The organism is Rhodoferax ferrireducens, from assembly GCF_049302455.1.
Taxonomy (GTDB): domain Bacteria; phylum Pseudomonadota; class Gammaproteobacteria; order Burkholderiales; family Burkholderiaceae_C; genus Rhodoferax; species Rhodoferax ferrireducens_B.
Genome location: NZ_JBAQMD010000011.1, coordinates 1 through 56,482, shown reverse-complemented (window position 1 = coordinate 56,482; position 56,482 = coordinate 1). Strand labels below are relative to the sequence as shown.

Here is a 56,482-nt window from a genome sequence, read left to right as displayed (position 1 = left end):
CGACTGGACGCTTCAGTCACTGATAAACAAGAAAGTGCCCATCGGCGGAACCAGTGCAGGTTTGGCGGTGCTGGGGCAGTTTGATTTTGCTGCACTCAGGGGCACAGTCACCTCTGACCAAGCACTGTCCAATCCTTTCAATAAATACATGAGTCTGGACCCCACGCCCCAGACCTTGGACCCAACAAGCCCAACGTCCATTGCTGGCGGCTTTATCACGCCATCGCCGCTGTTCAACACGATCCTGGATGCGCATCTTGATGAGCGTGATCGAATGGGTCGCCTGGTGACGTTCGTATCCCGCCTGATTGGACCCTATTACGAGTCAGGTTGCAGCGGAGGCATTCTCGTGCCGAAGGTATCCCAGAACTTGTCAGCCACGCCTTATGGCGACATCATTGCGCGCGGAATAGGGGTCGGCGTGGAGGCTGCATTGTTGGTTTCCGGGGATGGTGGCCCCCGGACTCCGATCGTGGCTAAACTTATCACAAACCCGACGACGACGACCAAGAGCGCTGCTTATTTTGTGTTGCCGCAAAATTACCCTGGCCAATGTGTGGCAGGACAGGCTTTATCCGGGGTAACTGCCACGGTCGTCAAAGTGGACAAATTGAATCCTGCCTTCAACATGTCATTCTGGTCAGGTGGTTACAGCCCGTACACGCTCACTGTTACCAATGGTGTCATGACGGTGTCTGGTAACGGCAACTCTCCCTATTGATGCTGGCTCGCTGTTTCTGAAAATCATTTATCTCGGGGGCTGAGGTAGTTGAGATCGGGCCGCATGGCCGACCAACAACCCGCAGCTCTACCCGCCTAGAATCCGCAAATCGCCCTTTGCGGGCCTGCCTCATGACCTCAGGTAAGCACCATGCCCAAACTCAAACTCACCTATTTCGATTTTCACGGCGGCCGCGCTGAGCCCGTGCGTCTGGCCTTGCATATTGGCGGCGTTGCCTTTGAAGACCACCGCTTTACGTTTGCTGAATTTGCCGAGGTGCGCAAGTCCACACCCTTTGGCCAAGTGCCAACCCTGATGGTGGATGGCGTGCAGGTGACGCAGTGCGATTCGATTCTTCGATACGCGGGCAAGCTGGCGGGTTTGTACCCCTTTGACGCGTATCAGGCGCTTTTGTGCGACGAGGTGATGTACGTGGTGGAAGAAGCCAGCGTCAAGATGGGTCCGAGTTTTCGCATGACGGGCGATGCCCAAAGGGAAGCTCGCAGTGCCCTGGTCAATGGCTCCATGCCCGTGTACCTTGGCTGGCTGCAAAGCCAGTTGCAGGCCCATGGCGGTGAATACTTTGCTGACAATCGTCTCACTGTTGCTGACCTGAAGGTGTTTGTCGATGTACGCACACTTAATTCCGGTCGCCTGGACCATGTGCCTGCCGATCTGGTGGAAAAGGTCGCGCCTGCACTGAATGCACATATGCAGCGTATTGCCCGGACCCCGGCTGTGGCGCAGTATTACGCCAAGTTCAGTGCTTAGGAATCGCTCGGGCCGGCAAGAGAGTTGATGAGAAACTGTTTCTCCATGGTGGAAAGCCTGAGCCATGAGTTTGTGGCGGCTTTCGCTGCGCGCTTTCGGTTAGACTGAACCAAAGGAATCATCACTATGGCAGGCGTATTCGGTAAAGACCCCAACATGAAGAAAAGCAACCACGCGGAGCTCGAAAGGCTCAACTTGGAGCGCAAACGCAAGTTGGCAGAAGCGGCTGTCAAGTTCACTCAAAAGAGACCTGTCGCTCCAAGCAGCGAGGCAGCGAAGCAGCCGTGAAATAAGGTCTATTCAGATAAAAATGAAGGCCCCTTGATTGGGGCCTTCATTTTTTCTGTTCAGTCTGCACGAAACAGCATTCGACAAATCACCGGCGCAAATGACACTCAACCGGCATTTCAGCTTGTTCCTTTGCGGACAGTCAGACCGGCAACATTCACCCGACTACGCAGATGCGAGCAAGACAGCCCGTTCTTCTTGCGTCATGATGGCTTGTCCGGTCAAGCTAACTGTCACCTCCCCAAAGGTGCCCGGCAGCGCGTGATGAAGGCGTGGGGCTGGCGTTGGATAACCCCGCCCGCCATGGCGCTGCTGTCAATCCGTTACATTGCTGAACCTTATGCCTACCCTTCGTCCCTTTATTGAAGTCGCCGTCATCATGCGGCGCGAGCGCACCACCGGAACATCGAGCCACTGGCAGCCTTGGCGCTGGGCGCTGGCGGAGGTGGTTCCACACGAAGCCGGTTTTGGGGACGTGCCCCGTCTGCTCTATAAAAATGATAGCGAAGAACGCTGGCTGCATCCGGGCTACAGGGTCGAATTGTTCAAAGACGATGCCGAAGGCTACCACCTCAACGCGAGCACGCAAACGCCGGGCTGGTTTGTGCTGTGGCGCATGGAAGAAGAGGCCAGCATCAGCGATGAGCCCATTGCCAAGCCCGAGATGGTGAGCCTGAGTTATTACGACGCCGGCCGCTGGCTGGACGCACAGGAGACGGTGGAGCAGGTGCCGGCGCCAGCGCTGGTGGTGGCGTGGTTGCAGGCGTTTGTTGATGAACACCATGTGGTGGAGCTCAAGCGCCGCAAACGGCCCGAGAGCTTTCGCGCCTTGACCGACCGCTTCGGCCAACCCGCGTCTGTCAGCACCGAGAAAAAATCGGGGGGTGAGCATGGCTGAGGGTTTTCTGGGCCGCTGGTCGCAGCGCAAGCAGGCCCAGCGGGCGGGCAAGACGCTTGACGAACCAGCTACCCAGCCGGTTCCCGTGGTGGTGGATGCACCTGACGCCCGCGCCCCAGCGCTTGGCCCGCAACCTGCGCCGGTCAAAGCCACGCCAGACGCCGACCCGATCAATCAGGGCGGTGCTGCCGGGCCAGGCGCGCCAGCCAGCCCGGCCCAAGTTGCGCCGCTGTCTCTGGACGATGTGCAGCGTCTCACCACCGAGTCTGATTTCAAGCCCTTTGTCGCGCGTGGTGTCACCCCTGAGGTGCGCAACGCGGCCATGAAAAAGCTGTTTGCCGACCCGCATTACAACGTGATGGACCGGCTCGATATTTACATTGACGACTATTCCCAACCTGACCCCCTGCCGCAGTCCATGCTGCGGCAAATGGCCAGCGCCCAATTTCTCAACCTGTTTGAAGAAGAGAAGATTCCCCCCCCGCCACTACGGGATGATGCCAATACCCGCAGCGCCGATTCCGTGGCACAGTCGGCCCAGCCGCCTGACGCCGGTGTTGCCACTCCACCCAAGAACCCGCCGCAAGCGCCGGGCCCAGACCATGACCACACTGATTTGCGACTGCAACCAAACCATGCCGCTGGACGCCAGAAGTCTGGGCGCGGCACTGAATGAAAACCTGACGCTTCACTCCACCCTGTGCCGCCGCGAGGCCGGTGCTTTTCTTCAAGCGGTGCAGACCGGCGAGGACCTGGTGGTGGCTTGCACCCAGGAACAGCGGCTGTTCGTCGAACTGGCCGAGCAGGCCAGCGCGACGCAGGCGGGTGCCCCGCGTGCGATCTCCGGCTACGCACCGCTGCGCTTCGTCAACATCCGTGAAACGGGTGGCTGGAGCCGGGACGCAACGCTGGCCAGCCCCAAAATTGCCGCACTGCTGGCGGTAGCCCATTTGCCAGAGCCCGAGCCGGTGGCCACGGTGACTTATAAAAGCGCCGGACGGCTGTTGATCATTGGTGAGCTGGGTGCGGCTGAACGCGCGGCCGAGTTGCTGGGTGATGCGCTGGACGTGACCTTGTTCACGCAAGGCGCAGGCGACGCGGGCGCGGCGCAGGAGCGGCGTTACCCGGTGCTGGGCGGGCAGATCCAGTCCTTGACGGGCTGGCTGGGGGCGTTTGAACTCCAGTGGCTGCGCAGCAATCCGATTGATCTGGATTTATGCACCCGCTGCAACGCCTGTCTGGCGGTCTGTCCGGAAGATGCCATTGGGCTGGATTACCAGGTTGACCTGAGCGCCTGCCAGGCACATCGCGCCTGCGTCAAGGTTTGCCAGGTGGCCGGGGCGATTGACTTCCAGCGCGAGCCCCAAATCTCACGCGAGACTTTTGACCTGGTGCTGGATTTGCGCGCCACGCCCGCCTTCAGCCAGCACGCCTTGCCGCAGGGTTATTTGCGCTGGGATGGTCGGAGCCTCACGACCCTGCTGCAGCTGCGCGGCCTGGTCGGCGAGTTCGAGAAGCCGCGCTTTTTTGTCTACAAACCCAAGCTGTGCGCGCACAGTCGCAACGAGAAAACGGGTTGCACCGCCTGCATCGACGTCTGCTCGGCCTCGGCAATTGAAAGCGACCGCAGTCGGCAACAGATCAAAGTCAACCCGAACCTGTGCATTGGTTGCGGCACCTGCAGCACGGTGTGCCCGACCGGCGCCATGGGCTTTGCCTACCCCCGCGCCAGTGATCAGGGCGTCAAGCTCAAGACCCTGCTGGCGACCTACACCCGCAGTGGCGGCAAGAATGCCGCGCTGCTGCTGCACAGCCAGGGCGCGGGCGCGCGCTTGCTGGGCGATCTGGGGCGCGCCGCGCAGTTGGAGCGTGCCAGCAAAACAGGCACACATGGCGTCCCGGCCCGGGTCTTGCCGCTGGCGCTGTGGCATACCTCGTCGCTCGGGCTGGAGGTCTGGCTGTCTGCCGTTTGTTATGGTGCGTCGCAGGTGTGGGTGCTGTTGACGGACGAAGAAGCGCCGCAATACCGTGCGGCACTCGAGGGCCAGGTGGCGGTGGCGCAAGCCATTCTGTCGGGGCTGGGCTACCAAGGCGAGCACTTCCGCCTGCTCCAGGTCAAAGACGCGCGTGACCTGGCAGCGCTTGACCACGACTTGCAGGCGGCCCCGGCGCAGACGGTCGGCCGCACGGCGGGCTTTGCGGTGCAGGCTGACAAGCGTGCCACGCTGGAGCTGGCGCTCAGCCATTTGATCGAACAGGCGCCGGTTAAAACCGACGTGGTTGCACTGCCCGCCACCGGCTCGCCGCTGGGAGCTCTCGTCATCAACAAAGACGCCTGCACCTTGTGCCTGAGCTGCGTCAACGCCTGCCCGGCCAGCGCCCTGCAAGACAATCCGCAGGCCCTGGAGCTGCGGTTTGTTGAGAAAAATTGCGTGCAATGCGGCTTGTGCGTCAAGACCTGCCCGGAACAAGCCCTGACGCTCATGCCGCGCCTGAGTCCGCAACGCAACGAAGCCGTGGTGCTCAACGCGATGCAGCCCTACGCCTGTGTGCGCTGCGGCAAACCGTTTGGCACGCTCAAGGCGATTGAAGCCATGCTTGGCAAGCTGAGCAGCCACAGTATGTTCCAGGGCGAGGCGCTTGCCCGCTTGAAAATGTGCGCGGACTGCCGCGTCATCGACATTTATTCAGCCGACAACGAAACCAAAATCACCGACCTCTGACCATGTTGCCAACCCCCGAAACGCTGCCCAGCAGCGCGCTTGACGAAGAAACCGCCCGTTCAGAGCTCTATGGGCTTCTAGCCCTTATGTACTATGCGCCTCCAGCTACTGAATTAATAGCGCAACTGCGCCTGGCCGTGACCGAGGCGCCGGCGGCTGGGGCTTTTCTGGAAGAACCCTGGCGCGCCCTGGTGGGGCTCGCACGCGAGATGACAGACGTCGCGATTCAAGATGAATACAACGCCCTGTTTGGCGGCGTCGGCAAGCCCGAGGTCTACCTGTACGCGTCCCATTTTCTGAGTGGTTTCCTCAACGAAAAGCCGCTGGCGCGCCTGCGCACCGAGTTGAACAGCTTGGGGCTGGCGCGCGGTGACGCCATGCTTGACACCGAAGACCACATCGCCTACCTGTGCGAGGTGATGCGTTATCTGATTGCCGGCGACGATGTGGCGGTGGCCAACCTGACGCGCCAGCGCGCCTTCTTTACAAGCTACCTGCAGCCCTGGGTGTTGGCGCTGTGTGACGACCTGCAGCAGCACCCCAAAGCGCGGTTCTACGCGGCGCTGGCCGAGCTGACCCGCGCCTTTATGGCAGTGGAGACGCAGGGGTTCGACATGCTGGCCTGATGCGGGGTGGTCAGTTCATATTTTCTGCGACCGAGTTGGTGTTTTCCCTAGTCTGTTAAACGTATCATTTTGCGAATGATCATGGTAAGTTCAAGCTCATTACATAGGCTATGCAAATAATTGCATAACAAAAGCGTTACTTGGAGACCATCATGCCCAACAGCCAACCCAAACCGTCCCGTCGCGGATTTTTTCTTTCGGCCTCCGTGGCCGGTGCTGCCGTCGCGTCGGCTGGCTGGTTGAAGACGAATACCCCGGCGGCGGTGGCCGAGTTGCCAAAGCCAGCGCCTGAAAAGGGCGGTGGCTACACCCTGAGCGCGCACGTCCAGCAGTATTACCAGACCACACGCGTCTGAGTGTCCCCCTCGTATCGATCCTGCGCTGATTCAGTCCTGAATCACGCCGACCTTGGAGAGTCCCATGTTGTTGACCAGAAAATCCGGGCCATCTGACCCTGTTGCCCGTTCCCCATTTGTGCACAGTTTGCGCCGTGGCTTGTCGCAAGCCTTACCCACGATGGATCGGCGCGCTTTTTTGCGCCGCTCCGGCCTGGGTGTGGGCGTCGGGCTGGCGGCTTCGCAACTGACGCTGGTCAAAAAGGCAGATGCAGCGCAAGGTGCTGTGGCCCTAGGTGAAGGCAAGATCGAGATCAAGCGCACCGTGTGTACCCATTGTTCGGTCGGTTGCGCGGTCGATGCCGTGGTGGAGAACGGGGTCTGGGTGCGGCAGGAGCCGGTGTTTGATTCCCCCATCAACCTCGGCGCCCATTGTGCCAAGGGTGCGGCCTTGCGTGAGCACGGCCACGGCGAGTTCCGCCTGCGCTACCCGATGAAACTGGTCGACGGCAAATACAAGCGCATCAGCTGGGACACCGCCTTGAGCGAGATCAGTGCCCGTATGCTGGAGCTGAAAAAAGCCAGTGGCCCGGACAGTGTGTACTTTGTCGGCTCCTCCAAACACAACAACGAGCAGTCGTACCTGCTGCGCAAGTTTGTCAGCTTCTGGGGCACCAACAACTGCGACCACCAGGCCCGCATTTGCCACTCGACCACGGTGGCCGGTGTGGCCAATACCTGGGGTTACGGCGCCATGACCAACTCTTACAACGACATGCAAAACAGCAAATGCGCGTTGTACATTGGGTCGAATGCGGCCGAGGCGCATCCGGTGAGCATGCTGCACATGCTGCACGCCAAGGAAACGGGTACCAAGATGATCGTGGTGGACCCGCGCTTTACCCGCACCGCCGCCAAGGCCGACGAGTTTGTGCGTATTCGTTCCGGCTCCGACATCCCCTTCCTGTTTGGCGTGCTGTACCACGTGTTCAACAACGGCTGGGAAGATAAAAAATACATCAATGACCGGGTCTATGGCATGGACAAGGTCAAGTTGGAAGTGATGGCCAAGTGGACGCCTGACAAGGTGGAAGAAGCCTGCGGCGTCAAAGAAGAGCAGGTGCTGCGCGTCGCCAAAATGATGAGCGACAACCGCCCCAGCACGCTGGTCTGGTGCATGGGCCAAACCCAGCACACCATTGGCAATGCCATGGTGCGCGCTTCGTGTATCTTGCAACTTGCGTTGGGCAACGTCGGCAAGTCCGGCGGCGGCACCAATATCTTCCGCGGTCACGACAACGTGCAGGGCGCCACCGATGTCGGCCCCAATCCTGATTCACTGCCCGGTTATTACGGCATTGTGGAAGGCTCCTGGAAGCACTTCGCCAAGGTCTGGGGCGTTGATTTTGAGTGGATCAAAAAGCAGTTTGCCAGCCCCGCCATGATGAGCAAGCCCGGCATCACCGTGTCGCGCTGGATTGACGGTGTGCTGGAGAAAAACGAGCTGATCGACCAGGACTCGAACCTGCGTGGCGTGTTTTATTGGGGCCATGCGCCCAATTCTCAAACCCGTGGCCTGGAGATGAAGCGCGCCATGGACAAGCTTGATTTGCTGGTGGTGGTGGACCCCTACCCATCGGCCACGGCAGCGATGGCTGCCATGCCCGGCAAACCCGAAGACTTGAACCCGAACCGGGCGGTCTATTTGCTGCCAGCGGCCACGCAGTTTGAAACCAGTGGTTCCGTCACAGCCTCCAATCGCTCCTTGCAGTGGCGTGAAAGAGTCATTGAACCGTTGTGGGAGAGCCGCAGCGACCACATGATCATGCAGCAGTTCGCGGACAAACTCGGTTTTGGCAAGGAACTGTCCAAGAACTACAAGATGCAAAAAGTCCATGGCATGGATGAGCCCATGCCGGAAGACATCCTGCGTGAAATCAATGCGGGCGTCTGGACCATCGGCTACACCGGCCAGAGCCCGGAGCGCCTCAAAGCCCACATGCGCAACATGCACCTGTTTGACGTGAAAACGCTCAAGGCCAAGGGCGGCAAAGACAAGGAAACCGGTTACGACTTCACCGGTGACTACTTTGGTTTGCCTTGGCCCTGTTACGGCACGGCCGCGCTCAAGCACCCCGGCTCGCCCAACCTTTACGACACCTCCAAACACGTGATGGACGGCGGTGGCAACTTCCGCGCCAACTTCGGCGTCGAGCGTGAAGGTGTCAACCTGCTGGCCGAGGACGGTTCGTATTCCCTGAACGCCGATATCACCACCGGTTACCCCGAGTTCGACCATGTGCTGCTGAAGAAGCTGGGTTGGTGGGACGACCTCACCGAGGCGGAGAAGACAGCCGCCGAGGGCAAGAACTGGAAGACCGACCTCTCGGGCGGCATCCAGCGTGTGGTCTTGAAGGTGCATGGCTGCCATCCGTTTGGCAATGCCAAGGCGCGCGCCGTGGTGTGGAACTTCCCGGATGCGATTCCGCAGCACCGCGAACCCCTGTACGGTATCCGCCCTGATCTGGTGGCCAAGTACCCGACCCACGACGACAAGAAGGCGTTCTGGCGTTTGCCCACGCTGTACAAGACGATTCAGGACAAAAATATCGCGGACAAGGTGCACGAGAAATTCCCGTTCATCATGACCTCGGGCCGCCTGGTCGAGTACGAGGGCGGGGGCGAAGAGACCCGCTCCAACCCCTGGCTGGCCGAGTTGCAGCAGGAGATGTTCATCGAGATCAACCCCAAGGTCGCGGCTGACAAAGGCATTCGCAATGGCGATCGGGCCTGGGTGTCAACGCCCACCGGCGCACGCATGAATGTGCAGGCGCTGGTGACCGAGCGCGTCGGGCCCGATACCGTGTTCCTGCCGTTTCACTTCTCCGGTCGCTGGCAGGGCGCTGACATGCTGGCCTATTACCCGAATGGCGCGGCGCCGATCGTGCGCGGCGAGGCCATCAACACGGCAACCACCTATGGCTACGACAGCGTGACCATGATGCAGGAAACCAAAACCACCGTTTGCAACGTCGAGCGGGCCTGAAGCCTTGCGGGACAGACCAAGAGTTACACGCAGTGAACTTTGCTCTGTCCTCAACTGATTAGAGGAGATTTGTATGGCACGTATGAAATTTGTTTGTGACGCCGAGCGTTGCATTGAGTGTAACGGTTGCGTCACGGCTTGCAAAAACGAGCACGAGGTGCCCTGGGGAGTGAACCGGCGCCGGGTCGTCACTTTGAATGACGGCGTACCGGGTGAAAAATCCATCTCGGTCGCCTGCATGCATTGCAGCGACGCGCCCTGCATGGCAGTCTGCCCGGTCAACTGCTTTTACCGTACCGATGAGGGTGTGGTGCTGCACGACAAGGATGTGTGCATTGGCTGCGGTTACTGCGCTTATGCGTGCCCGTTTGGTGCTCCGCAATTCCCGTCGCAAGGCACGTTTGGTGTGCGCGGCAAGATGGACAAATGCACCTTCTGCGCCGGTGGCCCCGAGACCAATGGCAGCCAGGCTGAGTTTGAGAAATATGGCCGCAACCGGCTGGCCGAAGGCAAGCTGCCGGCGTGTGCTGAAATGTGTTCCACCAAAGCCTTGATCGCAGGGGACGGTGACGTGGTCGCTGACATTTTCCGCAACCGGGTGCTGCACCGCGGCAAGGGCGCCGAGGTCTGGGGCTGGGGCACGGCTTACGGTTCCAAGCAAGCGGGTCAACCCGGCGTTGCCGCCCCTGAAGGAGCGAAATCATGATGCGCATATTGTTTGCAATGGTCATGCTGGCTGCCTTGAGCGCCTGCGGCGAAAAGCCGCAAGCGTTGCAAAGCAGCAAGAAGGATGCCTCAAGCTACACCGGCACCGGCAAGGCGTTTGCCAACCAGGACTGGAAGCAGGGCGACAAAGCCAGTTGGGAGTCGCACCTGAAGGCGCGTAATCAGTACGGCCAAAACGACTACACGCGCATGAACTGAGCAGGAGGCCAGGATGAAAAAAATCTTTTCTATTGCCTCTGCTTTTGCGCTGACACTGGTGTTGTCCTCGGGCTCTGTCGGGGCGCAAAGCACACCTGCCCCCACGCCAGCGGCGCCGGTTCCGGTCGTGCCGGCGGCGCCAGCGGATGCAGGGGCCATCAAGGGCCAGAATATTTTCGAGGTGAAACCCGACGCCAGCCAGGAGCCCGGTTACGCCACGCAGACCAATGGTGAGCGCGCCAAGGTGCAGCCGGGCAACAACGCGCCGATGTGGCGTCAGGTTGGCTCCGGTGTGACCGGTTACAGCAGCCTGCCAAAAGCCCAAGCGCCCGAGGCCGGTGTGCTGATTCAGCCCTTCGTGCAGTACCCGGGCTCGCGCCTGACCAATGCGGGGGAAGCCTGGCGCCAGGTGCGCAACAACTGGATCATTCCCTACGGCGGCTCGCTGGTCTTGATTGTGTTGATCGCCATCGCGCTGTTTCATTGGCGCATTGGTCCCATGAAAGTCAATGAGCCCTACACCGGCCGCAAGGTGGAGCGTTTCACACCGTTCGAGCGTGCGGCGCACTGGACCAACGCCATTGCGTTCTGTATTTTGGCCATTTCGGGTCTGATCATGGCGTTTGGCAAGTTTTTCCTGTTGCCGGTGATGGGCCTGAGCCTGTTCGGTTGGCTGACGTACTTGTTAAAAAACGTGCACAACTTCGCCGGTCCGGTGTTCGCGGTGTCGCTGCTGGTGGTGATCATCACCTTCATGCGCGACAACCTGCCGGCCAAGGGCGATGTCAATTGGATGCTCAAGGGTGGCGGCATCCTGTCCGGGAAGGAAATCAAGTCCGGGCGCTTCAATGCCGGTGAAAAGTTCACCTTTTGGGGCGGCGTGTTCGTCTTGGGCCTGATCGCGGTGGTCACAGGCTTGTTCCTGAATCATCTGTTGCCCGTAGTCGCTTACGACCGAAGCAATATGCAGATTGCGCTCATGGTGCATGCGGTGTCGAATGTGATGATGATCTGCATGTTCCTGGGCCACATCTACATGGGCACCATCGGCACCAAGGATGCCTACCAAGGCATGCGAACCGGTTATGTCGATGAGGGCTGGGCCAAGGAGCACCACGCGCTCTGGCTGGACGACATCAAGAGCGGCAAGATACCGGCCCAGCGTTCGTCGACACCGGTTTCCGGTCAACCCGTTCAAGTTTGAGATGCTTGAGAAAGCCTGTATGAAAAAACATCTGAAACAAATCTTTGTGATCAGCAGCCTGCTCTTGATGGGCACCGCCGTGATGGCCAAGTTGCCCGCGCCATCGGAAGAAGCCAAAGCCAAGGCGGCCGAGGCGGCGGCCAAGGCGGCATGGAGCGGCAAGGTCGACGCCTACCTCAATTGCAAGGCGCAGGACAAGGTGGCAGCCCATTACGTCCAGACGGCCAAAGCCGCTGGCAAGGACGTCAAGCCGGCCCCGTCCATGCCGCCCTGCGCCGATCCGGGCGCTTTTTCGTACGCGCCTGCTGTCGCTGCCAAGCCGCTTGAGGCGTCTGGTGCTCATTCGCCAGCGCCCACGGCCACCAGCCCACCCAGCAGCAAAACGCCGGCGGCGGACATTGCCCCGGCCAAAAAGCCCTGAGCGCCTTGCTGCCGTATCTGACTCAAGCCCGCGCGCCACTGACGCGTGAGGTGACGGTGCTCAATGAGTGGGGTGACGTGAACACGGTCTCCATCCCGGCTGAGCGCGCGCTCACCGTTTATGTGGACAAGCGCGAGTTGGTGACGCTGATGACGCTGGGCGCCCAGCCCGAGTTGCTGGTGCTGGGCTTCTTGCGCAACCAGCGCCTGGTGCAGTCGGTGCAGGAGATTGAATCCATTACCGTCGATTGGGACGTGGGCGCCGCCGCCGTCAAAACCCGCCAGGGCATCTCGGACATTGAAGCCCGTACCGCCAAACGGGTAGTCACCACCGGTTGCGGCCAGGGCAGCGTGTTTGGTGACCTGATGGCGCAGGTGGACCGTCTGGTGCTGCCGGCGGCCACACTGACGCAACAGCAGCTGTACGGCATCGTCAACGCCATCCGGCTGCAAGAGACCACCTACAAGTCATCCGGCTCCGTGCATGGATGCGCCTTGTTTCGGGGCGAAGAAATGTTGGTATTCGTGGAAGATGTGGGCCGCCACAACGCGATTGACACCATTGCGGGCTGGATGTGGCTGCAATCCGATGAGGCTATGAGCGGCCAGGACAAAGTTTTTTACACCACCGGCCGCCTGACCAGCGAGATGGTGATCAAGTCGGCGCAAATGGGGGTGCCGATTGTGGTGTCGCGCAGCGGCATCACCCAAATGGGGCACGACGTGGCGCAGCGCCTGGGTTTGTGCGCCATTGGCCGCGCCACCAACAAGCGTTTTCTTTGTTACAGCGGCGCCGAGCGCTTGCTGCTGCAGCCGGAACTGGCAGGTGCCCGGCTGCAGGCCGTCGCCTGAGCTGACTCTCATCGCTCGGCGACCGTCCCGAATGATGAAACCGTTCGGCCTGAGCCTGTCGAAGGGGTGGTTCGACCCTTCGACAAGCTCAGGGCAGGCCAGGCTCACCACGAACGGTGTTTCACGTTAACGCGACGGCGCTCGCCTGTTGCCCCAAGCCAATTCCGAGCGCTGGTGTCGGGACAATGCGCTGGCCTTGCGGCAAACGGTCTGCGAGTGCGCTAAGGTAGCGGCATGAACATTTCTTTCTGGCGCCTTGGCGCTCGCTCTTTGTGGCGCGACCTGCGCTCCGGTGAACTTCGATTACTGATCGTGGCGGTCACGCTGGCGGTGGCGGCCTTGACGGCGGTTGGCTTCTTTGCCGATCGGCTCAAGGGCGGTCTGCAGCGCGATGCGCGGCAACTGCTTGGCGGTGATGCGCTCATTTCAAGCGACAACGCCACGCCCGCAGCCTTCGCCGAGAAAGCGCGCGCGCTGGGCCTGGACGTGGTGCAGACGCTGGCTTTCCCGACCATGGCGCGCGCGCCGCAGGCCCTGGGTGGCGCCAGCAAACTGGTGGCCCTGAAGGTGGTGGAGCCCGGTTATCCGCTGCGCGGAAAATTGCAGGTCAGCGGCCAGCCGGGTGGGCCCGCCAGCATCACCACCACCATTCCCCAGCCCGGCGAGGCCTGGATCGACGCGCCCTTGCTGGACGCGCTCGGGGGCCAGATGGGAGACGCCTTGCTGCTGGGTGACAGCCGTTTGCGCATTGCCAAAATTATTGTCAGCGAGCCGGACCGGGGCGCTGGTTTCATGAATTTTGCGCCGCGCGTCATGATCAACCGCGCCGATGTGGCGGCCACCGGCCTGATCCAGCCCGCCAGCCGCTTGACTTACCGCCTGGCCGTTGCTGGCGCCGACAGAGGCGTAAATGCTTTTGTCGACTGGGCCCAGCTTGAAGTCAAAAAGCCTCAGGTGCGCGGCGTGCGCGTGGAGTCGCTGCAAGGCGGGCGCCCGGAGCTGGGGCAGACGCTGGCGCGCGCCGAGAAGTTCCTCAACCTGATTGCCTTGCTGGCGGCGCTCTTGAGTGCCGTGGCGGTGGCGCTGGCAGCACGTGGTTTTGCGGCCAGGCACCTCGACGACTGCGCCATGCTGCGCGTGCTGGGTTTGAGCCAGCGCAGCATTGCCGCCAGTTATGCCTTTGAGTTCACACTGATTGGCCTGCTGGCCAGTTCGCTCGGGGTGGCCATCGGCTACGCGGTGCACTACGCGTTTGTGCTGCTGTTGGCCGGTCTGGTGGCGGCGGCGCTGCCCGCCGCGGGCCTGTGGCCGGTAGTCTTCGGCCTCGGAATGGGCCTGACGCTGTTGCTGGCCTTTGGCCTGCCGCCGGTTTTGCAACTGGCACGGGTGCCGCCGCTGCGCGTGATCCGCCGGGATGTGGGCAACCTCAAACCCGCCTCCATCGGCGTGCTGGGTCTGGGCGTGGCCGGTTTTGCCGTGCTGCTGCTGGCGGCCAGCAGTGATGTCAAGCTCGGTCTGATTGCGGTTGGGGGCTTTGCCGCCGCCACCGTGCTGTTTGCGGTGTTGAGCTGGAGCGCGGTCATGCTGCTGCGCCGTGTGGTCAACGAGCGCACCGCGCCGCGCGCCGTGATTCTGGCCATGCGGCAGATTTCGGCCCGTCCGGCGTATGCCGTGGTGCAGGTCAGTGCGCTGGCGCTCGGCTTGCTGGCGCTGGTGCTGCTGGTGCTGTTGCGCACCGACCTGATCAATAGCTGGCGCCAGGCCACGCCGGCCGATGCGCCGAACCGCTTTGTCATCAACGTCATGCCGGAGCAGGGCGATGCGTTTGCGGCCGCCCTGCGCGCTGCGGGGGTGAGCAAATTTGACTGGTATCCCATGATTCGCGGCCGTCTGGTGGCGATCAACGGCCGGGCGGTGACACCCGACGACTATGCCGACGACCGCGCCAAACATCTGGTGGACCGCGAGTTCAACCTGTCCAACAGCGCGAAGAAGCCGGCTCAAAATGAATTGGTGGCCGGTCGCTGGATTGAAGAAGAGCCCGGCGCCATCAGCGTGGAAGAAGGGATTGCCAAAACACTCGGCCTCAAGCTGGGCGACAGCCTGAACTTTGACGTCGGGGGGCTGCAGATTCAATCCAGAATCACCTCCCTGCGCAAGGTGGACTGGGGCTCGATGCGGGCCAATTTTTTTGTCATGTACCCGGTCAGTTATCTGCCCGATGTACCCAGCACCTTCATGAGCGCCTTCAAGGCGCCAGCCGCACCTGGCTTTGACAACACCCTGGTGCGCGCTTTCCCCAACATCACCAGCGTCGACATGACGGCCACGCTGGCGCAGGTGCAGCGCGTGCTCGATCAGGTGATTGGTGCAGTGGAGTTCTTGTTTGCCTTCACCCTGGCGGCCGGCCTGGTGGTGCTGTTTGCCGCCGTGACCGCCACGCGCGAGGAGCGCGCCCGAGAATTTGCCATCATGCGCGCCGTCGGCGCCAAAAGCAGCCTGCTGCGCCAGGTGCAACGGATCGAGCTGATCGGCGTGGGCTTGCTGGCCGGTTTTCTGGCCTCCATCGTCGCCAGCGCGGTCGGTTGGGCGCTGGCGCGCTATGTGTTTGAGTTTGACTGGATCGTCTCGCTCTGGGTGCCGCTGCTGGGGTCCCTGAGCGGCGCGCTGCTGGCGCTGGCGGCCGGTTGGTGGGGTCTGCGTGACGTGCTGCGCCGCCCGGTGGTGGAGACGCTGCGGCGGGCGGCGCAGTAAATGCTATATAATTAGTAGCATACTATGAAGTAACTACGGGGGCTAGATGCCAATTTGACTATGAACATCGAGAAAAAACCGGTTGCTGATACACCGTTCGACCAGATCGGCGGCGAACCCAAGGTACAGGCATTGGTGGAGCGTTTTTACGACCTGATGGACCGGGAGCCGGGCTACCGGGCGGTGCGTGCGGCGCATGGGAACGTGCTCGACGATGCCCGGCAAAGGCTGTTCTGGTTCTTGTGCGGCTGGCTCGGCGGGCCGCAACACTATGCGGAGCGCTTTGGCCACCCGCGCCTGCGGCGCCGCCATCTGCCGTTCAAGATTGGTACGCTTGAACGCGACCAATGGCTGGCCTGCATGGATCAGGCGATGGGCGAGACCGGCGTGCCCGACGCGTTACGCAGTCAGCTGCGGGAGGCGTTCTTCAAGACCGCAGACTTGATGCTCAATCCGCACGACTAAGGCGTCACCGTCGCTTACCCGCGCGATGCCATCAGCAGCACCACCAGCGCACCAGCGCCGCCGTCGGCCGGTTTGGCCTGCACAAAGGCCAGCACTTCGGTTTTTTGGACCAGCCAGCTGTGCACCCGGCTTTTCAGGATCGGCGCTTTGCCGGGCGAACCCAGCCCTTTGCCGTGGATCACGCGCACGCAGCGAATGCCGTGCTTGTGCGCCTCGCGGATGAAGAGACTCAACACTTCGCGGGCATCGTCGCGGCGCAGGCCGTGCAGGTCCAGCTGACGCTGGATCGACCAGTCGCCCCGGCGCAGCTTGCGCGTCACATCCGGGCCAATGCCGGGGCGGCGAAAGCTCAAATGTTCGTCGGTTTCCAGCAGGGTTGACACATCAAATTCGTCGCTGATGGCCTCACGCAGTACCGCTTTTTCATCCCTTTGGTACTGCATCGTCAGCGGCATTTTTTGCTCTACTTTATGCAGCACCTTGCGCTTGTCTGGCAGGGGCTGGACGGTTCCAGCGGCCCTGACGAACAAATCCTTGTCGCTGGCGGCCTGCTTGACGGCTTTCACCTGGGCGCTGGCCTGTTCGGTGCGCTGCCTGGCTTTCTCGGCGATGGCTCTTTTGACCACCTTGAGGTCGGTCAAAGCTTTGACCTTGACGGGCTTGGTCATCACAGCAAGCCCCGCTCTGCCATTGACAGCGCTTCGCCCGGTGCCACGATGACGTGGTCCAGCACCCGCACGTCGATGAGTGCGAGCGTTGTTTTCAGGGTCTGCGTCAGCATCTCGTCCGCGCGCGAGGGTTGCACCGTGCCGCTGGGGTGGTTGTGCGCCAGCACCACGCTGCTGGCCTGGTGGTGCAGGGCGCGCAGCACCACTTCACGCGGATAAACACTGGTTTGCGTCAGGGTGCCGCGGAACAACTCTTCCAACGCCAGCAGGCGGTTTTGCACGTCCAGAAACAGCACGGCAAACACCTCATGCGGTTTGGCCGCCAGGTGCAGTTGCAGGTAGTGCTTGACGGCGTCAGGCGTGGCAAAGATGGTGCGTTCTTTCAGTTGCTGGGCCAGGGCGCGGCGTGACAACTCCAGCACCGCCACCAGTTCGGCCCTTTTGGCCGGCCCCAGACCCTTGATGCGCTTGAGATCGTCGGACGTGGCGTGCAGCAGGCCGGCAATGCCGTCAAAGCCATCGTTGTCGTCGCTGCCGGATTTTTTGAGCTCCAGCAGTTCGCGCGCCATCTGCAGCACGCCTTTGCCCTTGATGCCGGTGCGCAGCAGGATGGCCAGCAGTTCGACGTCGCTCAGGGCGCCAGGGCCGCGCGCCAGCAGCTTTTCGCGCGGACGGGCATCGGGGGGGAGGTCTTTGAGGGGCATGAGTCAGCCATTTTAGAAGGGGCAGTTTAGACGGTCGTCTCGTGCAGCTATTCGATAGCCGCAGGCAAACGGCGGGCCAGTCAATGAACAGCTAACTGGTGCGATCGTTTGCTCGACCGGCAGTGCAGGTCAGGTCAGACCACGGATAGATCAAACATGGCCAGCGGCCGCTCGCCCGCCAATGCTTGCAACAGGTTGGTCGTCGCCAACACCGCCATCGCATGCCGGGTCTCGAACGTCGCCGATCCAATGTGCGGCAACGCAGTGACCTTGGGATGGGTGCGTAAGGGTGAGTTCAGTGGCAATGGTTCAGTTGCAAACACATCCAGTCCAGCGGCGCGCAGTGGGCCGTGGTTCAGGGCCTGAAGCAGCGCCTCTTCTTGCACGATGGCACCCCGGGCGCCATTGACAAATATCGCGCCCGGCTTCATCAAACCAAACTCGCGCGGTCCCATCAAGCCACGGGTTTCATCGGATAAGGGCAGCACGACTGCCACAATATCGGCTCGCTGCAGCAGCTCCTCCATCGGCGTGTGCGTGATCTTGCCCATCAACTCTGGCAGCTCTTTGGCGGCGTCTATCGGGTGACGGTTGTGATACAGCACCGGCATTCCAAAACCCAGTGCAGCTCGGCGCGCCAGTGCCTGGCCGATGCGCCCAAACCCGAGTATGCCCAGCGTTTTTCCGTGCACATCCCAACCAAATAAATCTTCACCAATGTTGCGCTGCCAGTGGCCGTCGCGCACAAGGTTGGCCAGTTCCACCAAGCGACGGCTGCTGGCCATGATGAGTGAAAAAATAGTGTCTGCAGTGGTCTCAGTCAGTACGCCGGGTGTATGGCACAGCATGATGCCGCGCTTTGCCAGTGCCGGCAATGCGTAGTTGTCCACACCGACCGATACGCTGGAGATGACCCTGAGTTGGGGCGCACCGGCCAGTAAACCCTCGTCGATGGCATAACTGGAGCCGATCATGCCTTCAGTGGTGGCCAAGGCATCACGAAACCTGGCGGCCTGTTCGGGCACACGCGGGTTGGCCACGGTGACTTTATGTTGTGCCTGCAGGCGTGCAAGCTGGTCGGGCGGCAGTTCGCGGAAAACCAGGACATTTTTGCGAGTGGTATCAGACATATTTTCAGACTCGACTTTGTTTCCAGGGATGGGTCACAGCCCGGCTTCATTGAGTTGGGCACGGGTTGGAAGCCCTTCGCTGTCTCCCAACACCTGCACGGCGCGCGCGCCAATCCAGGCGCCTCGCCTCACCGCCGCAGGCACGCTCAGACCGTCCAGCAGGGCACTGATGACCCCCACCGCAAAGCCGTCACCGGCACCAACCGTATCCACCACCTTGGACACCGGAAAACCAGCCACATATCCTGTTGCGCTATCGCTATCAAAATAAGCGCCTTCGCGCCCAAGTTTGACGACCGCCAGCTTGGCGCCGCGTTGACGATAAAAGGTGGCAATGCTTTCTGGCGTGTCCTTGCCGGTCAAAAAGCGACCTTCCTCCAGACCGGGTAATACCCAGTCAGCCCGTGTGGCCAGGTCATTGATGGCGCTACGCATCAACTCCGGTGTCGCCCACAGGGTGGGCCGCAGGTTGGGATCGAATGAGACGCTGCGCCCAGCCGCGCGCATCAGATCCATGGTTTTGGCGGCGGCGGGCAAGGTCGTCTCCGATACGGCGGCAAACACACCGGTGGCGTGAAAGTGTCTTGCGCCAAGCAGCCAGGCTTCATCAATGTCTGCCACACCCATATGACTTGCAGCGGACCCTTTGCGGTGATATTCGACGGGCGGGTCACTGCCGTCCGTGACGCAGCCCTTGAATTGAAAGCCAGTTGGTTGCGATGCATCACACACCACATGCGAGCAATCGATTCCTTCATGTGTCATTGCAGCGAGCAAATAGCGGCCCATGGAGTCCGTCCCCAAGCGGCTCGCCCAACCGACCTTGAGGCCCAGTCGCGCCAGACCAATAGCCACATTGGTTTCAGCCCCCGCAGTGCGCTTGTAGAAAGCCTGTGCCAGCTCCAACGGACCGGGCCGGTCGGCCACCAGCAGCATCATGGCCTCGCCAAAGGTAATAACGTCCAAAGTATTCGTCATATTGCAGCGCACTTCTGTTTAATGAATGCGTAAAGTGGGCTTTGCCAAGCTGGCGGCGACCGCGCGAAGGTGGTCGATTTCCTGTCGCGTGACGGCCACCAGGTCGTCACCTGTCAGCGGGTACTCAATGGCCCAAGGTACGCCGGTGGGCAAAGCTCGCAGGATGGCACGCCAAGGTGAGCTGGATTCAGCCAGGGGCACGGCCACCCAACGCTGTGTCTGGCGCTGAACGCCTTTGCAATGCACATAACGCACCTGTGGCGCCAGCACAGCGGCAGCCTGCAGTGGGCACTCGCCGCTCCAATGCCAGTTGCCCATGTCAAAGGTCATGCCCAGAACCAGCCCTTGGGCCGAAGCAGCGCTGAAAAAATCCTGCATGGCAGCCAGCGTGCCAGCCATCGGAGTCTGATCGTTCTCAATGACCAACTCAACTTTGCTTTCCTTTAAGCGGCCTTGCAGGGTGAGAAGCGTGCTGTGCGAGCCAGGGCCAAAACCACCAATCGACATTTTGATTTTTGGTGCAAGCAAAGTCTGGGCGGCAGTCAGCGCACGCTCCAGCGCGGGTACGTCGAGCGTGCCGTCTGGAGCCCAGAGATAGTCCGCACTGGAGTAAACGAGATCTTTACCAAGGGCACGCACCACCTGGGCAATGGCTGCGAGTTCGCTTTCGCCATCCACCAGTAGTTCGCTGCGCACTTCAACACCATCAGCGCCCGCTTGAAGCGAGAGTTGCGTGAACCACAGTTGTCCGAGGCGGCGGACTTCGGCCGCGCCAAAGGCAGATAAGGAAATCAGCACCGGTGTGGCCATCTGAATGCAGTCAGGCTGTGCAGAACAGGCAGATGACGTTGTGGGTGAGAAAACGTCAGTGCGCATGCTGAGAGTTCAGAATTTGCCCCAAGAAATTGCGGGTCGTCTCATGTTGCGGGTTGCTAAAGAACTCTTGCGGTGGTGCCTGTTCAATGATTTTTCCGTCCGCCATGAAAATCACACGATCGGCCACGCTGCGGGCAAAACCCATCTCATGCGTGACACACAGCATGGTCATGCCGTCGTCTGCCAGGCTGATCATGGTGTCAAGCACCTCCTTGACCATCTCCGGATCGAGCGCCGAGGTGGGCTCGTCAAAAAGCATGATTTTTGGCGTCATGCACAGGGCGCGTGCAATGGCAACGCGTTGCTGCTGGCCACCCGAGAGCTGGCTGGGGTATTTGCTGGCCTGCTCAGGAATCCGCACACGATTCAAGTACTTCATCGCGATGCTCTCCGCCTCGGCTTGGCTCAGTCCGCGGGAGTGAATGGGTGCCAATGTGCAGTTCTGCAAAATGGTCAGGTGCGGAAACAAGTTGAATTGCTGGAACACCATACCCACTTCCTCGCGCACCGACTCCACATTGCGACCACCCGCCGTCAGGTCGATGCCGTTGACCACAATACGGCCCTTTTGTACCGTCTCCAGGTGGTTGATGCAGCGAATTAGTGTCGACTTGCCTGACCCCGATGGGCCGCAGACCACAATGCGCTCGCCAGCCCGAACATTCAGATCAATGTTGGTCAGTACCTGAAATTTGCCAAACCATTTGTCCACCGCTTCGATGCGGATGATGGGCTCGCTCCCATTGGCGGATGGGTTGGGGGATTGCATTGCGTCTGTCATGAAAACACCGGTGAAAACAAGAAGATCGGGCTTATTGCATTTTTGGCAGGTCGGTTTCCAGCCACTTGCGATAGAGCTTGTTGAGCTCGCCGTTGCTTGTGTTCCGATCCACGAAGTCGTTCACTGTTTTCAGGATTTCAGCTTGGCCGGGACGCATGACGATCCCCATGACCTGCTGTCGGAGCAGGAACTTGTTTTCAAAGGCGTTGGCAGGTGCACGTTTATCGATTTGCGCCGCCACCGTTGTCGAGCAACCGATGGCGTCCACCTGGCCCGACATCAAGGCCTGCATGGCCGAAGCGTCATCGTCAAAGCGGCGAATCTCGGTGCCTTCGGGGGCCACGGCGGTCAGTGCCACGTCTTGTGTGCTGGCACGGGCTACGCCAACGCGCTTGCCTTTGAGGTCGGCAGCCGCTTTGATGCTGGCTTTCTTGTCACCGTACAACACAATGCTGGCCGCCGCATAAGGTTTGGAGAACTGGACCTGCTTGGCACGCTCAGGCGTGATCGCCAACGAAGCGACCAACAGGTCGACCTTATTGGTTAGCAGGAAGGGTATGCGGTTGGGGCCTGTTACGGGCATCAAATTGAGCTTGACGCCGAGGTCCTTGGCCAGCAGACGCGCGACGTCGGCATCATAGCCATCAGGCTGATTGCTGCTGTTCATGGTCCCGTAGGGTGGAAAATCCACCAGCATGCCAATGGTTAGTTCACCCTTTTTCTTGATGTCGGCGACCGTCTGGGCCATGGCGGAAGGTGCCCAGGCAGACAGGGTAGCGGCCAGGCCCAATGCCAGCGCGGTAGTTGTGAATACGCGGCGTTGCAGATGCTTGAACATAGGTAAATCTCCGTGAGTTGAAGTGAAAATTACAGGTTGAGAAAAAAGGAGGTGATCAGCGCGCCAACGCTGCCGCTTGTCGACGCTCCATGCGAGCGGCCAATAAAGACAGTGGCCAGCACAGCACAAAATAAATCGCCGCCACTGCGCTGAAGACGATCAGTGGTTGGAAGGTGGCGTTGTTAATGATCTGCCCGGACCTCGTGACCTCGGCGAACCCGATGATGGCGGCCAGTGAGGTCCCTTTGATGATCTGCACCATGTAGCCGACCGTGGGTGCCAGCGCTATTTTGAAAGCCTGCGGCAAGATCACATGGCGCATACGCGCCAGGTAAGGCAGGTTGAGCGCCTGTGCGGCTTCCCACTGCCCGGCCGGTATGGCCTGGATGCAGCCGCGCCAGATTTCGCCGAGAAAAGCGCTGCTATTGAGTATCAGCGCCACGCCCGCGGCCACCCAGGGATTGATTTCAAAACCTGCCACCGGTGCACCGAAAAAAACCAAAAATAGCTGCAGCAATAACGGCGTGCCCTGGAAAATCTGAATGAAACCGCCCGAGAGGGCTTGTAGCACGGGCTTGCCGGAAGTACGGCTCAGCGCAATGATCAGTCCGCCGATCGCGCCGCCGATGAAGGCAATCATGGAGAGTGCGACGGTCCACTTGGCTGCCTCAAGTATGAACAGGAATTCGGAAAAGCCAAAAGTACGCATTAGCGGCGATCCGGGTAGTGAAGGGCAAGTCGGTAGATCACACGAAACAGCGCTGAAAATGACAAGGCCAACACCAGGTAGATCACTGCGACGACGATGTAAATCTCGAAACTTCGAAAGGTTTGCGACTGTAGGTTGGCCGCAACCGAGGTAAGGTCGTCCGCCGAAATGGCCGACACCACACTTGAGCTGAGCATGAGCAAAATGAATTGGCTGGTCAGCGCTGGATAGACAGTGCGCAGGGCCGGTTTCAAAATCACATATTGAAATATCTTGTGGCGCTTGAGATTGAGCGCCAACCCGGCTTCAATCTGACCTTTGGGAATGGATTCAATACCGGCGCGGATGATCTCGGTGGCATAGGCGCCCAGATTGACCACCATGGCCGTGAGGGCGGCGGTGTGAGCCGACCAGCGCAAGCCCAATGCGGGCAGTGCAAAAAAGAAAAAGAAAAGCTGCACCAGAAAAGGCGTGTTGCGGATCAGTTCGATGTATGCATTGATGAACCAGCGTAGCGGTCTCGGTCCGGCAGTCTTACCCCAGGCGCACCCGATGGCAACCATCAGGCCTATCAACATGGCCAGCATGGAGAGTTCGATGGTGCTGAGCGTGCCTTTGACCAGCAGTGGCCACGCCGCAAAAACATCTCCAAATTGAAATACGTAATTCATGAGTGTGCAACAACGAAATGAGGGCCTTTTAGGGCTTAAAGCCTTTTGTAGTGGGGACTGAAAAAGGTCGTCATTGGGATAGGAACTGAAACCGGTTTCAGCGAATTATAGAAATTGAACGAAGGGTTGTAATCATGGAAAACCCTTGGGCCTATCAGATGACCGCGGTGTGGGATGAACCGCGCGTCACCAGACGGCCGGACAACAAGATCTGGCGCGGTGGCAATTCCAGACCCTTTAGACGCTCAATAAGGCAGCCCGCTGCGATGCGCCCCAAATCGTCGGTCGGCTGGGCGATAGTGCTCAGCCCTGGGCCAACATAGGGCGACCACTCGGTGTCATCAAAGCCGACCAGACCAACATCGGGGCCCAGACGCAAGCCAAGACGCGCCATGGATGCCACCACTCGTAAAGTCACGACAGCGTTGCTGGTGAGCACGCCGGACAGGCGCTGGCCAGCGCGCTTACGCAGGTCGCGCAAAGCGTTGTCCATCGCTTGCCCCCCGTCCCCTGTGCTTTCGAACGTACGGCCTTGCAGGCCGGCGATGCTCTGCGAGAACTCGCTGATAAATCCGCGAAAAGCAGCTTCTCTCTCTTCACGAGAACTCACGTCCGTGACCGGTTCTGACACAAACAACAATTCGCGATAACCCGCCTCCACCATATGACGCAAGCCAAGGCGCACGGCGCCAGCGTTGTCCAAGGACACAAAGTCGGCTTGCATTTCATGATGACGCCGGTCTACCAAAACCACTGGCTTTCCGTGGCGAGCGGCATCGGCGGCGGCACCGGCATCATGTCCAAGGGTGTTCAGAATGAAGCCTTCTACCTGGTAGGCAGTGAGCGCTTCAATGGCTTCACGTTCACGGCCGCTGTCATTACCCAGGTTAAAAAGCATGAGCAGGTAGCCGGCTTCCTGGCAAGCCTTTTCTGCACCACGCAGAACCGCCACAGAAAATGGATTGGTCACATCGGCCACCACCAGTCCAATCAGCCGTGAGCGGCCACGTTTAAGTGCCTGCGCCATGGGGCTGGGGCTGTAAGAAAGGGCGGCAATGGCTACTTCCACTCGCGTGGCAATTTCCTTGGTGAGCAGTTTGTCGCGATGGTTCAGAAATCTGGAAACCGTTGCCTTGGAGACACTTGCGGCGCGTGCGACATCCGCAATTGTGGCGCGTGCCGAAGCCGGGTTGATTGGGATGGATCGCGGAAGTTTTTTTGTGCTCATCTGAAATTTGGCACGGATTTAGGGTCGAGCTGAAACCAGTTTCAGCGAATGGTAGCATTAGTTCACCAAGCATCTTTAGTTGTGTGGCCTCCGATACGCCCCGACCGCCCATGGTTGCGGACGATCGACCGGCGATCGGGAACGGGCCTTTGAATTTGAGAGCGGCTTACCCGCAGCCATTCGCCCGGCCTGCGCGGGTTAGACTTCGACACGCTTCCAGGCCGCTGCGTCGAATGGTCCTGGTCATGAACGTTTTTTTGAAAGTGTGTCCGCTATGTTTGATCACCTGTCGAGCTCGATTTGTCTTCCAGTTGATGCCGCCACAGCAACTCTGGTGGGCCGTGTCTGGTTAAACGATGTCGGGCCAGTGCTGGCGTGCATCAAACCCGACGGTGTCTATGATCTGAGTCCGGCGGCGGCCACGATGTCGGAACTGCTGGAGATGGACGACCCCGTTCGTGCGGTGCATCAACATGGCGTCACCCGCATTGGCGACACCCAGGCGGTGCTCCGAAACTCCTCCCAGGACGAGCGAAACCCGGCATTGCCCTGGTTTCTTGCGCCGTGCGATCTGCAGGCTATTAAAGCCAGTGGCGTGACTTTTATTTCATCCATGCTGGAGCGGGTCATCGAGGAGCAGGCGCGAGGAGACGCCAGCAGGGCCGAAAGCGTGCGACAGGCGGTCGTGGCGGTGATCGGTGACAACCTGAGTAGCATCAAGCCCGGCTCCGAGGCGGCGGTCATGCTCAAGAAGGCTCTGCTGGCGCAAGGTGCATGGTCGCAGTACCTGGAAGTGGGCATCGGCCCTGATGCCGAGATTTTCACCAAATCGCAGCCCATGAGTGCCGTGGGTGTTGGCGCGGAAGTCGGCATCCATCCCAGCAGCCACTGGAACAACCCCGAACCGGAAATCGTATTGGCGGTCAACAGCCGCGGGCAGGTCCGCGGCGCCACGCTCGGCAACGATGTGAACCTGCGCGACTTTGAAGGGCGCAGTGCCCTGTTGCTGGGCAAGGCCAAGGACAACAATGCATCGTGCGCTATCGGGCCATTCATCCGCTTGTTTGATGAACACTTCAGCATGGACGCGGTGCGCCGTTGCGATCTGGCGATGCAGGTCACGGCGGCCAACGGTTTTCTCATGCAGGGCAGCAGCTCCATGAGTCAGATCAGCCGTGATCCGCTGGAATTGGTCCAGCATGCCTTTGGCCCGCATCACCAGTACCCGGACGGTTTCATGCTGTTCCTGGGTACCATGTTCGCTCCCACGCAGGACCGGCATGGTCCCGGCCAGGGCTTCACGCATGAATTGGGCGACGTGGTAACAGTCTCGACGGAAACCCTTGGAAGCCTGGTCAACCGTGTCAACACTTCGGATAAGGTTGCGCCGTGGACCTATGGCGTTAGGGCGCTGATGCAGGATCTGGCCCGGCGCTGTCCACGCTGACGCTCAGGCGATGCCTTGAACCTATTTACCTCAGCGCGTGAACGGCACGACCAACTGGTGCTGCTCGCCCAAGCCCTCGATCCCCAAGGCCATCACGTCGCCATTCTTTAGATACAGCGGTGGCTTCATGCCCAGGCCCACACCGGGCGGCGTGCCCGTGGTAATCACGTCCCCGGGCATCAATGTCATGAACTGGCTCACGTAGCTGACCAGCTTGGCGACACTGAAAATCATGGTTCGGGTTGAGCCGGTCTGCATGCGTTTGCCGTTGAGGTCCAGCCACATGCCGAGTCTTTGCGGATTGGGCACGTCATCGCGTGTCACCAGCCAGGGGCCGAGCGGGCCGAAGGTGTCACAGCCTTTGCCCTTGTCCCAGGTGCCTCCGCGCTCGATCTGGTACTCGCGCTCGCTGAGATCATTGATGGTGCAGTAACCAGCAACAAAGCTCAAGGCGTCTTTTTGTGACACATACTGCGCTTTCGTGCCAATCACCACTCCCAGCTCCACTTCCCAATCGGTTTTCTTGGAGCCCTTGGGCAGCATGACCGGGTCATTGGGCCCCTGGATGCAGGTGGTGGCTTTCATGAACACAATCGGCTCCTTCGGAATCGGCAGCCCCGACTCGGCGGCATGGTCGGCGAAGTTCAGGCCGATGGCAATGAACTTGCCGACACCGCTGACCGGGCTGCCCATGCGCGGCGAGCCTTTGACCAGCGGCAGATTCGCCGTCTTGAGCTTGCGCAGCCTGGCCAGCGCGGCATCCCCGAGTTGATCGGGGCCTATGTCCTTGATCACGCCGCTCAAGTCGCGCAGTTTGCCTTCGGCATCAATGAGGCCGGGTTTTTCTTTGCCCGGCTTGCCATAACGAACGAGTTTCATAGTTTCTTCCTTTGCGTTGATTGTTGGATGATCAGTTGAGGTATCCGGCCAAATCGAGCTGGTTCATATGGTCATGCCACCGTCCACCGAGAACAGCTGGCCGGTAGCAAACACCGATTCGTCGCTGGCCAAGTACACCACGATGGGTGCAATTTCGTGGGCTTGGGCCAAGCGTCCCATGGGCTGGCGCGCGATGAAATTCTTGCGCGCCTCAACCGGATCTGCATAGCTGTTAATACGGTCACTCAGAGAGGGCGTATCCACGGTGCCTGGAGCAATGGCATTGCAGCGAATGCCCTGTCCCACAAAATCGGCTGCGACCGATTTGGTCAGACCCACCACAGCAGCCTTGCTGGCGCCGTAGGCGAAGCGGTTGGGCAGGCCCTTGAGGCTGCTGCACACGCTGGACATGTTGATGATGCTGCCACCACCAGCCTCAAGCATCTTGGGCAGCGCCGCCTGGATCATCCAGTACTGCGCGCGCACGTTCAGGTTAAATGCGAAGCTCCACTCGTCATCCGTGACCTGAAGGATGCTGCCGTTGTGAACAAACCCTGCACAGTTAAATAGCACATTGACCGGTGCGATGCGCGCCACCAGGTCCTGGATGGCAGCCTTGTCCATCACGTCCAGCCGGGCCGTGGTGACATTGGCCACGCCGGCATAACTCTCCAGCAACTGGGCGTTGACATCGGTGGCCAACACCTGCGCACCCTCGGCGGCCATCGCCAACACGCTGGCGCGGCCAATGCCCTGGCCTGCGGCTGTGACCAGTGCTGTTTTTCCTTTGAGTCTCATGGCTTCTCCCTTGGTTAAAAAAGGCGGACGCACACTAGCCTTGCTAGGGTTTCTACGGATGTTCAACATCGCAGATCGTGCAATTATGAATTGGCCTTACCACCCGGCCAATTGAGACTAACCCTAATTCACTTAAGTTATGAGACGAACCATTCTCGTTTGGAGCATGCCCATTGTCATGCGCCTGCTACGCAAGAAGCAGATAACAGAGGTGTATGTCAATGGATGATCTGAAAGGCAAAGTCATTCTTGTTACGGGTGCGTCCACCGGTATCGGTGCAGCCTGTGCAAAAGCCTTCGGCGCACTCGGCTGCAAAGTGGCGGTGCACTACAACAGCTCCAAGGCCGCTGCGAAGGAGGTGGCCGAGGCGGTCGAAAAGGCCGGCGGCGAGGCGCTGGTGGTCCAAGGCGATCTCCGCCGCAGCACCGATTGCGAACGTGTGGTCACGGAAACGGCCAAGCATTTCAAACACATAGACGTGTTGATCAACAACGCTGGCGCCTTGGTCAAGCGCGTGCCTATCACCGATGTCAGCGATGAGATTTTCGACGACATCGTGGGCCTGAACGTACGCTCGATGTTGATGTGCACCAAGTACGCCGTACCGCACATGACGAAGGGCAGCAGCATCATCAACTTGACCAGTATCGCCGCGCGCAACGGCGGTGGGCCGGGCGCCAGCCTGTATGCCGGCTCCAAGGGCTTTGTCAGCACTGCGACCAAGAGCCTCGCCAAGGAACTCGCGGGCCGGCAGATTCGTGTCAATGCCGTCGCCCCTGGCGTGATCACCACGCCGTTCCATGACAAATTTTCCACGCCCGCGCAACTCGAAGCGATGCGACTGACGATCCCGATGGCTCGGCTCGGCACGGCCGACGAATGCGTCGGCGCTTTCATTTACCTCGCCTCGGAAAAGCTGTCCAGCTATGTGACCGGGCAGATCATCGAGGTCAATGGCGGGCAGTACATGCCTTGACGCTGCCCATTGCCCAATCCCAAGCGACGAGAGTTGCTGCAAATTGATCAACCCAATCAGGGCGTAGTAACCGCGCCGCTTCTACGAGGAATATCTTATGGCCGAACGTAATCAATGCCGCTTTTCAGGCGCTCATGCCGGTGTGACCGGCGGCAGGGCCGCCTGCTGATGGGCGCCACTGATCGTTATTGCGCTGAGGCGTTGACGGGCTTCGCAGTCAAGCTGCTACAGACGGCGGGGGTGGATGGTGCGCCGGCCGAGGCGGTCGGCCGGACGCTGGTCGAGGGCGACCTGATGGGCCACGACACACACGGGCTGGCATTGCTTGCACCTTATGTCAAGGAAATCGAGAACGGCACCATGACCCGCTCGGGCACCCCGGAGGTGCTTGCCGATCGTGGCGCCTCTCTGCTGTGGGACGGGCGGCGTTTGCCCGGGCCCTGGCTGGTGTTGAGCGGCATTGATGCGCTGGCGCCGCGCGCCCGCGAGTACGGCAGCGCGACGCTGGTCATCCGGCGCAGCCACCATATCGCTTGTCTCGCCACTTACCTGCTGCGCGCGACCGAGGCCGGCTTCATGTTGCTGCTGGCGAGTTCCGACCCGGCCGTACAAAGCGTTGCACCGCACGGGGGAACGCGGGCCGTCTTCACACCCAACCCGATCGCTGCCGGCATCCCGACTTCGACCACGCCATTCCTGATTGACATTTCTTCCTCAATCACGACCAATGGGATGAGTGCGCGCTTACAGAAAGCGGGCAGGCAGTTCGACCAAGCATGCATGCTGGATGCCGAGGGCAATCCGAGTCGCGACCCGGGCGTGCTCTCCACGAATCCACCCGGCACCATCATGCCCCTGGGTGGCATGAACTCAGGGCACAAAGGCTTTGGCCTGGCGTTGCTGGTCGAGGCGCTCACCGGCGGGCTCGCCGGCCACGGTCGCGCTGATCCGGCCGACGGGTGGGGCGCCACGGTGTTCATGTCTCTGTATGATCCGGCGGCGTTCGGCGGTGCCACGGACTTTCTGCGCCAGACCGATTGGCTCGGGAACGCGTGCAGAAGCAATCCGCCGCGGCCCGGCTTCGATGCCGTGCGTATGCCTGGCGACAGGGCACTTTCGCGCTGGAAGGAACAGGTGTGCGATGGCATCATGCTGCATCCGACCATCCCGCCTATGCTCGCCGAATGTGCGCAACGCTACGGTATGCAGTTTCCTGCGCCGCTTGAAAATTAATGGTGTCTGGAAATATGAGAGGGTTTGGCCGGATGCTGCGGAGCTGGAGTTCAGGGCCGACTGGCGGCTGCGCAACGACATGAAATCCTGGCACATCCTGGCCGACGATCTGACCGGCGCGCTCGACAGTGCCGCGGCATGGGCCAGCGCGGGCGATGTGCCGGTGTTTCTGGATGAGCCTGGCCCATCCGCACAGGCGGTGCAGGTCGTCGCCACGGGCACACGCGATGTGTCACCCACTCGTCTGCCGGCCTTGCTGGCGCCCAGCCTGGACTGGCTGGGCGCCAGCGGCAGCGCCTTCAAGAAAATCGACAGCCTGCTGCGTGGCAACACATTTGCCGAACTCGCCTGGCTCATGCGCAGCGGGCGCTTTGCTGGCGTGGTGTTCGCGCCGGCCTTTCCCGCGCAGGGGCGCTTCACGGCCCAGGGACGCCACTGGGTGGCGCCACCGCACCAGCCCCACGGCCCGCGTACGCACGAACATGCCGGCACGCTGGTGCAGGCCTTTGCCAACGTTGGCCTGAGCGCGCGCATTCCAGTCCGTGTGCAAGATAGCCTGCAAGACGCGGGCAAGGTCGTGATTCCGGACATTTTGAGCGAGCACGACCTGGACCGGCTCGCAGGTCTCGCTGCCCAGCCGCAGGCGCAACGCTGGCTGTGGTGCGGCAGCGCCGGACTGGCCTGGGCGCTGGCGCGGCAGGCCGCAGCCGCAGCACCGTCAGGCGCAAGCAGCGACGCCTCGACGGCCCCACCAGCCCCTGCAGAGGGTTTGACCCTGGTGCTCACCGCCAGCCGCCACGCGGTGCTGCGAGAGCAGTTGCGTCACCTGCCACCGCCCGTTGCAGGCACCGACCTGCTCGATCTGGCCGAGGCCCAGCCTCTTTGTCCTGCCCAGGCGCGGGCTCGGTTAAGGCAACAAATGCTTGCCATCGTCACCACCCGGCCCCGCCCGACCACACTGGTGGTGGTGGGCGGCGACACTTTGCTGGCCCTGTGCCGGGCCGCCGACGTGCGCAGCCTGCAGGCCAGCGCCAGTCCGCGCGCGGGCTGGGGCCGTGCCCGTCTGGTCGGTGGGCGGTGGGATGGCCTCACTTGTTATTCTCGTTCGGGCGCCTTCGGCCCGCCCGACGACCTGCGCGCCCTGTTGGCCACACTCTCCCTTTCACTTCACACAGATTAACTTCCAAGGAACGCATCCCATGAACACACCCATCCGATTGGCCCTGACCATGGGCGACCCGGCGGGCATCGGCCCCGAGATCATTGTCAAGGCCGCGCACCAGATGCGCGATCTCGTCGCGCAGGGCCGCATCGAACTCAAGGTGTTTGGCAGTGCACAGGCACTGGAGCAAGCCGCACGCCTGCTCCAACTCGACACCGCTGCGGTAGTGGACATGATCGACGTCGGGCCGGTAACGCAGCCGCTGACCATCGGCCAAATCAGCGAAGCGGGCGGTCACTGGGCCTACCGTGCCGTGGAACGTGCCGTGCAGCTCTGCCAGAGCGGCGAGGCCGACGCCATCGTGACCGCCCCGCTGTGCAAGGAGGCGCTGCACATGGCGGGCTATCCGTTCGAAGGCCACACCGAAATGCTGGCCCATCTGACCGGCATGCGCGATGGCGTGATGATGCTGGCCCATGGGCCGATGCGCGTGACCCATGTCACCACCCACTGCGCCCTGGCCGAAGTGCCGGCCCGACTCACGCCGCAACGCCTGCGCCGTGTGCTCGACGTGACGCTCGAAGCGCTGCACGCGCTGGGCATCCGCCAGCCGCGCGTGGCCGTGGCCGGGCTCAATCCGCATGCAGGCGAAGGCGGCATTCTGGGCAAGGAAGACGGCGCCGTCATCGCCCCCCTGGTCGCCGAATACGCCGCGGCTGGCCATGCTGTGACAGGCCCCTGGCCCGGAGACACGGTGTTCATCAAGCTGCGCGCCGAGCAGTTCGATGCGGTGGTGGCGATGTACCACGACCAGGGCCACATTCCGGTCAAACTGCTGGGCTTCAGCATCGACCCGGCCACCGGCGTGTGGCAAGCGGTCAGTGGCGTCAACATCACGCTGGGCCTGCCGATTCTGCGCACGTCGGTGGACCACGGCACGGCATTCGACATCGCGGGCACGGGCCGTGCCAGTGCCGAGAGCATGGTCGATGCCATCCAGTACGCCATGACGCTGGTCCAAGGCCGACGTGCCGCACGTCCTGCAGTCTGACTGCGCTGCCCCAACCCGATCAAGCTCTAGACATCATAGGAAAACACAACATGATCAACCCCTCCCAGGTGCTGCAGTTTGCCGGCAAATCTGTTCTGGTCACGGGCGGCGGCTCCGGCATCGGTGCGGCCGTCGCGCAATCCTTCGGCGCGGCTGGCGCGCGAGTCGCGGTGCATTACTCACGCAACCAAGAGGGTGCGCAAGGCGTAGCCAATACCATCCGGCAAGCCGGCGGCCAGGCCATCACGCTGGCGGGTGACATGCTGGATCGGAAAGTACCCGACCAATTGGTGGCGCAGACGGTCCAGGCCTTCGGCGGTCTGGATATCCTGATCAACAACGCGGGCGACATGTTTGGCCGCCGAGCGCTGGAGCAGGCCAGCGACCAGGACTTCGACCGCGTGATCGGCCTCAATATTCACGCCGCCTTCGCCATTTGTCGCGCGGCCGCGCCCGTGATGCGTCATGCCGGGCGTGGCAACATGATCAACACCACCTCGATTGCCGCGCGCACCGGCGGCAGTGATGGCGCGGGCCTGTACGGTGCGGCCAAGGCGTTTGTCAGCACCATGACCCGCGTGTTCGCGCGCGAGATGGCACCGCACGGCGTGCGCGTCAACGGCGTGGCCCCGGGCGTCATTCTGACCGACTTTCACGCACGCAACTCCACGCCCGAGCAGCTCGAAGGGGCACGCCGCGGTATCCCGATGGGACGATTGGGAACAGCCGACGAATGTGTGGGAGCCTATCTGTTCCTGGCCGACGATGTGCTGTCGGGCTACATCACCGGCCAGATCATCGAGGTCAATGGTGGCCAGCTCATGCCCTGAGCATGCAAGCCCAGACCGCGCGGCGCGGCTTGCGGTTTCATGACGGTATTTGAGGCAGTACAGGGTTTAACCGGATGCCCGGCAGTTCGAATCATGAGATTATCAATTGGCCTGACCAATTGTCCAATTCTGATCAACCTCTAACAACGTTTCAAGAGCGCCCAGCATGCCACTGCAAATCATCCAACCGCAACGCTTGTACCGCCAGATTGCCGAGCAATTACGCTCGCTGATCAGCAAGGGCGAATTTGCGGCTGGTACACGCCTGCCAGCCGAGCGCGAACTGGCCAAGCAGTTGGGCGTGAGCCGCCCTTCGGTGCGCGAAGCCCTGATTGCGCTGGAGGTGGAGAAAGTGATCGAGGTGCGCACCGGCTCAGGCATTTATGTGCTCAAGCCCAAAGCCCGCCAGCCCTCACGCAAAAAGACCAACGGCACGGTCGAGTGGGGGCCATTGGAACTGATGCGGGCGCGCGAGCTGGTGGAGAGCGAGGTGGCGGCACTGGCTGCCCGCAACGCCAAAAAAGCAGACCTGCAGCTCATCGGTGACGCCTTGCAACAAATGCGCGACGAAGTCGCCAAAGGCCAGATACCCCGTGAGGGCGACGAGGCCTTTCACAATGCGATTGCCCAAGCCTGCGGCAACGAGGTGCTGCGCGACACCATCTGTGGCTACTGGCAAGCCCGACACGGCACGCTGTTCGAGCGACTGGGTGACTATTTTGAAGACCAGAACTCCTGGGATTCCGCCTTGATCGAACACGCCGCGGTGCTGGAAGCGATCCGCGCCCACGATGCGGGCGCTGCACGCAGCGCCATGCAACGCCACTTGAAAAAAGCCCATACCCGTTACAGCGCGAGCTGGCGCCGCGCAAAGCCTTCCTGACACCCAGCAATTTCACAACCACCAACCGAGGAGACATCATGAAAAAACGTGAATTGACAACAATCGCAATTAAATTAGTAGCAGCATGTGCATTATTCACAGGGGCTGCAGGCACATTTGGCATTGCCAGTGCGCAGACCAAACTCAAGTGGGCCCACGTCTATGAGACTTCCGAGCCCTTCCACAAGTGGTCGGTCTGGGCCGGTGACGAGATCAAGAAGCGAACCAACGGCCGCTATGAGGTGCAGGTCTTTCCGGCCTCATCGCTGGGCAAGGAGTCCGACATCAACCAGGGCTTGACCCTGGGCACGGTGGACATCATCTTGACAGGCGCGAGCTTTGCAGCCGCCAGCTACCCGCCGCTGGCCGTGACCTACTTCCCGTTCATTTTCCGCGATTCCGAACATCAGCTCAAATACGCCAAGAGCGATGTGTTCAAGGAGCTGGCCAAAGGCTATGACGACAAGACTGGCAACCACATCACGGCGCTGAACTACTACGGCGCCCGACAGTTGACGTCCAACCGCCCCATCGCCAAACCCGAAGACATGAAGGGTCTGAAAATCCGCGTGCCTGACGCACCGGCTTACCTCGCGTTCCCGAAATCGCTGGGCGCCAATGCCACACCGATTGCATTTGCCGAGGTCTATCTGGCCCTGCAGAACGGCACCGTGGACGCGCAGGAAAACCCGCTGCCCACCATCCTGGCCAAGAAGTTCTTTGAAGTGCAGAAGAACATCTCGCTGACTGGCCACATCGTGGATTCACTTTTGACCGTCGTCGGCGGGCCGCTGTGGAACAAGCTGTCGGACGCTGACAAGAAGATTTTCAACGACGTGATGCAGGAAGCCGCCGAGAAAACCGGCCGTGAAATCATTGCCTCGGAAATTCGTCTGGTTGACGAGTTCAAGAAGAAGGGCATCAACGTGATCACGGTTGACAAAAACGCCTTCCGCGAAGCTGTGTTGAAAAACGCCAAGCCGACCGACTTCGGTTACCGCCAGGCTGACTACGACCGCATCATTGCGATCAAGTAAGCAGGACCAGCCATGCAAGACATCGATGCGCTCCCCCATGTCATGGGGGACGACGGCCAATTCCACGCGCAGGATGAAGCCGTCGATCTTTCGGGCACCACGCTGGAAGCCTGGGTGGCGTTGGGCATCTTCTGGATTCTTGGCGCCACCGTGTTCTACCAGTTCTTCACCCGCTATGTGCTCAACGACTCAGCGGCTTGGACCGAAGAGATTGCGCGCTATTTGCTGATCGGCGTGGTCTTTGTCGGTGCCTGCATCGGTGTGAGCAAGAACAACCACATCCAGGTGGATTTCTTCTACAAGTTCATGCCGCCCAGGATGGCCCGCCTCATGGCCACTCTCGTGGACGTGATGCGCGTGGTGTTCTTGGTCGCCTTCGCGGTGCTCACCCTGATGATGATGAACAAGCTGAGCACCGCGCGCATGACGATGATTGACCTGCCGATGAACCTGGTCTATGGCGTCTGCATGGCTGGCTTTGTGGCCATGACCTGGCGTGCCATCCAGGTGGCGCGCTTTCACTGGAAGCGCGGTTATAGCGTGCTCGAACGCCCTGAAACAACCATGGATGACGCCTGAGCAAAACACCCTATGCTGAAAATCATTTTCCTGTTGCTATTGAGCGGTGGCATCCCGGTGGCCATGGCCATGGCCGGCTCCGCACTGCTCTACATTTGGTGGACCGGCACGCTGCCGCCGTTTGTGGTGATCCACCGCATGATCAGCGGCATCGACAGCTTTCCGCTGCTGGCCGTGCCCTTCTTCATCCTGGCGGGCAACCTGATGAACAACGCTGGCATCACCAATCGTATCTACAACTACGCGTTGGCGCTGGTGGGTTGGATGAAAGGTGGCTTGGGCCATGTCAACGTGCTGGGCTCGGTTATTTTTGCCGGCATGAGCGGCACCGCCATCGCCGATGCAGCCGGCCTGGGCACGATTGAAATCAAGGCAATGAAGGACCACGGCTACAGCACCGAATTTGCCGTGGGCGTGACGGCGGCCTCGGCCACGCTGGGCCCGATTATTCCGCCAAGCTTGCCCTTCGTGATCTACGGCATGATGGCCAACGTCAGCGTGGGCTCACTTTTTCTCGCCGGCATTCTGCCGGGAGTGGCGATGGCGCTTCTAATGATGCTGACGGTGGCCTACTTTGCCCACAAGAATGGTTGGGGCGCCGACGTCAAATTCGAGTGGCCGCGGGTGATCAAGGCGCTGATTGAAACCGGGGTGGTGATCGCCTGGCCCGTGGTGCTGTGGGCGCTGATTGTCAAGGTCGGCCTGCCCGCACAACTGACGGTGTTTGCCGGCCTGGTCGCGCTGTTTATGGCTGACAAGTGGTTCAAGTTTCAGGCTGCGCTGCCCATCATGACACCGGTGCTGCTGATCGGGGGCATGACCACCGGCATTTTCACACCCACCGAAGGCGCCATTGCGGCCTGCCTATGGGCTATGGTGCTGGGCTTTGCCTGGTACAACACACTGACTTTCAAGTCGTTTGTGAAAGTCTGTCTGGACACCGTGGAGACCACCAGCACGGTGCTGTTCATTGTGGCGGCGGCCAGCATCTTTGGCTGGATGCTCACGGCTACCGGCGTGACCGCCGCCATCAGCGAATGGGTGTTGGGCTTTACCCAAAACCCCTACATGTTCCTGCTGCTGGCGAATCTGCTGATGCTGTTCGTCGGCTGCTTCCTGGAGCCGACCGCGGCCATCACCATCCTGGTGCCGATCCTGGTGCCTATTTGCCAGCGGCTCGGCATTGATCTGGTTCACTTCGGTCTCGTGATGGTACTCAACCTGATGATCGGCCTGCTGCATCCCCCCATGGGTATGGTGCTGTTTGTACTGGCGCGGGTAGCCAAGCTCTCGGTGGAAAGAACCACCGTGGCGATCCTGCCCTGGCTGGTGCCCTTGCTGGGCAGTCTGGCCATCATCACCTACTTTCCGAAGCTCGTCCTGTGGCTTCCAAATATGGTTTTTAATTAAATGACACCTTTTATCCGCCTCCACCCCAGCGATGATGTGCTGATCGCCCGCCAGCAATTGCTGGGCGGCACCAGCGTCGAAGGGATCCCGGTCAAGGGCCTGATCCCGGCCGGCCACAAAATTGCGACGCATGCCATGGTCCCTGGCGAGCCGGTGCGGCGCTACAACCAGATCATCGGCTTTGCTTCCCAGGCCATCGCACCCGGCGAGCACATTCACACGCACAACCTGGACATGGGCCCGAACAAGGGCGACTTCGAGCGCGACTATGCCTTTGGTGCCGACGTCAAGCCAGAGCCGGCACGGCGTGAAGCTACGTTCATGGGCATCAAGCGCGCCGACGGCCGCGTCGCCACGCGCAACTACATCGGCGTCCTGTCCAGTGTGAACTGCTCGGCCACGGCGGCGCGTGCCATTGCCGACCATTTTTCGCGCCAAAACAACCCGGCTGTGCTGGCCGCCTTCCCCAATGTGGACGGCGTGGTGGCACTGACCCACGGCACCGGCTGCGGCATGGACAGCGGCGGCTTGGGGCTGCAGATTTTGCAGCGCACGCTGACCGGTTACGCGACCCACGCCAACTTCGCCGCCGTGCTGGTGGTGGGGCTGGGGTGCGAGTCGAATCAGATCAATGCCTGGTTGGCCAACAGCAGCTTGCGCGAAGGCGACACACTGCGCGCGTTCAGCATTCAGGACACCGGTGGCACGGCCAAAACCGTCGCCAAGGGCATTGCGCTGATCAAGGACATGCTGCCCCAGGCCAACGCGGTCAAGCGCGAGCCCTGCAGCGCCGCGCACATCACCATCGGCCTGCAATGCGGCGGCTCGGACGGCTACTCCGGCATCAGTGCCAACCCGGCGCTGGGCGCGGCAGTCGACTTGCTGGTGGCGCACGGCGGCTCGGCCATCCTGAGCGAAACCCCGGAAATTTATGGCGCCGAACACCTGCTGACGCGCCGTGCCGCGCGCCGCGAAGTCGGTGAAAAACTGATAGAGCGCATCAAGTGGTGGGAGCACTACACCCAGATCAACGACGGCGAGATGAACAACAACCCGTCACCGGGCAACAAGGCCGGTGGGCTGACCACCATCCTGGAAAAATCGCTGGGTGCTGTCGCCAAAGGCGGCACCACCAATCTGCAGGCGGTCTACGAATATGCGCAAGCCGTGAAGGCTCACGGCTTGGTCTACATGGACACGCCCGGCTACGACCCCGTCAGCGCCACCGGCCAGGTCGCCGGCGGCGCCAACCTGATTTGCTTCACGACCGGGCGCGGCTCGGCCTACGGTTGCGCGCCGACACCCGCCGTCAAGCTCTCCACCAACTCGGCGCTGTGGCGCAAGCAAGAAGATGACATGGACCTCAATTGCGGCGAGATCATCGACGGCAGCAGCACGGTGGCCGCGATGGGGCAGCGCATTTTCGAGCTTGTATTGGCCACAGCTTCAGGGGCCAAAAGCAAGAGCGAGTTGCACGGCTATGGACAAAACGAGTTCGTACCCTGGCAAGTCGGCGCAGTCATGTAAATTTATGAAAAAAACCCATCAAGCCCCTGAATTACGGGCGCAGGTAGCTACTGTTTTAAGAGCGTCCGGCAGTTCCCCCGAAGAGGCTGAAACCGTCGCGGCCAATCTGGTGCTGGCCAATCTCAGCGGCCACGACTCGCACGGGGTGGGCATGCTGCCGCGCTACGTGGAGGCGGTGCTCGAAGGCGGCCTCAAACCGAATACCAGCGTGCAGGTCGTTCTCGACACCGGTTCGCTGCTGACGCTGAACGGGCAGCGCGGTTATGGCCAGATCGTCGGCGAGCAGGCGATGGCACTCGGCATCACCCGCGCCCAAACCCATGGCAGCTCCATCATGACGCTGGCCAATGCACACCATCTGGGCCGCATCGGGCACTTTGCCGAAATGGCCGTGGCGCAGGGTCTGGTGTCCCTGCATTTTGTCAATGTGCTGTCCCGCCCGGTGGTGGCACCTTTTGGCGGCGCCGACGGGCGCTACGGTACCAACCCATGCTGCATTGGCGTGCCGCTCAAGGGGCGCGAACCTTTTGTCCTGGACTTCGCCACCAGCCGCGTGGCGCAGGGCAAGATGCGTGTCGCGCACAACGAAGGCCGGCGCGTCGAGCCCGGCACGCTGATTGACGAACACGGCCTCCCCAGCACCGACCCGGGTGTTGTGGTGGTGCCCCAGAGCCATGGTCTGTTTGGTGCGCTGCTGGCTTTTGGCGAACACAAGGGTTACGGTCTGGCGGTCGCCTGCGAGCTGCTGGGAGGCGCTCTGACCGGAAGCGGCACCTGGCACAAGTCATCAAACCCGGACGTGCGCGCCATCGTCAACGGCATGTTGACCATCCTGATCGACCCGGCCAAGCTGGGCACGCAGGCTACTTTTGAACAGGAAGCGCTGGCTTTCATCGACTGGCTCACGGCCGGTCCGGTTGCACCCGGCTTTGACGCGGTGCAGATTGCCGGCGACCCGGAGCGCGCCACCCGTGCGCAGCGCCAAGCCGATGGCATCGCGCTGGATGCAATGACCTGGCAGGAAATTGTTGCGGCCGGCCACAAGGTCGGCGTCACTTTGCCAAACTGAATCCCTCAGCTATGGCGGCCACGATGACCTCAGGCCGACTCGCGACATCAAAGATCTGCGCATTCTCCTGCGGGTCCGGCTCTTCCAGCGTGGCCAGTTGGCTGACCAGCAAGGACAGCGGCATGTAATGGCCGGTCCTCGCGGCCATGCGCGCTGCCAGCAGGTCGTAGTCGCCCTGCAGGTACAGAAAATGCAGGTCGGGCGCGCCTTGGCGCAGGATGTCACGGTAGGCGCGCTTGAGCGCCGAGCACGACAGCACCAGCCCCGTTCCGGCCAAGCGCGCTGCTCCGATACGCTCGGCCAGCGTTTGCAGCCAACCCGCACGGTCCGCATCGCTCAAAGCAACACCGGCCGCCATCCGCGCCACGTTGGTGGCCGAATGCAAGGTGTCGCCTTCGAGAAACTCCAGGCCCAGGGCGGCGGCCAGTTGGGCGCCCACGGTGCTTTTACCGCAGCCGCTGACACCCATGACCACAAAAATAGGGGAACCCTTACTTGATGCAGGAACTGGCGCTTGTGCAAGCAGACCAAGTCGCCGTGCAGCAACGAGATCGCCGCGGTTGCCTGATTTATTCATTCAAGATGATTGCTGTGGTGTGTCAAGGGGGTCAACGGGGAACGATCTTGACGTTGTTGAGTTTTTCCTGTGCTTCAAACAGTGACGCAATCAGCTTGTCGCCATAACCGGCATTGACAGCCTGGATCAGGCTTTGATGCGCGGCTTCACCCATGAAGCTTGTGACCGGCAGCATTTCGGCCAGGTGGGTGTAATACCGCAGGTCTTTCTGCGCATTGGCGATGCCGAACTTGAAGCCGGTCACGTCGCCATTCTTGAGGGTGTTGGTGGCCATCATCTGGAAAATGCCGCAGTTGACGCCGCCTGCGGAAATCACGTCATAGAGCCGGTTCAGGTCCAGCCCGCTTTTGGCCGCGACGGCAAAGGCCTCGGCGATCGACGCCGCAAAGCTCATGGCCATCATGTTGTTGACCAGCTTGAGCACATGACCGTGCCCCGGCGGCCCGACATGGAAGATGTTTTCGCAAAACGCGCTGAGTACGGGCTCCAGGGTTCTGAAATCCTCGGGTTCGGCGCCTACCATGGTGTTGAGCCGGCCTTCTTCGGCTTCCTTGGGCGTGCGTGCCAGCGGCGCATCAATCAGCTTGATGCCTTTGGCTGCGAGGTCATTACGGATCTTCGTACTGGAGGCAGGTTCAGCGGTCGAGGTGTCGACCACGATCAATCCGGTGCGACCGCCCTCCAGCAGGCCATCCTCGCCATACACGATCTGCTCCACCTGTGGCGAACCCGTGACGCAGATAAACACGATGTCCGAGACCTGCGCGCACTCTGCATTGGTTTTGGCCTCGCGCGCGCCGGCTGCGATCAGATCAGCCAGGTTGTCGCGATGGCGGTTGACCTTGAAGGTCAGCGCAAAACCCTTGGCCAGCAAATTCTTGGCCATGCCGTGGCCCATCATGCCGATACCGATGAATCCAATTTTCTGTGTCATGCTTTATTGACTCCTTGTCGATCGCCGCGCTAGCCCGTGGTATTGAGATAGACCGCGTACAGGGAACTTGTTGCACACATGAACAACCGGTTTCGCTTCACTCCTCCGAAGCAGACATTGGCGACCGTCTCTGGCAGCAATATCTTGCCCAGCAGCGTGCCATCGGGGGCGTAGGCATGCACGCCGTCGGCCGCGCTGGTCCACAGCCGCCCCTCATGATCAACCCTGAAGCCATCAAACAGTCCATTCGTACATTGCGCAAAAACACGCGATGTCTCAAGACGACGTCCATCCCCGCTGACACGGAACTGCCGAATGTGACGCGGTCCGTCGGGATCATGGCTGGCGCCGGTATCGGCCACATAGAGGATGGACTCATCCGGAGAAAAAGCCAGGCCATTGGGTTTGACAAAGTCATCGGCAACCAGGTCGACTGCACCCGTTGCGGGGTCAACCCGGTAGACATTGCAGGCGCCAATCTCGCTGTCCGAACGCCGGCCTTCATAGTGGGAAAGAATGCCATAGCTCGGATCGGTGAACCAAACGGCGCCGTCTGAATGAACCACCACATCGTTCGGCGAATTCAAGCGCCGGCCCTGCCAGCGGTCGGCCAGAACGGTCTGCTCACCGTTGTGTTCCGTGCGCACAACTCGCCGGGTCAGATGTTCGCAGGTGATGAGCCGGCCTTCACGGTCAACGGTGTTGCCATTGGAATTTTGCGCCGGTTGGCGAAATATTCCCACGGTACCGTTGAGTTCGTCCAGGCGCAGCATGCGGTCGTTCGGGATGTCCGACCAGACCAGCGTGCGGTGCGCGGCAAACCAGGCCGGGCCTTCGCACCAGCGCGCTCCCGTCCACAGACGCTCGACGCGCTCGCAATGCAACAAGCAGCCGGAAAATCCGGTCTCCAGCACCTCAAAGCCGGTGCCCTCCAGTGTTCCAAATGGTTTCATGCCATGGGTCTCCTTAAAGTCGGAATTTATCAACGCTTGCCGGGTGAGCTGGCAGCCACAATCACCGCGATGATGATGAGCCCGGTCAGCAAGGTGCGAAGACCCGGCCCTGCACCTGCGGCATTGAGCATGGCCACCAGCAGGAACATGAACATGGCGGCCCCCCAAATGCCAGGCACGCTGGGAGCTCCACCACTAACCGCGGTGCCTCCTATAACGACCACAGCAATTGTCAGCAAGAGATACTCTTGCCCCTGGTCGAGTGAATTGCCGCCGGCAAATCCGGCAATCAGTGCACCGGTCAGACCGGCCAGACCCGCACAAATCACATAGGCCCAAAATCTGGTGACCTCAACGCGCAGGCCAGCCAGACGGGCGGCCCGGTCGTTTTGTCCGACAGCCGCAATCGACCGGCCCAGCACGGTTCTCTCCAGCATCACGGCGACCCCGACGGTCACCACCAGGGCCACCACGGCGAGCAGCGGAACGCCGAGCAGCCGCATGGCCATGAAATCGGAAAACAGGGGAGGGGGCTTGATTTTCAGCCCCCGGCCAACATAAATGGCGACCGACATCACAATCAGCGACCCGGCAAGCGTCGCAATGATAGGAGGAATATTCAGAACACGGATCAGTCCAAAATTGAAAACACCCACCGTTGCGCCTACCAGCACCGCAGCGAGAATACCTGGCACGATCATCGTGTTGTTGCCATTCATCACGATCATCGCCACCGCGCCTGACAAGGCGATTGACGACGGGATGGAGAGGTCGGCATTGCCGGGGCCCACGCTGATCACCAGCATCTGCCCCAAAGAAACCAGGACGGTAAACGCGGAAAAAGTCAATGCCGCTGTCAGCAGGTCGCCCGAGCCATGGCCCTGACCTGTGAACACGGTGGCAGCCCAAGCCAGCACGGCGGCCACACATGAGCCGAGCCAGGGACGACCCGCGCCCCAGCGCTGCAAGCTTGTGACGCCAGACAAAGATTTCGTCAATGTACTCACGCGATTCGCTCCAGTCGGTCAATCGCGGCGCGCAAGCCGAGCACCACGATGAGAATCAATCCCTGCATGCCAACCTGCCAGTCCGGCGCGATATCCAGGAAAGTCAGAAAGGAGGCTGCCAGCGTCATCGTCAATGCGCCGATCACCGCACCCACCGGAGAAACATAGCCGCCGACAAATTTGCCGCCCCCCAGGATCACGGCAGCAATGGACACCAGCGTGTAACGGGATGCAATGTTCGGATCGGCTGAGGTCGTTTGTCCCACCAGCATCAATCCGGCAATGACGCCGAATACCCCGGCCAAGGCATATACACCTGCCCGCACCCGAACCAGCGACCAGCCGACACGCGCCACCGCAGCCGGATTACCCCCCAAGCCGCGCACCAGGGTACCGAATGCACTGCGAGTGATCAGGGCGTGCCCCAGCACGGCGGCGACCAGCGCCATCCAGATCGGCATCGGCAGCCATGGCGTGCGGTAAGCCATCGCACTGCTCAGCCAGCCCGGCGCCAGTCCGCCCGGCGTTGGCAGCAAAAGTACGGCACAGCCAAGCCAGACAAAGGACAGGCCCAGAGTGACGACGATGGACGGCAGGCGGCGCGACTCGATCACAGCGCCGGCCATGGCGTAAGCAGCAACCGCTGCGGCGAGCGCGAGCGTGGCCAAAGCGGGCCGCGTCGGCAACAAGGTGGCGCCGATGCTGGCGACCAGCGAGACGAAAGGACCAATGGACAAGTCCAGATCACTCACGGCCAAAATCATCATTTGCGCCAGGGTCGCAAACATCAGGGGAATGGCCAGATCGAGCAGCAGGTTGATGCCGAAGTAGGACATCGCGCGCGGCTGCCGCCAGAATACGGCTCCCAGCAGCAAGGTCAACGCCATCGCAGGCAACAGGGTATGCAGCATATGTACCCCTCGCTTCGCGAGAACAGGGCTCATGCGGCAATCTCCTCGAAAGACATGTTCAGCACCCGTTCTTCGTTCAGCTCGGCCCGCGACAGTTCGCCGACCACTTCGCCGTTGTTGAAAACATAGACCCGATCGCAGTGAAACAACTCATCGAACTCGGTCGTGTACCAGATGAAGGTCCGTCCGCGCCGGGCCTCATCGGCAATCAGGGCATAGACATCGTGCTTGGTGCCAACGTCCACGCCGCGCATCGGGTCGTCCATCAGGATGATCGGTGCGGTCGACCCCAGTGCCCTGGCGAACAGCACCTTTTGCTGATTGCCGCCGGACAGGGAAAAGATCGGCAGATCAAGATCCGGTGTCACAAGACCCAGGCGTTGCCGCCATTGCTCGGCACGATCACGCTCTTTCTTCAGATCAATCAGCAGCCCGCGCTGGAATTGCGACAGACAGCCCACGCTCATGTTGCGCGCGATCGACCACAAGCCAAACACCCCGTCGGTCTGGCGGTCTCCGGCTACAAACGACGTGGCGCCGCCAACCCACACAGCGGACTCAGCTGCGCCGGTAGACGCTGCCTGCAAACGCAACAGCAGCCCGGTTTGGCCATGTCCAGCCAATCCAGCCAGACCGATCACTTCACCTGCACCCGCGTTCATCTCCATTCGCGTCCGGGTCGGTGAGGATACTTTCACGACCAGCGGCGCATTCTGCGGCCCGGCTGTCGGTGAAGCTTCACCAGCAAATCCGGTAGCCTGCTCGTCCTGGCCCATCGCGGCGACCAGCCGGTCGCGACTGGTCTGATCCGTGCGTACGGACTCGACAACCTGACCATCGCGCATGACTACCACGCGGTCTGCCACATTGAAGATTTCACGCAGTTTGTGGGAGATCAGAATGCAGCTCTTGCCATGCGCCACGAATTCACGGATATAGGCCAGCAACTGGCCTGCCGCATGGCTGTCCAGCGAGGAGGTGGGCTCATCAAGAATCATCAGTTCCAGAGGCTGCGCCCCGGGGGTGAACGCGCGGGCAATCTCGACCAGCTGACGCTTGCCGATGGACAGATCAGCCACCACCTGGTCCGCACGCAAACCATGGCCAGGAAAGATACGGTCAAGCGAGGCCTCCAATTGAGAGCCGGCATTCACACGCCAGTTCCAGCCTTTGAGCTGCGGCTGGGCAATACGCATGTTCTCGGCCAGCGAGAGATTGGCACAAAGGGAAAGCTCCTGATAGACGGACCGGACCCCCAGGCGTTGCGCCTCGCGCACACCCCAGTCGGAACGCCCCGCTCTGCCAGCGAAATGCAGTTCCCCGCGATCAGGCGTCAGGGTGCCGGACAGCACATTCATAAGGGTCGATTTGCCAGCCCCGTTATGTCCGACCAGGCCAATACATTCACCACGCGTGATCTGGAAATCCACGCCGCGAAGCGCCTGCACGGCACCAAAGGCTTTGGCGGCATCCCGGACCTCAAACAGGATTTCAGAAATTGAATTTGTCACTATGTCTCTCTTGTCAGAAATGCCGGCCCCCCACGAACGCCAAGAACCAAATGCATGCACGAACAGGCAATATCCATTCCTATGCGATCCGGTCTCGCCTTCTGACAAGAGCAAGACCGGACGATCGAAACCCTACTTCAGCTTGGCCAGAAAATCCATCACTTCTTTTTGCGAGTACTCAACGTTCACCACGCCACCGGGTTCGGTATTCTTGAGAGACTCATCCAGAGTCTGCTGGGTCACAACACTTAATGGCAGCTTCATGTCTTTGGGGACTTTGGTCCCTGCCAGGATCTGTTGGGCAACCCAGAAGGCAAATGTCGAAGCACCCGGAGCAATGCTGGCCGACATGGTCTGGTACTTGCTCGCATCGCGCTGCTCTTTCCACCAGGTCAGTTCATCATGGCGATTGCCGAGAAAGATGACCGGGGTGGGCCGCCCCGCTGCCTTAAACGCTTGGGCAACGCCATAGCCGTCACCCCCTTGGGTGGCAACCGCCGTCACCGCGGGCAGGGTCGAGAGGATGGCCGAAACTTCCTTTTGCGCAACCGTCTGCGTCCAGTTGCCAGGAGCCGATCCGACTATTTTGAATTCGGGGTGTTTCTTCACGCCAGCAGCAATGCCTTGATGAATTTCATCGTCGACAAATACGCCCGCCAGACCACGCACTTCAAGCAGGTTGCCCTTGAGACCGCGGCTTGCAAAGTAGTCGATCTGCATCTCACCGAGCTTCTTGAAATCCACCGCGATGCGATAAGCGCAGGGTTCAGTGACGATGCCGTCAAATGACACCACCACAATGCCCGCATCACAGGCTTTTTTAACCGCTCCATTGAGCGCTGTCGGAGACGCCGCATTGACGACAATGGCGTCGTAGCCCTGCAAAATCATGTTCTGAATTTGTGCGGCTTGTTCCGTCGCCTGGTTCTCGGCGGTTGTGAAGCTCGGTGCTTGCGCGACGATGTGCTTGGCTACAGCGTCCTTGGTGATTTTGTCCCAGCTCTTGAGCATGGTCTGGCGCCAGGAGTTGCCAGCGAAGTTATTGGACAGTGCGATTTTCTTGGTCGCAGTATCGGCCGCCGTGGCCGGTGCCTGGGCAGCAATGACGAGCAAACAGCTGATCGCTACCGTATGGAGCGTGAATCGACAATTTTTCATTTAAGTTCCTTATCCTGAATCCGATTGCCCGGTCTCAGGTGTTTCCTCAAAAAAAGCCAGTCCGACAACCAAACGTATATGCCGGTGGTCAGAGGTACGACGTCGGCAGAACGGCGTAGCCAGGCAAACGAATGTCAATACTTCAAAGGTCGACATGCACTGAGTCTTCCATCAACAACAAAGCACCGGCAGACTTACATCGTATTGAAATATCATCATACCAATGGCTGCTTCCAATTGAACACTGGGAGAAACCCTGAGTCGGTTCGTCATTCACAGGCTGTGAAGGACTGAGAAATGGCGTGAACCCTGTTCTTGCGGAGAAATACGCTCAATCCGCCACAGAGGAGCGCACCGTGGCGTCCCCGCGCTTGTGCAGGTCGGGCAGCAGCTCCAGCCCGAGTCCGGGCTTGTCATTGAGGCTGATCAGGCCGTTTTTCACGGTAGGTAATTCCGTGACCAACTCCTTGTACCAGCCACTGTAGAAGGCACGCACGCTTTCCTGGATCAGCGCGTTGGGCGCATGCAGTGACAGATGGGTAGAAGCCGCCCACACCACAGGGCCGGTGCAATCGTGCGGCGCCACCGGTAGCTGCCAGGCGTCGGCCATGGCGGCGATCTTGCGTGCCTCGGTCAGGCCCCCGCACCAACTCAGATCCAACATGGCGACTCCGGCCACGCCGGTTTGCAGATAGTCCTTGAAACCCCATTTGTAGCTGAGCGTCTCGCTGGCGCAGATCAAGGCCTCGCAGTCCTTCGCGTACTGCTTGAGCAGGTCGAGGCTGTCCATGCGGATGGCGTCTTCGTGCCAGAAGGTATTGAAGGGCTTGAGGGCGCGCGCGATCTTTTGTGCCATGGGCAGGCGCCACAGGCTGTGAAACTCGACCATGATGTCCATTCTTTCGCCCACGGCCTGACGAATTTTGCGGAAGGGTTCCAGCGCCTGTTCGAGGTCGGCGTTGCTGATGTACTGGCCATCGCTCTTCTCTGCCGCCGGGTCGAAGGGCCAGATTTTCATGGCGCTGATGCCTTCGCTCAACAATGACTCAGCCACTTCATCGGCACGGTGCAGAAAGCCTTCCAGGTCCTCGTAAGGGCCCACGTGCTGCCCCAGGCCCCAGTTGGCCGTGCTCTGGTTGACGGTGTTGCGCACATACTGGTAGCCGGCGCAGGTGTTGTAGACGCGGATGGCGTCGCGGCTTTTACCCCCCAGCGCGGTATGCACGGGCATGTTGGCGGCCTTGCCAAAGATGTCCCACAGGGCAATGTCCACGGCCGAGTTGCCGCGCGTCTCGACGCCAGAGCCGCGCCAGCCCAGATACCCCATCATGTCCTTGTTGCGCGCCTCAATGGCCAGCGGGTCTTTCCCCAACAGTTTGGGGGCTACCCACTCATGGATATACGCTTCCACCGCCTGCGCGCCCATGAAGGTTTCACCCAGCCCCACCAGTCCTTCATCGGTATGAATGCGAACCCAGATGATGTTGGGGAACTCGCCCAGCCGCAGGGTTTCAACTTTGGTGATCTTCAATTCAGACTCCAGAAAAAAAGGCCGCGAGGGATATCCCTGGCGGCCTTGCTTCAGACCACGCGACGGTTCGTACTAACCGCCGCGGGCTTTTTTCAGAGCATCCAGCACAATGGTGACAGCTTCCGCGCCGATCGTTGGCACGTTTTTGTCATACACCGGCTTAACCTTCGCAAACATACGGCGCTGCTCGGCCGAGGTAATCTCGTTGACCTGCATGCCTTTGGCTTTCAGGCTGGCCAGCGACTTCTCGGACTGCGCACGGATAGCGGTGCGCTGCACTTTCTGGCCCTCTGCAGCGGCTTCGCGCAGCACGGCCTGCTCTTGCGGATTGAGCTGGTCCCACAGCTTTTTGCTGTAAAGAATCAGGAATGGCGTGTAGGCATGCCGGGTCACGCTCAGGTACTTCTGCACCTCATTGAATTTGGACGTTTCAATCGTGACGAAGGGATTTTCCTGGCCGTCGATGGTCTTGGTTTCCAGCGCGGTGAACACCTCGCCGAAGTTCATCGGAACAGCGTTGGTTCCCAGCGTCTTGAAGGTGTCCAGAAAAATGTTGTTCTGCATGACACGAACCTTGATGCCCTCGAAATCTTCCGCTTTGGTCACCGCGCGCTTGTTGTTGGTCAGGTTGCGAAAACCGTTTTCCCAGTAAGCGAGATTCACGAGACCGGCTTCTTCAAGCTTCTTGTTGAAGTAGGCACCCGCCGGGCCGTCCAGTACCGCGTCCGCTTCTTTTTCATTGGCAAACAGGAACGGCAGATCGAACACGCCCAGTTCCTTGATGATGCCCACCAGCGGCGAGCTGGATGTGCAGACCATCTCCTGCGTGCCGGCACGCAAGGCTTGCGTGGCCTGCAGGTCGCCACCGGCGGCGTTGTTCCAGAAGGCATTGATCTTGATCTTGCCGCCGGTCTTGGCATTGAGCACTTCCTGCATTTTTTTGACACCGAGTCCGACCGGATGATCTTCGGCCACGCCGTTGGTGAACTTGATGGTGCGCTCGGCAAACTGGGCGAAGCTTGACGTCGCCACCAGCAAGGCGGCACCGGCAATGACCGATGTAATGGTTCTACGCTTAAACATGGTTGTCTCCTAAAATATGAATGACAGGGGTCGGGAAAAATGTCATCGCATCCACCAATGAAGTGGGACGGTGACGATCTGGGGAAAAAGAACCAGCAGGAACATCACGGCCAACTGGGCCATCAGGAAAGGCAGTACCCCCTTGAACGCATCGTCCATGGATATCTTGGCAACACCACAGACGACGTTGAGCACGGTACCCACCGGCGGCGTGATTAGACCGATGGCGTTGTTCATGATGAACATCACGCCGAAGTAAACCGGATCAATGCCAGCCTTGAGCACCACCGGCATCAGCACCGGCGTGAGGATCAGCACCGTCGGCGTGAAATCAAGAGCCGTGCCGACCACCACGATCAGCACCATCATGACCAACATCAGCAGTATCTTGCTGCCCATGAACGGCTCCAGCATGTCGGCGACTTCCGTCGGAATGTTGGCCACCGTAATGAGCCAGGCACTGACCATGGCGGCAGCCACCAGAAACATCACCACGGCCGTCGTCTTGCCGGCGGTCAACACCAACTGGTACAGCTCAGACCACTTGAGTTCGCGGTAGACAAACATGCCCACCGCAAAACTGTAGACGGCTGCCACCACAGCCGCTTCAGTCGGCGTGAACACGCCGAATTTCATGCCGCCAATGATGACGACAGGCAGGGCCAGCGCCAGGCTTCCTTCGGCGGTGATTTTCAGGCGTTGCGGCATCGCAAGTTTAGGTGCTGGCAGCACTTTTTCATTTTTCGCCAACCACCACCAGGTGAGGCCAACGGCCGCGCCCATCAGCACGCCTGGCACAATGCCGGCCAGAAACAGCTTGGTGATCGAGACGTTGCCCGCCACCCCGAAAATAATCATGCCGATGGAAGGCGGAATAACCGGGGCGATGATGCCGCCCGACGCAATCAGTCCGGCCGAGCGGTTGATACCGTAGCCCGCGGCCCGCATCATGGGAATGAGCAGAGCCGCAAGCGCTGCGGTATCGGCCACGGCAGAGCCCGAGAGCGAGGCCATGACCACAGCGGCTAACACCGTGACATAACCCAAGCCGCCCCGGAGGTGGCCAACCCAGGCCATGGCCAGGTTGACAATGCGCCGACTCAAGCCGCCCGCATTCATGAATTCGCCGGCGAGCATGAAGAAAGGCACCGCCAATAATGGGAAATTGTCAGCACCATCAACAAAACGCTGCGCCAGAATCTGGCTGTCAAAAGCCACCAGCCCACTGGTCGCCGCCAGGAATCCCATCAGTGTCAGGCCACAAACGAGCAGGGCATAGGCGATGGGCATGCCGATGCCCATCGCGGCGAGCAAGCTCACAATGAATACGGTAACCGTCATGCCTTGATTTCCCTTAATTGTTTTTCGATGTCCGCCAGGCCCTCGGTCTCAATGACCTGAACCAACTCATCCTCACGCAACTGGCCGGTCAGCAGGCGGTACAGCACGTTGACGTTCATGATGCCCATGATGCCGCCAACGACGTAACCGATGCCATAGACCCAGATCATCGAGAGGCCCAGGACCGGCGACACATTGGTGACCTGGAGCTCATGCATCTTCCAGGTACCCAAAAAAAATAGCACGTTGCAGCCCAGCATCAGCGCTTCGCTGAGGAACAGGCAAAGCTTCTTGCCTCCCAGGCCCATATGCTTAACCAGCGTGTCGACGCCCAGATGCCCTTTCTCCCGCATGGCAACCATGGCGCCAATGTAGGTGAGCCAAATGAAGCAGTAACGGGACAGTTCGTCAGAGACATCGATGCCTGAGTTGAAGCCATAGCGCAGCACCACATTGCCGAACACCATGATCACCATGGCCACCATGCATACGACCACCAGAAATTCGAGCAACTTGAAGAACAAATTTATCGGTTTTTGCAACATAGACTCCAGAAAAATCAATTCATCAGGCCGCCTTGAGCATGGAGGCAGGCTTATTCAGCCGGGGCAGGTCTCGGCTCGAGGCGAGAATTTCTTCAATATCCAGATGGGCGCCGTCAATCAGGACCAGGATTGCCTTTTCGGCCTTGGCGGGGTTGCGGGCAATCACGGCATCGAGTACCGCGCGATGCAGCGCCAGGGAACCCGCCGGCCCCCCTTTTTTGCTGGCAGACAACTCAAAACTGGTGCGCAACAAGGCTCCGAGCGCCTTGCTCATATGGATGAGCATGCGGTTGCGGCAGGCCCGCAGCAACCCCTGGTGGAAGCGCAAATCATAGGAGACATAGTCACCGCCTTCTTTCACAACCCGCGTCATGCCTTCAAAGGCGGTTTCGATATCAGTAATATCCTCCGCGGTGGCGCGTTGGGCTGCGAGGCGAACAGCGGCAGGCTCAACAACACGGCGCAAATCCATCAGATCACGTAGAAACTCGGGCGTCAGGCCAGCTTTGGCTTGCCAAGCGATGACGTCGGGATCAAACCAGTTCCAATGCTCTTCGGGCAACACACGGGTGCCGACCTTGGGGCCTGTGGTCACCAGGCCTTTGGCGATAAGCGACTTCACGGCTTCACGTATCACGGTGCGACTGACTCCCAGCTGCTCACCCAGGATCGGCTCGGGTGGAATCGATGCGCCGGCGACGTAGCGCCCTGCGACGATGGCTTCGCCGAGATGGTCAACCGTATTGCCGTGGACGTTCTTTATTATGTTATTCATCATTTTCAATTGGTATCATATTACGATAGGATGATATTTTCATGGGGGTTTTCCCTGGCGACTGATTGATATCATATGACGATAATACGTTTACTAATTCAAGGATGTACCCTATGACCAATTCAAACAAACCCAAAAAGAAGCCCGAAGAACTTCGCAGTCAGCAGTGGTTTGGCCGACAGGATCGCGACGGTTTTGTCTACCGCAGCTGGGTCAAAGGCAAGGGCGTGCCAGACGACCAGTTTGATGGCCGCCCGGTCATTGGCATCTGCAACACCTTCAGTGAACTCACCCCTTGCAACTCGCATTTCCGCACGCTGGCCGAGCAGGTCAAGATCGGCGTGTATGAGGCCGGCGGCTTCCCGATGGAGTTTCCGGTCATGTCGCTAGGCGAGACTCTGATGCGCCCGACCGCCATGCTGTATCGCAATCTGGCCAGCATGGATGTGGAAGAAAGTATTCGTGCCAACCCTCTCGACGGGGTCGTGCTGCTGATGGGCTGCGACAAGACCACGCCGTCGCTGGTGATGGGCGCGGCCAGCGTGGACTTGCCCACCATCGGCTTGAGCGGCGGCGCCATGCTCAACGGCAAGTGGCGTGGCCAGGAGCTGGGCTCGGGCACTGGGGTATGGAGCATGAGCGAGCAAGTCCGCGCCGGCACACTCAAGCTGGAGGAATTCCTGGAGGCAGAGAGTTGTATGCACCGCAGTCACGGTCACTGCATGACCATGGGCACCGCCAGCACCATGGCCTGCATGGTCGAGGCACTGGGTTTGGGTCTGCCTGGTAATGCCGCTTATCCGGCGGTGGATGGACGACGCAATGTGCTGGCACGCATGGTCGGGCGGCGCGCAGTGGAGATGGTGCATGAGGATCAGAAGCTCTCCAAGGTCCTTACCCTCAAAGCTTTTGAAAATGCGATCAAGACGCTGGCCGCCATTGGTGGCTCGACCAATGCCGTGATTCACCTGATCGCCATGGCCGGTCGGATCGGCATCAAACTGACCATCGAAGACTTTGACCGGCTGGCCAGCGAACTGCCTTGCCTGGTCAACCTGCAGCCTTCGGGCCAGCACTTGATGGAGGACTTCTGTTACGCCGGGGGCCTACCGGTTGTGATGAAGGAAATCCAGCACTTGCTGCACACAGACATCGTTACGGCCAATGGAAAAACCGTGGGTGAGAATATTGCTGACGCGAAAAATTACGACCCGCGCGTCATCAAGAAGTTCGATGAGCCGTTCAAGGAAAAGGCCGGCATCGCGGTATTGCGCGGCAATCTGGCACCGCGTGGCGCAATCATCAAGCCCAGCGCCGCCACTCCGGGACTGACGACACACAAGGGACGGGCTGTGGTGTTCGAAAATATCGAGGACTTCCACGCCCGCATCGATGACGAGAATCTCGATATTGACGAAACCTGCGTGATGGTGCTCAAGAACTGCGGCCCCAAGGGCTACCCCGGCATGGCGGAGGTGAGCAACATGCCGCTTCCCCCGAAGATTCTGCGCAAAGGCATTACCGACATGGTGCGTATCTGCGACGGACGCATGAGCGGCACCGCCTACGGCACCGTCGTACTGCACGTTGCGCCCGAAGCGGCCGCAGGGGGGCCGCTCGCGGTGGTGCAAAACGGTGACATCATCGAACTGGACGTCCCCCATCGCAAGATCCATCTGCATGTGACTGACGAGGAGCTGGCCCGCCGTCTGGCCAAATGGAAAGCACCCGAGCTACCCATGACATCAGGCTACTGGAAACTCTACATTGACCACGTGCTGCAGGCCGATGAAGGCGCCGATCTGGACTTCCTCATGGGCAAACGGGAAGCTTTTGTGCCACGAGACAACCACTAAGCCGCGGCAGAATGAAAATCCTGATTACCGATTATGACTTTCCCGATCTTGAACTGGAGCAGGCGCTGTATCGCGCCGCCGGTATCGAGATTGTTGTCGCGCAGTGTCGCACCGAGGAGGATGTGATTGCCGCGTCGGTCGGCTGTCAGGGTCTGCTGGTGCAATACGCGCCGATCAATGCCAAAGTATTCAAGGCCCGGCCCGAGATCCGGACTGTCAGCCGTTACGGCGCTGGCTTCGACACCGTCAATACCGCCGACGCGAAAGCGTATGGCGTGTGGGTCAGCAACTCGCCCGATTACGGGGTCGGCGAGGTTGCCACCCATGCGCTTGCGATGACGCTGTCGCTGCTGCGGCATATCGCGTTCTACGATCGGGACGTCAAGGCCGGAAAGTGGCATTTCACGACGGCCGGCAAGATGCAGCGTGTTGCCGACATGACGGTCGGCATTCTTGGCCTCGGTCGCATTGGCAAGCGGATGGCGCATATCAGCCGCAACAGTTTCAAGCGCGTGATCGCCTGCGATCCCTACATCATCGACGGCGATTTTCCGGCTTATGTCGAACGCGTCAGCAAGGAAGAACTGTTTGCGCAGGCCGACGCGATATCGTTGCATGTGCCGCTCACCGATGAAACGCGCGGAATGGTGAACGCGTCGGTGCTCGGCCTGATGAAGCCCGGCAGCGTGTTGGTCAATACCGCGCGCGGTGCAGTGGTCAATATTGATGACCTGCTTGCTGTGCTCGATGCCGGTAGGCTTGACGGTGCTGCGCTGGACGTGCTGCCGGTTGAACCGCCGGCGACCGACTCGCGCATCGTGCAGCATCCCCGCGTATTGCTGTCGCCACATGCAGCGTTCTACTCGGTGGTCGCGGAAAAGGAGCTGCGACGCAAGGCGGCGCAGAATCTGGTGGACTGGGCGCGTAGCGGTCGACCCTCCTATGTGGTGGTCAGCGGGAAATAGCTGAGAACAGATCGAACAGGAAAGGGCGCGACGCATGGCATCGGAGACGATTCGAGAAGTTCAGAAATGTTTTGGCGTCGCCGCCGACCCCGCGTTAAAGCGGGGGGGGCGTGTGAGCGCCAGCTTGAGTGGCCGCACCTTGCTCGCGGTCGACTGGGGCACCTCATCGCTGCGCGGCGCCTGGCTTGACGCCCGCGGCCAGACTGTTGAAGAGCGATCTTTTGCCCGGGGCATTCTGACGGTAGCGCCGGGTGAATTCCCTGCTGTGCTCAAGTCCTGTTTTGGCGACTGGATGCAAAGGCCTGATGCTTTGTGCCTGATGTCCGGTATGGTCGGCAGCAAGCAGGGCTGGCTGGAAGCACCTTATTGCACCTGTCCGGCCGGGTTCGCAGAAGTCGCCGCCAACTTGGCATGGGTGGAGCCTGATCGCATCGCCATCGTGTCGGGACTTTGCTGCGAGAACGACGGTATCCCTGATGTCATGCGGGGCGAAGAGACCCAGATTTTTGGCGCCCTGCAACTGCTCGGACTGCAAGAAGCGTTGGTGGTGCTCCCAGGTACGCACAGCAAATGGGTGCGAGTGCATGCGGGTCGTATCCAGTCATTCTCAACCTTCATGACGGGCGAGTTTTTTGCCCTGCTGCGGCAACACTCCATTTTGTCGCGCACCCTGCCGGCCAGCGATGGTGATTTCGACAGTGAGGCTTTCGACCAGGGCGTGATACTGGCCCTGCGCAGCAGCAGCCTGCTGCACACCGCCTTCAGCACGCGCACCCTGTCGCTGTTCGATCGGCTGCCTGCCGCCGCACTGCCTAGCTATTTGTCCGGTCTGGTTATTGGCGAAGAGTTGCGTGCCCAGACATTGCGGACTGACGCCGAGGTGGTCATCATCGGTTCGGAGTCATTGACTCAGCGCTACCAAAGTGCGCTGGCCCTGCGCGATGTGCCCTCGCGGCGGGTGGGCTCGGAGGCGACTTGGGCCGGTCTGTGGGCTATCGCGCAAACGCTCCATCCCAACTTGTTGAAACAATCATGAATGCACACCGAAAATTTGAAGTCGCACTGAGTCACATCCCCCTGATCGCCATCCTGCGCGGCCTGCAAGCGCATGAGGCGCTGGCGGTGGGCGAGGCTCTAATCAGCACGGGCTGGACCTTGATCGAAGTCCCCCTTAACTCACCTGATCCGCTCACAAGCATTGCCACTCTGGCCAGCAACTTCTCCCAGGCGTTGGTCGGTGCGGGCACGGTACTCACGCCGGACGATGTGCGCAACGTCCATGCTGCAGGTGGCCAACTGATCGTGTCACCCAATTTCAATCCAGCGGTGGTGCGCGAAGCCGTGCGTTTGGGGCTGGTGTGCCTGCCCGGCGTGATGACTGCCACCGAGGCCTTTGCAGCACTGGAGGCTGGCGCCACGGGACTCAAACTTTTCCCGTCGGAGATGATCACACCGGCGGTGGTTCGGGCTTTGCGTGCCGTCTTGCCCGCAGACGCGCGACTGCTGCCGGTAGGTGGCATTACGCCGGAAAATCTGAGTAGTTACCTTGCTGCCGGCGCCACTGGCTTTGGCATTGGATCAGCCCTCTACAAGCCCGGTATGAAAGCAACCCAGGTTCAGGCCAATGCCATGAACTTTATTTCTGCCTGCCGAGCCTCCCCCTTGTCTCACTAAGAGCCCCGCAACCTTGCGGGCCTGATGAACGAAAGTACATAGCCATGACAATTCAAAAACACGACAACCTGATCAACGGCCAATGGGTCGCGGGTGCCCACTACGCCCCCAACATCAATCCGTCCAATATGGCCGACGTCATCGGTGACTACACCCAGGCCGATGCCGC

At 60.4% G+C, this 56,482-nt stretch carries 56 protein-coding genes (1 of these 56 cut by a window edge); 32 read left to right on the top strand and 24 right to left on the bottom strand.

The genetic code is table 11. The annotated features are described in order from the left end of the window. The 16 genes from WA157_RS01490 to WA157_RS01415 all read left to right on the top strand — a co-directional run. Window positions 1-721, top strand: partial view of a cyanophycinase gene (locus tag WA157_RS01490; RefSeq protein ID WP_422619262.1) — the 3' portion only. Its footprint begins 551 nt before the window's first position; only the last 721 of its 1,272 coding nucleotides appear in the window; the start codon falls outside the window, past its left edge; its stop codon occupies window positions 719-721. 150 nt (window positions 722-871) lie between these two features. Beyond that, complete coding sequence (locus WA157_RS01485; RefSeq protein ID WP_422619261.1) at window positions 872-1,492, top strand: glutathione S-transferase; 621 nt, start codon at window positions 872-874, stop codon at window positions 1,490-1,492. 126 nt (window positions 1,493-1,618) lie between these two features. Continuing rightward, the gene (locus tag WA157_RS01480) at window positions 1,619-1,780 is read left to right on the top strand and encodes a hypothetical protein (RefSeq protein WP_422619260.1); all 162 of its coding nucleotides are present in this window, start codon (window positions 1,619-1,621) and stop codon (window positions 1,778-1,780) included. A gap of 340 nt (window positions 1,781-2,120) precedes the next feature. Further along, window positions 2,121-2,678: a DUF3305 domain-containing protein gene (locus WA157_RS01475; protein WP_422619259.1), complete on the top strand. Its 558-nt coding sequence runs from the start codon at window positions 2,121-2,123 to the stop codon at window positions 2,676-2,678. After that, window positions 2,671-3,354, top strand: coding sequence for a DUF3306 domain-containing protein (locus WA157_RS01470; protein WP_422619258.1), 684 nt, complete (start codon window positions 2,671-2,673; stop codon window positions 3,352-3,354). Before WA157_RS01475 ends, WA157_RS01470 begins: the two co-directional genes overlap by 8 nt. Beyond that, window positions 3,314-5,401: a 4Fe-4S binding protein gene (locus tag WA157_RS01465; RefSeq protein WP_422619283.1), complete on the top strand. Its 2,088-nt coding sequence runs from the start codon at window positions 3,314-3,316 to the stop codon at window positions 5,399-5,401. Before WA157_RS01470 ends, WA157_RS01465 begins: the two co-directional genes overlap by 41 nt. A 2-nt stretch (window positions 5,402-5,403) precedes the next feature. After that, window positions 5,404-6,027 (top strand): TorD/DmsD family molecular chaperone, encoded by a 624-nt coding sequence (locus tag WA157_RS01460; protein WP_422619257.1) that lies wholly within the window; start codon window positions 5,404-5,406, stop codon window positions 6,025-6,027. A 152-nt stretch (window positions 6,028-6,179) separates the two neighbouring features. Next, window positions 6,180-6,383, top strand: coding sequence for a formate dehydrogenase (locus WA157_RS01455; RefSeq protein ID WP_422619256.1), 204 nt, complete (start codon window positions 6,180-6,182; stop codon window positions 6,381-6,383). 64 nt (window positions 6,384-6,447) lie between these two features. Beyond that, window positions 6,448-9,408 carry a formate dehydrogenase subunit alpha gene (locus WA157_RS01450; RefSeq protein WP_422619255.1) on the top strand — a complete coding sequence of 987 codons (2,961 nt, stop codon included), beginning with the start codon at window positions 6,448-6,450 and terminating at the stop codon, window positions 9,406-9,408. A gap of 73 nt (window positions 9,409-9,481) precedes the next feature. Then, window positions 9,482-10,114: a formate dehydrogenase FDH3 subunit beta gene (fdh3B, locus tag WA157_RS01445; RefSeq protein ID WP_422619254.1), complete on the top strand. Its 633-nt coding sequence runs from the start codon at window positions 9,482-9,484 to the stop codon at window positions 10,112-10,114. Next, the gene (locus WA157_RS01440) at window positions 10,111-10,332 is read left to right on the top strand and encodes a hypothetical protein (RefSeq protein ID WP_422619253.1); all 222 of its coding nucleotides are present in this window, start codon (window positions 10,111-10,113) and stop codon (window positions 10,330-10,332) included. Before fdh3B ends, WA157_RS01440 begins: the two co-directional genes overlap by 4 nt. Window positions 10,333-10,345: 13 nt before the next feature. Beyond that, on the top strand, window positions 10,346-11,536 hold the full coding sequence (locus tag WA157_RS01435) for a formate dehydrogenase subunit gamma (RefSeq protein ID WP_422619252.1): 1,191 nt from the start codon (window positions 10,346-10,348) through the stop codon (window positions 11,534-11,536). A 19-nt stretch (window positions 11,537-11,555) separates the two neighbouring features. Then, window positions 11,556-11,957 (top strand): hypothetical protein, encoded by a 402-nt coding sequence (locus WA157_RS01430; RefSeq protein WP_422619251.1) that lies wholly within the window; start codon window positions 11,556-11,558, stop codon window positions 11,955-11,957. 5 nt (window positions 11,958-11,962) lie between these two features. Next, on the top strand, window positions 11,963-12,808 hold the full coding sequence (locus tag WA157_RS01425) for a formate dehydrogenase accessory sulfurtransferase FdhD (RefSeq protein WP_422619250.1): 846 nt from the start codon (window positions 11,963-11,965) through the stop codon (window positions 12,806-12,808). A gap of 234 nt (window positions 12,809-13,042) precedes the next feature. Next, complete coding sequence (locus WA157_RS01420) at window positions 13,043-15,562, top strand: ABC transporter permease (RefSeq protein ID WP_422619249.1); 2,520 nt, start codon at window positions 13,043-13,045, stop codon at window positions 15,560-15,562. Between the two features lie 60 nt (window positions 15,563-15,622). Continuing rightward, window positions 15,623-16,027 carry a group II truncated hemoglobin gene (locus tag WA157_RS01415; RefSeq protein ID WP_422619248.1) on the top strand — a complete coding sequence of 135 codons (405 nt, stop codon included), beginning with the start codon at window positions 15,623-15,625 and terminating at the stop codon, window positions 16,025-16,027. Window positions 16,028-16,041: 14 nt separating this feature from the next. On the opposite strand, the gene WA157_RS01410 is transcribed toward WA157_RS01415, so the two are convergent. The 10 genes from WA157_RS01410 to WA157_RS01365 all read right to left on the bottom strand — a co-directional run bounded on the left by WA157_RS01410 (window position 16,042) and on the right by WA157_RS01365 (window position 24,610). Further along, a complete protein-coding gene (locus WA157_RS01410; RefSeq protein WP_422619247.1) occupies window positions 16,042-16,695 on the bottom strand; it encodes a Smr/MutS family protein in 654 nt (217 codons plus the stop codon). Continuing rightward, window positions 16,695-17,399: a RadC family protein gene (radC, locus tag WA157_RS01405; protein WP_318665753.1), complete on the bottom strand. Its 705-nt coding sequence runs from the start codon at window positions 17,397-17,399 to the stop codon at window positions 16,695-16,697. Before radC ends, WA157_RS01410 begins: the two co-directional genes overlap by 1 nt. 134 nt (window positions 17,400-17,533) lie before the next feature. Continuing rightward, window positions 17,534-18,529 (bottom strand): 2-hydroxyacid dehydrogenase, encoded by a 996-nt coding sequence (locus tag WA157_RS01400; RefSeq protein WP_422619246.1) that lies wholly within the window; start codon window positions 18,527-18,529, stop codon window positions 17,534-17,536. Between the two features lie 33 nt (window positions 18,530-18,562). Further along, entirely contained in the window at window positions 18,563-19,507 is a 945-nt protein-coding gene (locus tag WA157_RS01395) for a sugar kinase (RefSeq protein ID WP_422619245.1), read from the bottom strand. Window positions 19,508-19,525: 18 nt separating this feature from the next. Beyond that, a complete protein-coding gene (locus tag WA157_RS01390; RefSeq protein WP_422619282.1) occupies window positions 19,526-20,317 on the bottom strand; it encodes a sugar phosphate isomerase/epimerase family protein in 792 nt (263 codons plus the stop codon). A 55-nt stretch (window positions 20,318-20,372) separates the two neighbouring features. Further along, a complete protein-coding gene (locus WA157_RS01385) occupies window positions 20,373-21,164 on the bottom strand; it encodes an amino acid ABC transporter ATP-binding protein (protein WP_422619244.1) in 792 nt (263 codons plus the stop codon). A 31-nt stretch (window positions 21,165-21,195) separates the two neighbouring features. Beyond that, window positions 21,196-22,002 carry a transporter substrate-binding domain-containing protein gene (locus WA157_RS01380; protein ID WP_422619243.1) on the bottom strand — a complete coding sequence of 269 codons (807 nt, stop codon included), beginning with the start codon at window positions 22,000-22,002 and terminating at the stop codon, window positions 21,196-21,198. Between the two features lie 55 nt (window positions 22,003-22,057). Continuing rightward, complete coding sequence (locus tag WA157_RS01375) at window positions 22,058-22,711, bottom strand: amino acid ABC transporter permease (RefSeq protein WP_422619242.1); 654 nt, start codon at window positions 22,709-22,711, stop codon at window positions 22,058-22,060. Continuing rightward, window positions 22,711-23,382 carry an amino acid ABC transporter permease gene (locus WA157_RS01370; RefSeq protein ID WP_422619241.1) on the bottom strand — a complete coding sequence of 224 codons (672 nt, stop codon included), beginning with the start codon at window positions 23,380-23,382 and terminating at the stop codon, window positions 22,711-22,713. Before WA157_RS01370 ends, WA157_RS01375 begins: the two co-directional genes overlap by 1 nt. A 154-nt stretch (window positions 23,383-23,536) precedes the next feature. Continuing rightward, complete coding sequence (locus WA157_RS01365) at window positions 23,537-24,610, bottom strand: LacI family DNA-binding transcriptional regulator (RefSeq protein WP_422619240.1); 1,074 nt, start codon at window positions 24,608-24,610, stop codon at window positions 23,537-23,539. Between the two features lie 274 nt (window positions 24,611-24,884). On the opposite strand from WA157_RS01365, the gene WA157_RS01360 reads away from it, so the two are divergent. Next, on the top strand, window positions 24,885-26,057 hold the full coding sequence (locus WA157_RS01360; RefSeq protein ID WP_422619239.1) for a fumarylacetoacetate hydrolase family protein: 1,173 nt from the start codon (window positions 24,885-24,887) through the stop codon (window positions 26,055-26,057). Window positions 26,058-26,087: 30 nt separating this feature from the next. Here the strand turns inward: WA157_RS01360 and WA157_RS01355 are convergent, their stop codons facing one another. Beyond that, window positions 26,088-26,936: a fumarylacetoacetate hydrolase family protein gene (locus WA157_RS01355; RefSeq protein ID WP_422619238.1), complete on the bottom strand. Its 849-nt coding sequence runs from the start codon at window positions 26,934-26,936 to the stop codon at window positions 26,088-26,090. 63 nt (window positions 26,937-26,999) lie between these two features. Next, a complete protein-coding gene (locus tag WA157_RS01350; protein ID WP_422619237.1) occupies window positions 27,000-27,734 on the bottom strand; it encodes an SDR family oxidoreductase in 735 nt (244 codons plus the stop codon). A 221-nt stretch (window positions 27,735-27,955) separates the two neighbouring features. Here WA157_RS01350 and WA157_RS01345 point away from each other — a divergent pair, with 221 nt between their 5' ends. The 11 genes from WA157_RS01345 (at window position 27,956) to WA157_RS01295 (ending at window position 39,492) form a co-directional block, all read left to right on the top strand. Continuing rightward, on the top strand, window positions 27,956-28,711 hold the full coding sequence (locus tag WA157_RS01345) for an SDR family NAD(P)-dependent oxidoreductase (protein ID WP_422619236.1): 756 nt from the start codon (window positions 27,956-27,958) through the stop codon (window positions 28,709-28,711). 168 nt (window positions 28,712-28,879) lie between these two features. After that, entirely contained in the window at window positions 28,880-29,944 is a 1,065-nt protein-coding gene (locus WA157_RS01340; protein ID WP_422619281.1) for an Ldh family oxidoreductase, read from the top strand. 79 nt (window positions 29,945-30,023) lie between these two features. After that, window positions 30,024-31,124, top strand: a complete 1,101-nt coding sequence (locus WA157_RS01335; protein ID WP_422619235.1) for a four-carbon acid sugar kinase family protein — start codon at window positions 30,024-30,026, stop codon at window positions 31,122-31,124. A gap of 19 nt (window positions 31,125-31,143) precedes the next feature. Further along, window positions 31,144-32,157 carry a 4-hydroxythreonine-4-phosphate dehydrogenase PdxA gene (gene pdxA / locus WA157_RS01330; RefSeq protein ID WP_422619234.1) on the top strand — a complete coding sequence of 338 codons (1,014 nt, stop codon included), beginning with the start codon at window positions 31,144-31,146 and terminating at the stop codon, window positions 32,155-32,157. A 50-nt stretch (window positions 32,158-32,207) separates the two neighbouring features. Further along, window positions 32,208-32,987, top strand: coding sequence for an SDR family NAD(P)-dependent oxidoreductase (locus WA157_RS01325; protein WP_422619233.1), 780 nt, complete (start codon window positions 32,208-32,210; stop codon window positions 32,985-32,987). 166 nt (window positions 32,988-33,153) lie between these two features. Further along, a complete protein-coding gene (locus WA157_RS01320; RefSeq protein ID WP_422619232.1) occupies window positions 33,154-33,870 on the top strand; it encodes a FadR/GntR family transcriptional regulator in 717 nt (238 codons plus the stop codon). A 122-nt stretch (window positions 33,871-33,992) separates the two neighbouring features. Next, window positions 33,993-34,907 (top strand): sialic acid TRAP transporter substrate-binding protein SiaP, encoded by a 915-nt coding sequence (locus WA157_RS01315; protein WP_422619280.1) that lies wholly within the window; start codon window positions 33,993-33,995, stop codon window positions 34,905-34,907. Between the two features lie 12 nt (window positions 34,908-34,919). Then, on the top strand, window positions 34,920-35,486 hold the full coding sequence (locus WA157_RS01310) for a TRAP transporter small permease (RefSeq protein ID WP_422619231.1): 567 nt from the start codon (window positions 34,920-34,922) through the stop codon (window positions 35,484-35,486). Between the two features lie 12 nt (window positions 35,487-35,498). Then, entirely contained in the window at window positions 35,499-36,896 is a 1,398-nt protein-coding gene (locus WA157_RS01305) for a TRAP transporter large permease (protein WP_422619230.1), read from the top strand. Further along, the gene (locus WA157_RS01300) at window positions 36,897-38,423 is read left to right on the top strand and encodes a UxaA family hydrolase (protein WP_422619229.1); all 1,527 of its coding nucleotides are present in this window, start codon (window positions 36,897-36,899) and stop codon (window positions 38,421-38,423) included. It begins immediately after the preceding gene. A 4-nt stretch (window positions 38,424-38,427) separates the two neighbouring features. Then, complete coding sequence (locus WA157_RS01295) at window positions 38,428-39,492, top strand: malate/lactate/ureidoglycolate dehydrogenase (RefSeq protein WP_422619228.1); 1,065 nt, start codon at window positions 38,428-38,430, stop codon at window positions 39,490-39,492. Here the strand turns inward: WA157_RS01295 and WA157_RS01290 are convergent. The 12 genes from WA157_RS01290 to WA157_RS01235 form a co-directional block, all read right to left on the bottom strand. After that, complete coding sequence (locus WA157_RS01290) at window positions 39,476-40,069, bottom strand: gluconokinase (RefSeq protein ID WP_422619227.1); 594 nt, start codon at window positions 40,067-40,069, stop codon at window positions 39,476-39,478. The genes WA157_RS01295 and WA157_RS01290 overlap by 17 nt on opposite strands. 31 nt (window positions 40,070-40,100) lie before the next feature. Further along, a complete protein-coding gene (locus WA157_RS01285) occupies window positions 40,101-41,003 on the bottom strand; it encodes an NAD(P)-dependent oxidoreductase (RefSeq protein ID WP_422619226.1) in 903 nt (300 codons plus the stop codon). A 29-nt stretch (window positions 41,004-41,032) separates the two neighbouring features. Continuing rightward, entirely contained in the window at window positions 41,033-41,956 is a 924-nt protein-coding gene (locus WA157_RS01280) for an SMP-30/gluconolactonase/LRE family protein (RefSeq protein ID WP_422619225.1), read from the bottom strand. 29 nt (window positions 41,957-41,985) lie between these two features. Next, complete coding sequence (locus WA157_RS01275) at window positions 41,986-42,963, bottom strand: ABC transporter permease (RefSeq protein ID WP_422619224.1); 978 nt, start codon at window positions 42,961-42,963, stop codon at window positions 41,986-41,988. Beyond that, the gene (locus tag WA157_RS01270; protein ID WP_422619223.1) at window positions 42,960-43,907 is read right to left on the bottom strand and encodes an ABC transporter permease; all 948 of its coding nucleotides are present in this window, start codon (window positions 43,905-43,907) and stop codon (window positions 42,960-42,962) included. Before WA157_RS01270 ends, WA157_RS01275 begins: the two co-directional genes overlap by 4 nt. After that, window positions 43,904-45,385: a sugar ABC transporter ATP-binding protein gene (locus WA157_RS01265; RefSeq protein ID WP_422619222.1), complete on the bottom strand. Its 1,482-nt coding sequence runs from the start codon at window positions 45,383-45,385 to the stop codon at window positions 43,904-43,906. Before WA157_RS01265 ends, WA157_RS01270 begins: the two co-directional genes overlap by 4 nt. 132 nt (window positions 45,386-45,517) lie before the next feature. Further along, complete coding sequence (locus WA157_RS01260) at window positions 45,518-46,543, bottom strand: ABC transporter substrate-binding protein (RefSeq protein WP_422619221.1); 1,026 nt, start codon at window positions 46,541-46,543, stop codon at window positions 45,518-45,520. Window positions 46,544-46,874: 331 nt separating this feature from the next. Further along, window positions 46,875-48,074: a mandelate racemase/muconate lactonizing enzyme family protein gene (locus WA157_RS01255; RefSeq protein WP_422619220.1), complete on the bottom strand. Its 1,200-nt coding sequence runs from the start codon at window positions 48,072-48,074 to the stop codon at window positions 46,875-46,877. 72 nt (window positions 48,075-48,146) lie between these two features. Further along, window positions 48,147-49,157: a TRAP transporter substrate-binding protein gene (locus tag WA157_RS01250; RefSeq protein ID WP_422619219.1), complete on the bottom strand. Its 1,011-nt coding sequence runs from the start codon at window positions 49,155-49,157 to the stop codon at window positions 48,147-48,149. Window positions 49,158-49,199: 42 nt separating this feature from the next. Then, window positions 49,200-50,498 (bottom strand): TRAP transporter large permease subunit, encoded by a 1,299-nt coding sequence (locus WA157_RS01245; protein WP_422619218.1) that lies wholly within the window; start codon window positions 50,496-50,498, stop codon window positions 49,200-49,202. Then, window positions 50,495-51,040: a TRAP transporter small permease gene (locus WA157_RS01240; protein ID WP_422619217.1), complete on the bottom strand. Its 546-nt coding sequence runs from the start codon at window positions 51,038-51,040 to the stop codon at window positions 50,495-50,497. Before WA157_RS01240 ends, WA157_RS01245 begins: the two co-directional genes overlap by 4 nt. Window positions 51,041-51,065: 25 nt before the next feature. Beyond that, complete coding sequence (locus tag WA157_RS01235) at window positions 51,066-51,809, bottom strand: FadR/GntR family transcriptional regulator (RefSeq protein ID WP_422619279.1); 744 nt, start codon at window positions 51,807-51,809, stop codon at window positions 51,066-51,068. A gap of 122 nt (window positions 51,810-51,931) precedes the next feature. Here WA157_RS01235 and WA157_RS01230 point away from each other — a divergent pair, with 122 nt between their 5' ends. The 4 genes from WA157_RS01230 to WA157_RS01215 are packed head-to-tail and all read left to right on the top strand — an operon-like array spanning window position 51,932 to window position 56,313. Beyond that, window positions 51,932-53,674 carry an IlvD/Edd family dehydratase gene (locus WA157_RS01230; protein WP_422619216.1) on the top strand — a complete coding sequence of 581 codons (1,743 nt, stop codon included), beginning with the start codon at window positions 51,932-51,934 and terminating at the stop codon, window positions 53,672-53,674. Between the two features lie 11 nt (window positions 53,675-53,685). Continuing rightward, on the top strand, window positions 53,686-54,639 hold the full coding sequence (locus tag WA157_RS01225; RefSeq protein ID WP_422619215.1) for a C-terminal binding protein: 954 nt from the start codon (window positions 53,686-53,688) through the stop codon (window positions 54,637-54,639). 34 nt (window positions 54,640-54,673) lie between these two features. Beyond that, window positions 54,674-55,675 (top strand): 2-dehydro-3-deoxygalactonokinase, encoded by a 1,002-nt coding sequence (locus tag WA157_RS01220; RefSeq protein WP_422619214.1) that lies wholly within the window; start codon window positions 54,674-54,676, stop codon window positions 55,673-55,675. Further along, window positions 55,672-56,313 (top strand): 2-dehydro-3-deoxy-6-phosphogalactonate aldolase, encoded by a 642-nt coding sequence (locus WA157_RS01215; RefSeq protein WP_422619213.1) that lies wholly within the window; start codon window positions 55,672-55,674, stop codon window positions 56,311-56,313. Before WA157_RS01220 ends, WA157_RS01215 begins: the two co-directional genes overlap by 4 nt. The last annotated feature ends 169 nt before the right edge of the window (window positions 56,314-56,482 follow it).

What these genes read in the sequence shown, in the direction of transcription:
- WA157_RS01290 (WP_422619227.1), bottom strand. Translation starts at nt 40,069, where the DNA reads ATGAATAAATCAGGCAACCGCGGCGATCTCGTTGCTGCACGGCGACTT.
- WA157_RS01295 (WP_422619228.1), top strand. Translation starts at nt 38,428, where the DNA reads ATGAAAAAAACCCATCAAGCCCCTGAATTACGGGCGCAGGTAGCTACT.
- WA157_RS01300 (WP_422619229.1), top strand. Translation starts at nt 36,897, where the DNA reads ATGACACCTTTTATCCGCCTCCACCCCAGCGATGATGTGCTGATCGCC.
- WA157_RS01380 (WP_422619243.1), bottom strand. Translation starts at nt 22,002, where the DNA reads ATGTTCAAGCATCTGCAACGCCGCGTATTCACAACTACCGCGCTGGCA.
- WA157_RS01345 (WP_422619236.1), top strand. Translation starts at nt 27,956, where the DNA reads ATGGATGATCTGAAAGGCAAAGTCATTCTTGTTACGGGTGCGTCCACC.
- WA157_RS01320 (WP_422619232.1), top strand. Translation starts at nt 33,154, where the DNA reads ATGCCACTGCAAATCATCCAACCGCAACGCTTGTACCGCCAGATTGCC.
- WA157_RS01375 (WP_422619242.1), bottom strand. Translation starts at nt 22,711, where the DNA reads ATGCGTACTTTTGGCTTTTCCGAATTCCTGTTCATACTTGAGGCAGCC.
- WA157_RS01355 (WP_422619238.1), bottom strand. Translation starts at nt 26,936, where the DNA reads ATGAAACTCGTTCGTTATGGCAAGCCGGGCAAAGAAAAACCCGGCCTC.
- WA157_RS01260 (WP_422619221.1), bottom strand. Translation starts at nt 46,543, where the DNA reads ATGAAAAATTGTCGATTCACGCTCCATACGGTAGCGATCAGCTGTTTG.
- WA157_RS01360 (WP_422619239.1), top strand. Translation starts at nt 24,885, where the DNA reads ATGTTTGATCACCTGTCGAGCTCGATTTGTCTTCCAGTTGATGCCGCC.
- WA157_RS01465 (WP_422619283.1), top strand. Translation starts at nt 3,314, where the DNA reads ATGCCGCTGGACGCCAGAAGTCTGGGCGCGGCACTGAATGAAAACCTG.
- WA157_RS01365 (WP_422619240.1), bottom strand. Translation starts at nt 24,610, where the DNA reads ATGAGCACAAAAAAACTTCCGCGATCCATCCCAATCAACCCGGCTTCG.
- WA157_RS01410 (WP_422619247.1), bottom strand. Translation starts at nt 16,695, where the DNA reads ATGACCAAGCCCGTCAAGGTCAAAGCTTTGACCGACCTCAAGGTGGTC.
- WA157_RS01340 (WP_422619281.1), top strand. Translation starts at nt 28,880, where the DNA reads ATGGGCGCCACTGATCGTTATTGCGCTGAGGCGTTGACGGGCTTCGCA.
- WA157_RS01470 (WP_422619258.1), top strand. Translation starts at nt 2,671, where the DNA reads ATGGCTGAGGGTTTTCTGGGCCGCTGGTCGCAGCGCAAGCAGGCCCAG.
- WA157_RS01215 (WP_422619213.1), top strand. Translation starts at nt 55,672, where the DNA reads ATGAATGCACACCGAAAATTTGAAGTCGCACTGAGTCACATCCCCCTG.
- WA157_RS01450 (WP_422619255.1), top strand. Translation starts at nt 6,448, where the DNA reads ATGTTGTTGACCAGAAAATCCGGGCCATCTGACCCTGTTGCCCGTTCC.
- WA157_RS01400 (WP_422619246.1), bottom strand. Translation starts at nt 18,529, where the DNA reads ATGTCTGATACCACTCGCAAAAATGTCCTGGTTTTCCGCGAACTGCCG.
- WA157_RS01370 (WP_422619241.1), bottom strand. Translation starts at nt 23,382, where the DNA reads ATGAATTACGTATTTCAATTTGGAGATGTTTTTGCGGCGTGGCCACTG.
- WA157_RS01350 (WP_422619237.1), bottom strand. Translation starts at nt 27,734, where the DNA reads ATGAGACTCAAAGGAAAAACAGCACTGGTCACAGCCGCAGGCCAGGGC.
- WA157_RS01270 (WP_422619223.1), bottom strand. Translation starts at nt 43,907, where the DNA reads ATGAGCCCTGTTCTCGCGAAGCGAGGGGTACATATGCTGCATACCCTG.
- WA157_RS01225 (WP_422619215.1), top strand. Translation starts at nt 53,686, where the DNA reads ATGAAAATCCTGATTACCGATTATGACTTTCCCGATCTTGAACTGGAG.
- WA157_RS01280 (WP_422619225.1), bottom strand. Translation starts at nt 41,956, where the DNA reads ATGAAACCATTTGGAACACTGGAGGGCACCGGCTTTGAGGTGCTGGAG.
- WA157_RS01385 (WP_422619244.1), bottom strand. Translation starts at nt 21,164, where the DNA reads ATGACAGACGCAATGCAATCCCCCAACCCATCCGCCAATGGGAGCGAG.
- WA157_RS01250 (WP_422619219.1), bottom strand. Translation starts at nt 49,157, where the DNA reads ATGTTTAAGCGTAGAACCATTACATCGGTCATTGCCGGTGCCGCCTTG.
- WA157_RS01435 (WP_422619252.1), top strand. Translation starts at nt 10,346, where the DNA reads ATGAAAAAAATCTTTTCTATTGCCTCTGCTTTTGCGCTGACACTGGTG.
- WA157_RS01285 (WP_422619226.1), bottom strand. Translation starts at nt 41,003, where the DNA reads ATGACACAGAAAATTGGATTCATCGGTATCGGCATGATGGGCCACGGC.
- WA157_RS01220 (WP_422619214.1), top strand. Translation starts at nt 54,674, where the DNA reads ATGGCATCGGAGACGATTCGAGAAGTTCAGAAATGTTTTGGCGTCGCC.
- WA157_RS01485 (WP_422619261.1), top strand. Translation starts at nt 872, where the DNA reads ATGCCCAAACTCAAACTCACCTATTTCGATTTTCACGGCGGCCGCGCT.
- WA157_RS01395 (WP_422619245.1), bottom strand. Translation starts at nt 19,507, where the DNA reads ATGACGAATACTTTGGACGTTATTACCTTTGGCGAGGCCATGATGCTG.
- WA157_RS01390 (WP_422619282.1), bottom strand. Translation starts at nt 20,317, where the DNA reads ATGGCCACACCGGTGCTGATTTCCTTATCTGCCTTTGGCGCGGCCGAA.
- WA157_RS01475 (WP_422619259.1), top strand. Translation starts at nt 2,121, where the DNA reads ATGCCTACCCTTCGTCCCTTTATTGAAGTCGCCGTCATCATGCGGCGC.
- WA157_RS01415 (WP_422619248.1), top strand. Translation starts at nt 15,623, where the DNA reads ATGAACATCGAGAAAAAACCGGTTGCTGATACACCGTTCGACCAGATC.
- WA157_RS01325 (WP_422619233.1), top strand. Translation starts at nt 32,208, where the DNA reads ATGATCAACCCCTCCCAGGTGCTGCAGTTTGCCGGCAAATCTGTTCTG.
- WA157_RS01335 (WP_422619235.1), top strand. Translation starts at nt 30,024, where the DNA reads ATGAAATCCTGGCACATCCTGGCCGACGATCTGACCGGCGCGCTCGAC.
- WA157_RS01245 (WP_422619218.1), bottom strand. Translation starts at nt 50,498, where the DNA reads ATGACGGTTACCGTATTCATTGTGAGCTTGCTCGCCGCGATGGGCATC.
- fdh3B (WP_422619254.1), top strand. Translation starts at nt 9,482, where the DNA reads ATGGCACGTATGAAATTTGTTTGTGACGCCGAGCGTTGCATTGAGTGT.
- WA157_RS01305 (WP_422619230.1), top strand. Translation starts at nt 35,499, where the DNA reads ATGCTGAAAATCATTTTCCTGTTGCTATTGAGCGGTGGCATCCCGGTG.
- WA157_RS01440 (WP_422619253.1), top strand. Translation starts at nt 10,111, where the DNA reads ATGATGCGCATATTGTTTGCAATGGTCATGCTGGCTGCCTTGAGCGCC.
- WA157_RS01310 (WP_422619231.1), top strand. Translation starts at nt 34,920, where the DNA reads ATGCAAGACATCGATGCGCTCCCCCATGTCATGGGGGACGACGGCCAA.
- WA157_RS01430 (WP_422619251.1), top strand. Translation starts at nt 11,556, where the DNA reads ATGAAAAAACATCTGAAACAAATCTTTGTGATCAGCAGCCTGCTCTTG.
- pdxA (WP_422619234.1), top strand. Translation starts at nt 31,144, where the DNA reads ATGAACACACCCATCCGATTGGCCCTGACCATGGGCGACCCGGCGGGC.
- WA157_RS01455 (WP_422619256.1), top strand. Translation starts at nt 6,180, where the DNA reads ATGCCCAACAGCCAACCCAAACCGTCCCGTCGCGGATTTTTTCTTTCG.
- radC (WP_318665753.1), bottom strand. Translation starts at nt 17,399, where the DNA reads ATGCCCCTCAAAGACCTCCCCCCCGATGCCCGTCCGCGCGAAAAGCTG.
- WA157_RS01420 (WP_422619249.1), top strand. Translation starts at nt 13,043, where the DNA reads ATGAACATTTCTTTCTGGCGCCTTGGCGCTCGCTCTTTGTGGCGCGAC.
- WA157_RS01230 (WP_422619216.1), top strand. Translation starts at nt 51,932, where the DNA reads ATGACCAATTCAAACAAACCCAAAAAGAAGCCCGAAGAACTTCGCAGT.
- WA157_RS01460 (WP_422619257.1), top strand. Translation starts at nt 5,404, where the DNA reads ATGTTGCCAACCCCCGAAACGCTGCCCAGCAGCGCGCTTGACGAAGAA.
- WA157_RS01480 (WP_422619260.1), top strand. Translation starts at nt 1,619, where the DNA reads ATGGCAGGCGTATTCGGTAAAGACCCCAACATGAAGAAAAGCAACCAC.